This is a genomic window from Yimella sp. RIT 621, from assembly GCF_004146205.1.
GTDB lineage: Bacteria > Actinomycetota > Actinomycetes > Actinomycetales > Dermatophilaceae > Yimella > Yimella lutea.
Genome location: NZ_SEIP01000002.1, coordinates 1 through 55,626, shown reverse-complemented (window position 1 = coordinate 55,626; position 55,626 = coordinate 1). Strand labels below are relative to the sequence as shown.

The 55,626-nt window shown below is 67.4% G+C and carries 59 protein-coding genes and 1 tRNA gene (1 of these 60 only partly in view); 32 read left to right on the top strand and 28 right to left on the bottom strand.

Annotation, left to right across the window (positions count from 1 at the left end; genetic code table 11):
* A protein-coding gene (locus EU513_RS16080) for an MBL fold metallo-hydrolase (protein WP_205744634.1) crosses the window boundary here: on the top strand, nt 1-222 show its 3' portion. The gene continues 204 nt to the left of window position 1, outside the view; 222 of the gene's 426 nt are visible here — the last part of the coding sequence; its start codon lies beyond the left edge, outside the window; it ends in the stop codon at nt 220-222.
* Nucleotides 198-581, top strand: a complete 384-nt coding sequence (locus tag EU513_RS16075; protein WP_205744633.1) for an MBL fold metallo-hydrolase — start codon at nt 198-200, stop codon at nt 579-581. The genes EU513_RS16080 and EU513_RS16075 overlap by 25 nt, the downstream gene beginning before the upstream one ends.
* On the opposite strand, the gene EU513_RS15670 is transcribed toward EU513_RS16075, so the two are convergent.
* From EU513_RS15670 to EU513_RS02100, 7 genes are read right to left on the bottom strand one after another with little or no spacing between them, the layout of a single operon-like run.
* Nucleotides 571-723, bottom strand: a complete 153-nt coding sequence (locus EU513_RS15670) for a hypothetical protein (RefSeq protein ID WP_168990100.1) — start codon at nt 721-723, stop codon at nt 571-573. The genes EU513_RS16075 and EU513_RS15670 overlap by 11 nt on opposite strands.
* Nucleotides 724-756: 33 nt before the next feature.
* On the bottom strand, nt 757-1,131 hold the full coding sequence (mnhG, locus tag EU513_RS02125; RefSeq protein WP_129624212.1) for a monovalent cation/H(+) antiporter subunit G: 375 nt from the start codon (nt 1,129-1,131) through the stop codon (nt 757-759).
* Nucleotides 1,128-1,451 (bottom strand): monovalent cation/H+ antiporter complex subunit F, encoded by a 324-nt coding sequence (locus EU513_RS02120; protein WP_129624211.1) that lies wholly within the window; start codon nt 1,449-1,451, stop codon nt 1,128-1,130. Before EU513_RS02120 ends, mnhG begins: the two co-directional genes overlap by 4 nt.
* Nucleotides 1,448-2,038, bottom strand: a complete 591-nt coding sequence (locus EU513_RS02115; protein WP_129624210.1) for a Na+/H+ antiporter subunit E — start codon at nt 2,036-2,038, stop codon at nt 1,448-1,450. Before EU513_RS02115 ends, EU513_RS02120 begins: the two co-directional genes overlap by 4 nt.
* Complete coding sequence (locus EU513_RS02110) at nt 2,035-3,576, bottom strand: Na+/H+ antiporter subunit D (RefSeq protein ID WP_129624209.1); 1,542 nt, start codon at nt 3,574-3,576, stop codon at nt 2,035-2,037. The genes EU513_RS02115 and EU513_RS02110 overlap by 4 nt, the downstream gene beginning before the upstream one ends.
* Nucleotides 3,573-4,001: a Na(+)/H(+) antiporter subunit C gene (locus EU513_RS02105; RefSeq protein ID WP_129624208.1), complete on the bottom strand. Its 429-nt coding sequence runs from the start codon at nt 3,999-4,001 to the stop codon at nt 3,573-3,575. Before EU513_RS02105 ends, EU513_RS02110 begins: the two co-directional genes overlap by 4 nt.
* Nucleotides 3,998-6,940, bottom strand: a complete 2,943-nt coding sequence (locus tag EU513_RS02100; protein ID WP_129624207.1) for a Na+/H+ antiporter subunit A — start codon at nt 6,938-6,940, stop codon at nt 3,998-4,000. The genes EU513_RS02105 and EU513_RS02100 overlap by 4 nt, the downstream gene beginning before the upstream one ends.
* Nucleotides 6,941-7,130: 190 nt before the next feature.
* On the opposite strand from EU513_RS02100, the gene EU513_RS16620 reads away from it, so the two are divergent.
* Together EU513_RS16620 and EU513_RS02090 are read left to right on the top strand one after the other, a co-directional pair.
* The gene (locus EU513_RS16620; protein WP_129624206.1) at nt 7,131-8,582 is read left to right on the top strand and encodes an ABC transporter substrate-binding protein/permease; all 1,452 of its coding nucleotides are present in this window, start codon (nt 7,131-7,133) and stop codon (nt 8,580-8,582) included.
* Nucleotides 8,579-9,361 carry an amino acid ABC transporter ATP-binding protein gene (locus EU513_RS02090; protein ID WP_129624205.1) on the top strand — a complete coding sequence of 261 codons (783 nt, stop codon included), beginning with the start codon at nt 8,579-8,581 and terminating at the stop codon, nt 9,359-9,361. The genes EU513_RS16620 and EU513_RS02090 overlap by 4 nt, the downstream gene beginning before the upstream one ends.
* A 222-nt stretch (nt 9,362-9,583) precedes the next feature.
* Here the strand turns inward: EU513_RS02090 and EU513_RS02085 are convergent, their stop codons facing one another.
* Entirely contained in the window at nt 9,584-10,414 is an 831-nt protein-coding gene (locus tag EU513_RS02085; protein WP_129624493.1) for a uracil-DNA glycosylase, read from the bottom strand.
* 232 nt (nt 10,415-10,646) lie between these two features.
* On the opposite strand from EU513_RS02085, the gene EU513_RS02080 reads away from it, so the two are divergent.
* Complete coding sequence (locus EU513_RS02080) at nt 10,647-11,234, top strand: 4'-phosphopantetheinyl transferase superfamily protein (RefSeq protein WP_129624204.1); 588 nt, start codon at nt 10,647-10,649, stop codon at nt 11,232-11,234.
* Nucleotides 11,231-12,514, top strand: coding sequence for a glutaminase (locus EU513_RS02075; RefSeq protein ID WP_129624203.1), 1,284 nt, complete (start codon nt 11,231-11,233; stop codon nt 12,512-12,514). The genes EU513_RS02080 and EU513_RS02075 overlap by 4 nt, the downstream gene beginning before the upstream one ends.
* A gap of 16 nt (nt 12,515-12,530) precedes the next feature.
* Here the strand turns inward: EU513_RS02075 and EU513_RS02070 are convergent, their stop codons facing one another.
* The 9 genes from EU513_RS02070 to EU513_RS02030 form a co-directional block, all read right to left on the bottom strand.
* Nucleotides 12,531-14,888 (bottom strand): glycoside hydrolase family 65 protein, encoded by a 2,358-nt coding sequence (locus EU513_RS02070; protein ID WP_129624202.1) that lies wholly within the window; start codon nt 14,886-14,888, stop codon nt 12,531-12,533.
* Nucleotides 14,885-15,640, bottom strand: coding sequence for a beta-phosphoglucomutase family hydrolase (locus EU513_RS02065; protein WP_129624201.1), 756 nt, complete (start codon nt 15,638-15,640; stop codon nt 14,885-14,887). Before EU513_RS02065 ends, EU513_RS02070 begins: the two co-directional genes overlap by 4 nt.
* Nucleotides 15,641-15,694: 54 nt before the next feature.
* Nucleotides 15,695-16,858: a class I SAM-dependent DNA methyltransferase gene (locus EU513_RS02060; RefSeq protein ID WP_240795885.1), complete on the bottom strand. Its 1,164-nt coding sequence runs from the start codon at nt 16,856-16,858 to the stop codon at nt 15,695-15,697.
* Nucleotides 16,827-17,072, bottom strand: a complete 246-nt coding sequence (locus EU513_RS16245) for a type I restriction-modification system subunit M N-terminal domain-containing protein (protein ID WP_240795884.1) — start codon at nt 17,070-17,072, stop codon at nt 16,827-16,829. Before EU513_RS16245 ends, EU513_RS02060 begins: the two co-directional genes overlap by 32 nt.
* 41 nt (nt 17,073-17,113) lie before the next feature.
* Nucleotides 17,114-17,686: a PIN domain-containing protein gene (locus tag EU513_RS02055; RefSeq protein ID WP_129624200.1), complete on the bottom strand. Its 573-nt coding sequence runs from the start codon at nt 17,684-17,686 to the stop codon at nt 17,114-17,116.
* Nucleotides 17,687-17,689: 3 nt separating this feature from the next.
* A complete protein-coding gene (locus EU513_RS02050; protein ID WP_129624199.1) occupies nt 17,690-18,181 on the bottom strand; it encodes a helix-turn-helix domain-containing protein in 492 nt (163 codons plus the stop codon).
* A gap of 83 nt (nt 18,182-18,264) precedes the next feature.
* Nucleotides 18,265-19,308 (bottom strand): hypothetical protein, encoded by a 1,044-nt coding sequence (locus EU513_RS02045; RefSeq protein WP_129624198.1) that lies wholly within the window; start codon nt 19,306-19,308, stop codon nt 18,265-18,267.
* Between the two features lie 393 nt (nt 19,309-19,701).
* Nucleotides 19,702-19,778, bottom strand: a tRNA-Pro gene (locus EU513_RS02035).
* Nucleotides 19,779-19,934: 156 nt separating this feature from the next.
* Nucleotides 19,935-20,870 carry a metallophosphoesterase gene (locus tag EU513_RS02030; protein ID WP_129624197.1) on the bottom strand — a complete coding sequence of 312 codons (936 nt, stop codon included), beginning with the start codon at nt 20,868-20,870 and terminating at the stop codon, nt 19,935-19,937.
* A 92-nt stretch (nt 20,871-20,962) separates the two neighbouring features.
* Here EU513_RS02030 and EU513_RS02025 point away from each other — a divergent pair, with 92 nt between their 5' ends.
* A complete protein-coding gene (locus tag EU513_RS02025) occupies nt 20,963-21,412 on the top strand; it encodes a GatB/YqeY domain-containing protein (RefSeq protein ID WP_129624196.1) in 450 nt (149 codons plus the stop codon).
* A 52-nt stretch (nt 21,413-21,464) separates the two neighbouring features.
* Here EU513_RS02025 and EU513_RS02020 read toward each other — a convergent pair whose 3' ends face one another.
* A complete protein-coding gene (locus EU513_RS02020) occupies nt 21,465-23,840 on the bottom strand; it encodes a transglycosylase domain-containing protein (RefSeq protein ID WP_129624195.1) in 2,376 nt (791 codons plus the stop codon).
* A gap of 305 nt (nt 23,841-24,145) precedes the next feature.
* On the opposite strand from EU513_RS02020, the gene EU513_RS02015 reads away from it, so the two are divergent.
* On the top strand, nt 24,146-24,424 hold the full coding sequence (locus tag EU513_RS02015; protein WP_342771365.1) for a WhiB family transcriptional regulator: 279 nt from the start codon (nt 24,146-24,148) through the stop codon (nt 24,422-24,424).
* A 1-nt stretch (nt 24,425) separates the two neighbouring features.
* Here the strand turns inward: EU513_RS02015 and EU513_RS02010 are convergent, their stop codons facing one another.
* Genes EU513_RS02010 through EU513_RS02000 form a run of 3 tightly spaced genes read right to left on the bottom strand, consistent with a single transcriptional unit; the run spans nt 24,426 to nt 27,277 of the window.
* Complete coding sequence (locus EU513_RS02010) at nt 24,426-25,586, bottom strand: ArsA family ATPase (protein WP_129624194.1); 1,161 nt, start codon at nt 25,584-25,586, stop codon at nt 24,426-24,428.
* The gene (locus EU513_RS02005; RefSeq protein ID WP_129624193.1) at nt 25,583-26,569 is read right to left on the bottom strand and encodes an ArsA-related P-loop ATPase; all 987 of its coding nucleotides are present in this window, start codon (nt 26,567-26,569) and stop codon (nt 25,583-25,585) included. Before EU513_RS02005 ends, EU513_RS02010 begins: the two co-directional genes overlap by 4 nt.
* A 9-nt stretch (nt 26,570-26,578) precedes the next feature.
* A complete protein-coding gene (locus EU513_RS02000) occupies nt 26,579-27,277 on the bottom strand; it encodes an alpha/beta fold hydrolase (RefSeq protein ID WP_129624192.1) in 699 nt (232 codons plus the stop codon).
* A 91-nt stretch (nt 27,278-27,368) separates the two neighbouring features.
* Here EU513_RS02000 and EU513_RS01995 point away from each other — a divergent pair, with 91 nt between their 5' ends.
* Genes EU513_RS01995 through EU513_RS01975 form a run of 5 tightly spaced genes read left to right on the top strand, consistent with a single transcriptional unit; the run spans nt 27,369 to nt 30,969 of the window.
* The gene (locus EU513_RS01995) at nt 27,369-28,649 is read left to right on the top strand and encodes an FAD-binding oxidoreductase (protein ID WP_129624191.1); all 1,281 of its coding nucleotides are present in this window, start codon (nt 27,369-27,371) and stop codon (nt 28,647-28,649) included.
* Between the two features lie 38 nt (nt 28,650-28,687).
* A complete protein-coding gene (locus EU513_RS01990) occupies nt 28,688-28,840 on the top strand; it encodes a DUF4177 domain-containing protein (RefSeq protein ID WP_129624190.1) in 153 nt (50 codons plus the stop codon).
* 6 nt (nt 28,841-28,846) lie between these two features.
* Nucleotides 28,847-29,308, top strand: coding sequence for a RidA family protein (locus EU513_RS01985; RefSeq protein ID WP_129624189.1), 462 nt, complete (start codon nt 28,847-28,849; stop codon nt 29,306-29,308).
* Nucleotides 29,308-30,156 carry an NUDIX domain-containing protein gene (locus tag EU513_RS01980; protein ID WP_129624188.1) on the top strand — a complete coding sequence of 283 codons (849 nt, stop codon included), beginning with the start codon at nt 29,308-29,310 and terminating at the stop codon, nt 30,154-30,156. The genes EU513_RS01985 and EU513_RS01980 overlap by 1 nt, the downstream gene beginning before the upstream one ends.
* 21 nt (nt 30,157-30,177) lie before the next feature.
* Complete coding sequence (locus EU513_RS01975; RefSeq protein ID WP_129624187.1) at nt 30,178-30,969, top strand: MBL fold metallo-hydrolase; 792 nt, start codon at nt 30,178-30,180, stop codon at nt 30,967-30,969.
* 2 nt (nt 30,970-30,971) lie between these two features.
* On the opposite strand, the gene EU513_RS01970 is transcribed toward EU513_RS01975, so the two are convergent.
* Nucleotides 30,972-31,649: a Crp/Fnr family transcriptional regulator gene (locus EU513_RS01970; protein ID WP_205744631.1), complete on the bottom strand. Its 678-nt coding sequence runs from the start codon at nt 31,647-31,649 to the stop codon at nt 30,972-30,974.
* A gap of 115 nt (nt 31,650-31,764) precedes the next feature.
* Here EU513_RS01970 and nth point away from each other — a divergent pair, with 115 nt between their 5' ends.
* Entirely contained in the window at nt 31,765-32,526 is a 762-nt protein-coding gene (nth, locus tag EU513_RS01965; RefSeq protein ID WP_129624186.1) for an endonuclease III, read from the top strand.
* Nucleotides 32,523-33,164 carry a CoA pyrophosphatase gene (locus EU513_RS01960; protein ID WP_239702503.1) on the top strand — a complete coding sequence of 214 codons (642 nt, stop codon included), beginning with the start codon at nt 32,523-32,525 and terminating at the stop codon, nt 33,162-33,164. The genes nth and EU513_RS01960 overlap by 4 nt, the downstream gene beginning before the upstream one ends.
* 60 nt (nt 33,165-33,224) lie before the next feature.
* Here the strand turns inward: EU513_RS01960 and EU513_RS01955 are convergent, their stop codons facing one another.
* A complete protein-coding gene (locus tag EU513_RS01955; RefSeq protein WP_129624185.1) occupies nt 33,225-33,614 on the bottom strand; it encodes a phage holin family protein in 390 nt (129 codons plus the stop codon).
* 76 nt (nt 33,615-33,690) lie between these two features.
* Complete coding sequence (gene nhaA / locus EU513_RS01950) at nt 33,691-35,004, bottom strand: Na+/H+ antiporter NhaA (RefSeq protein ID WP_129624184.1); 1,314 nt, start codon at nt 35,002-35,004, stop codon at nt 33,691-33,693.
* Nucleotides 35,005-35,099: 95 nt separating this feature from the next.
* Between nhaA and EU513_RS01945 the strand changes: the two genes are divergently transcribed.
* The 8 genes from EU513_RS01945 (at nt 35,100) to EU513_RS01910 (ending at nt 40,446) form a co-directional block, all read left to right on the top strand.
* Entirely contained in the window at nt 35,100-35,981 is an 882-nt protein-coding gene (locus tag EU513_RS01945; protein WP_239702502.1) for a Fic family protein, read from the top strand.
* Between the two features lie 505 nt (nt 35,982-36,486).
* The gene (locus EU513_RS01940) at nt 36,487-37,176 is read left to right on the top strand and encodes a hypothetical protein (protein WP_129624182.1); all 690 of its coding nucleotides are present in this window, start codon (nt 36,487-36,489) and stop codon (nt 37,174-37,176) included.
* Entirely contained in the window at nt 37,173-38,312 is a 1,140-nt protein-coding gene (locus EU513_RS01935; RefSeq protein WP_240795882.1) for a TadA family conjugal transfer-associated ATPase, read from the top strand. Before EU513_RS01940 ends, EU513_RS01935 begins: the two co-directional genes overlap by 4 nt.
* Nucleotides 38,312-38,977, top strand: coding sequence for a hypothetical protein (locus EU513_RS01930; RefSeq protein ID WP_129624181.1), 666 nt, complete (start codon nt 38,312-38,314; stop codon nt 38,975-38,977). The genes EU513_RS01935 and EU513_RS01930 overlap by 1 nt, the downstream gene beginning before the upstream one ends.
* On the top strand, nt 38,974-39,423 hold the full coding sequence (locus tag EU513_RS01925; protein WP_129624180.1) for a type II secretion system F family protein: 450 nt from the start codon (nt 38,974-38,976) through the stop codon (nt 39,421-39,423). Before EU513_RS01930 ends, EU513_RS01925 begins: the two co-directional genes overlap by 4 nt.
* Nucleotides 39,424-39,486: 63 nt before the next feature.
* On the top strand, nt 39,487-39,699 hold the full coding sequence (locus tag EU513_RS01920; protein WP_129624179.1) for a DUF4244 domain-containing protein: 213 nt from the start codon (nt 39,487-39,489) through the stop codon (nt 39,697-39,699).
* Nucleotides 39,696-40,076, top strand: coding sequence for a TadE family type IV pilus minor pilin (locus EU513_RS01915; RefSeq protein ID WP_129624178.1), 381 nt, complete (start codon nt 39,696-39,698; stop codon nt 40,074-40,076). The genes EU513_RS01920 and EU513_RS01915 overlap by 4 nt, the downstream gene beginning before the upstream one ends.
* Nucleotides 40,063-40,446, top strand: a complete 384-nt coding sequence (locus tag EU513_RS01910; RefSeq protein ID WP_240795881.1) for an Rv3654c family TadE-like protein — start codon at nt 40,063-40,065, stop codon at nt 40,444-40,446. Before EU513_RS01915 ends, EU513_RS01910 begins: the two co-directional genes overlap by 14 nt.
* Here EU513_RS01910 and EU513_RS01905 read toward each other — a convergent pair.
* The gene (locus EU513_RS01905) at nt 40,382-42,709 is read right to left on the bottom strand and encodes a DEAD/DEAH box helicase (RefSeq protein WP_129624177.1); all 2,328 of its coding nucleotides are present in this window, start codon (nt 42,707-42,709) and stop codon (nt 40,382-40,384) included. The two genes, EU513_RS01910 and EU513_RS01905, sit on opposite strands and share 65 nt — an antisense overlap.
* Before the next feature lie 125 nt (nt 42,710-42,834).
* Here EU513_RS01905 and EU513_RS01900 point away from each other — a divergent pair, with 125 nt between their 5' ends.
* The 4 genes from EU513_RS01900 to EU513_RS01885 all read left to right on the top strand — a co-directional run bounded on the left by EU513_RS01900 (nt 42,835) and on the right by EU513_RS01885 (nt 48,418).
* Nucleotides 42,835-43,200: an STAS domain-containing protein gene (locus tag EU513_RS01900; RefSeq protein ID WP_129624487.1), complete on the top strand. Its 366-nt coding sequence runs from the start codon at nt 42,835-42,837 to the stop codon at nt 43,198-43,200.
* The gene (locus EU513_RS01895; protein WP_240795880.1) at nt 43,197-44,687 is read left to right on the top strand and encodes a methyltransferase; all 1,491 of its coding nucleotides are present in this window, start codon (nt 43,197-43,199) and stop codon (nt 44,685-44,687) included. Before EU513_RS01900 ends, EU513_RS01895 begins: the two co-directional genes overlap by 4 nt.
* 137 nt (nt 44,688-44,824) lie before the next feature.
* Nucleotides 44,825-47,584, top strand: coding sequence for a type I DNA topoisomerase (gene topA, locus EU513_RS01890; protein ID WP_240795879.1), 2,760 nt, complete (start codon nt 44,825-44,827; stop codon nt 47,582-47,584).
* Between the two features lie 138 nt (nt 47,585-47,722).
* The gene (locus EU513_RS01885) at nt 47,723-48,418 is read left to right on the top strand and encodes a hypothetical protein (protein ID WP_129624175.1); all 696 of its coding nucleotides are present in this window, start codon (nt 47,723-47,725) and stop codon (nt 48,416-48,418) included.
* 68 nt (nt 48,419-48,486) lie between these two features.
* Here the strand turns inward: EU513_RS01885 and EU513_RS01880 are convergent, their stop codons facing one another.
* A complete protein-coding gene (locus tag EU513_RS01880) occupies nt 48,487-49,821 on the bottom strand; it encodes a serine hydrolase (RefSeq protein ID WP_129624174.1) in 1,335 nt (444 codons plus the stop codon).
* A gap of 103 nt (nt 49,822-49,924) precedes the next feature.
* Here EU513_RS01880 and EU513_RS01875 point away from each other — a divergent pair, with 103 nt between their 5' ends.
* Genes EU513_RS01875 through EU513_RS01855 form a run of 5 tightly spaced genes read left to right on the top strand, consistent with a single transcriptional unit; the run spans nt 49,925 to nt 54,920 of the window.
* Entirely contained in the window at nt 49,925-50,770 is an 846-nt protein-coding gene (locus EU513_RS01875) for a polysaccharide lyase family protein (protein ID WP_168990099.1), read from the top strand.
* Nucleotides 50,771-50,825: 55 nt separating this feature from the next.
* Complete coding sequence (tmk, locus tag EU513_RS01870) at nt 50,826-51,449, top strand: dTMP kinase (protein WP_129624172.1); 624 nt, start codon at nt 50,826-50,828, stop codon at nt 51,447-51,449.
* The gene (locus EU513_RS01865) at nt 51,446-52,606 is read left to right on the top strand and encodes a DNA polymerase III subunit delta' (RefSeq protein ID WP_129624171.1); all 1,161 of its coding nucleotides are present in this window, start codon (nt 51,446-51,448) and stop codon (nt 52,604-52,606) included. Before tmk ends, EU513_RS01865 begins: the two co-directional genes overlap by 4 nt.
* Before the next feature lie 21 nt (nt 52,607-52,627).
* The gene (locus EU513_RS01860) at nt 52,628-54,220 is read left to right on the top strand and encodes an alpha/beta hydrolase (protein ID WP_129624170.1); all 1,593 of its coding nucleotides are present in this window, start codon (nt 52,628-52,630) and stop codon (nt 54,218-54,220) included.
* Nucleotides 54,221-54,275: 55 nt separating this feature from the next.
* Nucleotides 54,276-54,920: an HAD family hydrolase gene (locus EU513_RS01855; RefSeq protein WP_129624169.1), complete on the top strand. Its 645-nt coding sequence runs from the start codon at nt 54,276-54,278 to the stop codon at nt 54,918-54,920.
* Here EU513_RS01855 and EU513_RS01850 read toward each other — a convergent pair.
* A complete protein-coding gene (locus EU513_RS01850) occupies nt 54,910-55,173 on the bottom strand; it encodes a hypothetical protein (protein ID WP_129624168.1) in 264 nt (87 codons plus the stop codon). The two genes, EU513_RS01855 and EU513_RS01850, sit on opposite strands and share 11 nt — an antisense overlap.
* 13 nt (nt 55,174-55,186) lie before the next feature.
* The coding region (locus EU513_RS01845) for a YciI family protein (protein WP_370447333.1) at nt 55,187-55,626 on the bottom strand (440 nt) is incomplete at its 5' end.

Sequence of the window (55,626 nt, the reverse complement as noted above, 5' to 3'; positions counted from 1 at the left end):
GGGGACCACTTCGACCGCATCGCCCGGCGGGAGCTCGACCGGACCCCTACGGTCTACACCACACGTCAGGCGGCGCGCCGGCTCGAGAAGTGGGAGTTCGACGCCAAGGCCCTAGCGCCGTGGCAGTCGTCAGAGCTGGCCGCCGCCGGCGTCGGGTTGCGCATCACCTCGGTGCCGGGCAACACGCCCGCGGACCGATGCGTTTCCTGCTGCCACCGGTGATGGGCAGCGTGCTGGAGCTGGACACCGGTGCCGGCACGCCGTTGCGTACCTACATCACAGGCGACACCCTGTTCCGCCGCGACCTGGAGCGCGTCGTGGAACGGTGCGGGCCGATCGACGCGATGGTGGTCCACTTGGGTGGCACGAGGATTGCCGGGATGACCGTCACCATGGACGACCGGCAAGGAGTCAAGTTGGTGCACGCGATCCGTCCCAAGGTGACTACCCCCATCCACTTCGACGACTACAAGGTCTTCAAGTCCCCCCGCGAGGACTTCGTCGCCCGGTTCACCCGTGACGCCGCCCCGGGCGACCTGCGTCTGGTCGATCGAGGGCAGACGATCCCCCTTACATCCTGATCGGAAGGTCACCGCAACGGGGGGAGTCCAGCAGGTGGTGCGCGACGGCGTTGATCGCCGCCGCGGTCGGGACCGCGCCCAGCGCGCGCATGATCGGGATGAAGGCGCCACAGCCGACGTCGTACGTGACAGGTGTCACCATGCAGACTCAGCGGACGCCCGACTCACCGCAGGGTTACTGGTTGTCGTCGGATGTGCGTTGTGCGAAGCCGGAGTCGGCGAGGTCTTCGGCGAGTTCGTCGACGACGAGGGTGTCGGAGTCGATCAGGCCGGCGCGATAGGCGCTGCGACTGACCATCGTGCCGGCGACCGGTGCGGTGAACAGCTGCATGAAGACGATCAGCACGCAGATGCCCACGGCGTACCAGGTGCGCAGCGACAGCGCGATGCCGAGCGCGATCACGATGATGCCGAGCACCTGTGGCTTGGTGATTCCGTGCAGTTTCGACAGGAGGTCGGGGAAGCGGACGAGCGTGACCGCCGCGCCCAGGCACAGCAGCGAACCGATCAGCAGCAGAATCGCGCCGAGCAGGTCGAGGAACCCGTTCATGACGTGCTCTCCTGGTCGCTGTGGTGTGTCTGCTCGTAGCGGCGCCGGCTGACCATTCGGTCGGCCACCATGCGCGAGACGGCGACGGCACTGGTGAACCCGAGCATCGACAGCAGCAGTAACACGTTGATCTCGGTGGAGGAGTCGGAGTACGCCGCCCAGAGTCCGACGGATGCGATGACGACCGCGACCATCAGGTCGGCGGCGACGCTGCGGTCGAGTTGGCTGGGGCCGTACGCGATGCGTCCGACCGCGATCAGGGCGGATGCGAAGAGCACGACGGCTGCGATGCCGATGATGACGTGTGCAACCAAGGTCATTCCTCAACCTCCCATTCGTCGCGGCGGGTGGCTGTGGGCGGCAGCTTGACGCAGGCGGTCTCGAAGGCGTCCTGCTCCTGCTTCGTGCCGAACGCTCGAAGTACCCGCCGCTCCGTCTCGAGCACCTGGTGCCGAACATCGGCGATCGCGTGCTCCCCCTCGAGGTCGAGCACGTGCAGGTAAAGACGTCGTGGCGAACGGACGATCTCGACGACGACAGTGCCCGGAATGAGCGAGGTCAGTTCGGCGACCTGCACCTGGTAGAGGTCGTTGTCGGAGAACAACTCGGTACGCACGATGCCGGAGCGAAGATGCACCTCGCGTCCCCAGGTCAGGCGGATGATCCCGAACGACGACACGACGAGATCGCGCAGCAGATGACCGAGCAGGACGATGCAACCGACCAGGTGCGGACGCCCGGACAGGTGGATCGGCGGCAAGGGGAAGACGATCGTGATCAGCCAACCGAGCAACACGCCGCCGAGGAATGTCACCGGTGACGGAGACCCCCACAACAGCATCCACACCACGGCCATGCTGAGCGTCGCGGCGGGACGCAAGCGCATTCGGGCGCGTGCGTTGATCATGGCTGCACCTCGCCCAGGACGGCGCGGACGTAACTCTGATCGGTCAGGTTCGCCGCGGCCCGGCCGGTGTAGTCGTACAGCGGCCCGGCGAAGAAGGTCAGCGACAGGCTGAACAGCACCAGGGCACCGGTCGCACCGACCATCAGTGGCGGCATCGGACGGCGGTCGCCGGACAGGTCGTCGGCGACGGCTCCGTGCAGTTCCTCGTCGTCGTGCTTGCTGGGGGAGGTGCCCCAGAACGCACGGTTCCAGACCTTGGCCATCGCCAGCAGCGTCAGCAGGCTGGTGACGATGCCGCCGACGACGACCACCCAGGCGAGCGGGGTGCCGAGTTCGGCACCGCCCTGCATCAGGCCCAGCTTGCCGATGAAGCCGGACATCGGCGGAATACCGGCCAGGTTCATCGCGGGCAGGAAGAACAGGAACGCCAGCACCGGTGACACCTTGGCCATTCCGCCGAGGTTGTCGAGGGCGGACGACCCACCGCGGCGTTCGATCAGCCCGGTAACCAGGAACAACGTGGCCTGGATGGTGATGTGGTGCGCGGTGTAGAAGATCGTCGCGGCCAGGCCGGCGGGGTTGGCGACCGCGATGCCGAAGATCATGTAGCCCAGGTGGCTGACCAGAGTAAACGACAGCATCCGCTTGATCTCGGTCTGCGCGACCGCGCCCAGGATGCCGATGATCATCGTGAGCAAACCGGCCACCAACAACAGGTTGGTCAGGTGCTCGCCGGGGAACAGCAATGTCTGCGTTCGGATGATCGCGTACACGCCGACCTTTGTCAGCAGGCCGGCGAACACGGCCGTGACCGGTGCCGGGGCGGTGGGGTAGGAGTCCGGCAACCAGGCCGACAGCGGGAAGACGGCCGCCTTGATGCAGAAGGTGACCAGCAACAGCATGTGCAGCAACAACTGCACCGGCTCGGACAGGTCACTTAGCCGCTGGGACAGCTGCGCCATGTTGACGGTGCCGGTCGCCGCGTAGATCGAGGCGATCGAGATGAGGAACAGCGACGACGACAGCAGGCTGACGATGATGTAGGTCGTGCCGGCCCGGATGCGGTCGGCCGTGCCGCCGAGGGTGAGCAGCACATAGGACGCGAACAGCAGGATCTCGAATCCGACGAACAGGTTGAACAGGTCGCCGGCCAGGAAGGCGTTGGAGACACCGGCGATCAGCAGCAGGAAGGTCGGGTGGTAGATCGAGACCGGGATGTCGCGGCGTTGCTCGTCGTGTTCGGCGCCGGTGGAGAACACCAGGACGGCGAGGGCCACCACGGATGCGACCAGCAGCATGAGCGCGCTCAGGCGGTCTGCCACCAGCACGATGCCGAGCGGCGCCGGCCAGTCACCCATCCACAGCGCCAGGGGACCTTCCTGGTCGGTGTGCCACATGAGGATCGCGGCGACGACGATGACGCCGGAAAGGCACAGCACCGAGACGGCACGCTGCAGGCGCGGACGACGTGGGAGCGCCAGCGCCACACCGGCACCGAAGATGGTGAGCAGGACGGGGACGGGGAGCAGGTTGTTCATTCGCTCACCACGTCCTCACCGCTGTCGGAGAAGGTGGTCTCCTCGAAGGAGTCGGACGCCTCGTCCTTCTTGGCCAGTTCGCGGATGCGGGAGTCCTCGACGTCGTCCGCCGTCTCGTCGTGACCGTGCAGTTGGAAGCTGCGGTACGCCATCGCGAGCACGAACGCCGACACGGCGAGGGTGATGACGATCGCGGTGAGCACCATGGCCTGCGGCAGGGGATCGGCCGCGGTCTCGCGGGAGAACATGCCGATGATCGGTGGTGTGCCGGCGTCGCCGGCTGCGTTCAGGAACAACAGGTTCACGCCGTTCGAGCAGAGCACCACCCCGATCAGGATCCGGGACAGCGAGCGTTCGAGCAGCAGGTAGACGCCGGCCGCGACAAGGAGTCCGGCGGTGATGCTGAGGGTCAGGTTCGCGGTCATCGACGACGCTCCTGACCGGGGATCGCCTTGGTGGACGAGGCGAGCGGCATGGGGGCGATGTCCTCCTGGGCGTGGACGTCGATGCCGGAGCCGAGGCTGCGGGCGAGGTCGAGGATCATGCCGACGACGACGAGGTACACACCGATGTCGAACAGCGTCGAGGAGACCAGGTGCAGTTCACCGAACATCGGCCAGTTCGCACCCCACGGCGTCGCCCATGAGTCCGGGCCGGGGATGTTGACGTGGAGGTCGTAGCTCTCCAGCACCTTGCCGCCGAACGCGACGGGAATGATGGCGGAGCTGATCGCCGTGAACAGTCCGGCGCCCAGCAGACGCCCGGCATCGAAAGGCGCGGCCTCGTCCAACTCGTGGCGGCCGGCTGTCAGGTAACGCACCATCAGCGCCATGCCCGCGACCAGGCCGCCGGCGAACCCGCCACCGGGCAGGTTGTGACCGGCGAGCAGCAGGTACAGCGAGGTGATGATCAGCAGTCCGAACAGCAGGCGGGTGACGACCTCGAACACCAGCGAGCGCGTCTGCGGCGACAGCGTCTGCCCGGCACGCAGCCAGACGCCGGGGTTGCGGTCGTCCTTGTGGTCGTCGTCGTGGGTCTCCATCGCCTCGGACGTGCGGGTGACGGTGGCGGTGCGGGAGCGCAGGAAGATCAACGAGGCGACACCGGTGGCGGCGATGACCAGCACGGAGATCTCTCCGAAGGTGTCCCAGGCGCGCATGTCGACCAGGGCCACGTTGACGATGTTCTTGCCGTACCCGAAGTCGTAGGCTGCGTCGTACCACTCCTCGCTGACCGGTGCCGCGGTGCGTGCGCCGCCGGTGACGAGCGCGATCAGCGTGACGGTGGTGCCGACGAGCAGCGCCACCAGGACGCGCCACCAGCGGGTGGAGCTCAGCGGGCGGTTGGTGAAGTAGCGCGGCAATTTGCGGATCACCAGGACGAAGATGACCAGGCTGACGGTCTCGACGAGCACCTGGGTCAGGGCGAGGTCGGGGGCGCCGGCGATCATGAACATCAGCGCCAGGCTGTAGCCGGTGACACCGGTGAGTAGCACCGCGCGCAGGCGTCCGCGGGAGGTGGCCGCGAGGAACGCGGCCCACACCATGACGATCGCGATCGGGATCTGCGCCCAACTGTCGGCGAGGCGGACCGAGGGCCACTGCTGGATGCGCAGCATGGAGTAGGTGGCCAGCGAGACGAACACGATGAGGATCGTGCCGAGGTAGATCGACAACGAACCGCGCTGTGTGCGTGCCGTGGTCTCGACAGCGAGACGGTCGATGCCGCGCATCGAGCGGTGATACATCTCTTCTGCTGCAACGGTCTTGGGGAAGGTCGACTGGACGGCGGCGATGCGGTCGCGGGCCAGGAACAGGCCGATGCCGGCGACGACTGCGGCGACGGACATGAACAGCGGCCATCCCAGGCCGTGCCACAGGGCGAGTCCGTGGCTAGGGGTGCCGGTGCGCACGCTCTGCGCGTACGGCTCGAGGAGTTCGGTGAGCGGGGCGCCGAGGAATCCGCCGACCAGGCTGAGTGCCCCGAGGACGACGGGGACGGCGACCATGCCGACGGCGGGACGGTGCCAGTTCAGCACGGGGGCGCCGTCCTTGGGTGCGAAGGCACCCCACCACCAGCGCAGGCTGTAGGCGACGGTCAGCGCCGAACCGAAGACGAGGGCGAACGCGACGACGATCGCGGCCAGCGGGCTGACCGACGGGGGCTCACCGTTGACCAGGTAGGTGACCGACTCGAACGCGCCTTCCTTGGTGACGAACCCGATCAGCGGGGGCACACCCGCCATCGACAGGGCGGCCAGGCCGCCGAGGACGGCCAGCCACGGGGCGCGGTAGCCGACTCCGTTGAGATCCTTGAGGTTTCGGGTACCCGCGCTGTGATCGATGATGCCGACGCACATGAACAGCGTCGACTTGAACAGCGCGTGCGCGATCACCAGGGCCATGCCGGCGAGCGCCGCCGACCGCGTTCCGACGCCGACGAGAAGCACCATGAATCCGAGCTGGCTGACGGTGCCGTAGGCCAGCAGGAGTTTGAGGTCGGTCTGTCGTAGGGCTCGCCAGCCGCCGACCAGCATCGTCGCGGTGCCGAGGATCAGGACGGTCGGGCGCCAGAAGGCGACGCCGGCGAACGCCGGGGCGAGCACGGCGACCAGGTAGACGCCGGCCTTCACCATCGCGGCGGCGTGCAGGTACGCCGAGATCGGGGTCGGGGCGGCCATCGCGCCGGGTAGCCAGAAGTGGAAGGGGATCAGCGCGGACTTGCTGAGCGCTCCGACCAGCATGAGCAGGACGCCGACGGTCACCAACGCACCCGACGGAGGAGCGGCGATGATCTGGCTGAGGGAGTAGGTGCCTGCTTCGTGGCCGAGGGCGACGATGCCGATCAGCATCGCCAGACCACCGGTGGTGGTGACCAGCAGTGCGGTGTTCGCGGCGCCGCGGTTGGCCCGGCGGGTCACGTCGTGCGCGATGAGCAGGTAGGAGAAGACCGAGGTCAGCTCCCAGAAGACGTACATCAGGATCAGGTCGTCGGCGGTGACCAGACCGAGCATCGTGCCCGCGAAGATCGTCAGGATCGATCCGCTGCGGACCGGCATCTCCTTGTCGAAGTACCAGCGGCAATAGATCAGCACGCAGGCACCGATCCAGCAGACGATCAGCGCCAGGACCCACTGCACCAGCCCGATGTGCATGTCGAGGCTGACCCCGAGGCCGGGGATCCAGTCCAGGCGGACGTCGACCGTCTCGCCGGAGGTGATCCTGGGCGCGAGCGTGAGCAACCAGACGCCGGCGGCGAACGGAACCAGGGCGAGTACGAAGAATGCTCGGGACCCGAGGAACCGGGCCAGCCAAGGGGTCGATGCACCCGCCACCACGTGTGCGGCAATGAGTGCATAGAGCACGCCAGGCGTCCTTCCGTCTGGTGGCTTCACATGAAGGGGATTGGTCACACTTTACAGTCCGCACGGTTCGATCCCGAATCGGTGAGCCGCGCGAAATCGCGCATCGGCGGCATTCCACGGGTCTCTGCGGGCGGTTGCGTGCCTGAGCGGGATTCGTGGGTAGCGATTGATCGGCGTATAACTGGTCGTCATGCGTTCCATCACCTCGCGTACGGTCGCTGCGCTCGCGGCCGTCCTTGTCGTCCTCGCGACGTTGCTCGGATCCGGCGGCACGGCGGCCGCTGCGCCGGCCCCGACGTCCGTGCAGGAGTTGCCGAAGCTGCTGCGGGTCGGCACCGAGGGTGTGTACCCGCCGTTCAGCTACCACCAGGGCAACAAGCTCACCGGGTATGACGTCGAGTTCATGGAGGCGCTGGGGCGCAAGGCCGGCGTCCGCATCCAGTTCGTCGAGGTGCCGTGGGACTCCATGTTCGCGGCTTTGTCGTCCGGACGCATCGACGTCGTCGCCAACCAGGTCACCAAGAACCCCGAGCGTGAAGGTCTGTACGACCTGTCGACCCCGTACATCGAGACGACCGGTGTCGTCGTGGTGGCCGAGGACGACGACTCCGTCAAGAAGCTGTCCGACATCAAGGGCAAGCGGGCCGGCCAGAACCTCACGTCCAACTGGGCGCAGACGGCGAAGGCGAACGGTGCGCAGGTCGTCGGTGTCGACAGCATGGACAAGGCGATCCAGAACCTGCGCCAGGGCAGCGTCGACGTCGTGGTCAACGACAAGCTGGCCGTCCGCAACTTCCTGGCCACCACCGACAACCCGGGTGTGAAGATCGTCGCCGAGACCGACGACAAGTCGGAGTCCGTGCTCGCGGCCCGGAAGAACTCGGGCTACATGCCCGCCCTGAACAAGGGCATCAACGAACTCAAGGCCGACGGCACCTCACAGCGGCTGTACGACAAGTACTTCAACCCCAAGGCCGAGCCGATCACCGACTGGAAGATGATCCGCGAGAACGCCTGGCCGATGGCGTGGGCCGCCATCAAGGTGACGATCCCCCTGACGATCATCAGCTTCGTCATCGGTCTGATCATCGCGCTCGGTGTGGCGATCGCGCGGATGTCGACCAACCCGCTCGCGTTCCTGCCGGCACGGCTGTTCATCTCGATCTTCCGCGGCATCCCGGTGCTCGTGCTGTTGTTGCTGATCTACTTCGGTCTGCCTCAGTTCGGTTGGAAATTGGCGCCGTTCACCGCCGCGGTCGTCGGCTTCTCGCTGAACGTCGCCGGGTACGGTGCGGAGATCATCCGGGCCGCGATCCAGTCGGTGCCTCGTGGGCAGTGGGAAGCAGCGCGGACGATCGGCATGGATCATCGGACGACGTTGCGCCGCGTGATCATCCCGCAGGCCGCGCGGACGGCCGTCCCGCCGTTGTCGAACACGCTCATCGACCTGGTCAAGAGCACCTCGCTCGCCTCGGCGATCCTGGTCGTCGAATTGCTGCGTCAGGCGCAGATCGCGGCGGCCCCGACCTTCAAGTTCTTCACGCTGTACAGCCTCGCGGCGCTCTACTACTGGCTGATCAGCGTCGTCCTGTCGTTCTTCCAAGCACGCATCGAGAAGCGAGTGAGCAGGTTCGTGGCATGAGTGAACTGGTGCAGGTCTCCAACCTCCGCAAGTCCTTCGGGGACAACCGGGTGATCGACGACATCTCGTTCACCGTGCCGTCCGGCAGCGTGACCGTCATCCTCGGGCCGTCGGGTTCGGGCAAGACCACCCTGCTGCGTTCGCTCAATGGCCTCGAACTACCCGAGTCGGGCACCGTCGAGGTCGCGGACGCGTCCGTCGACTTCTCCCAGGTGCGCCCGAACAAGCGCGGACGTCTGCCGAAGACGCAGCAGGCTTCGTTGAACCGCCTCGGCGCTCAGAGCGCGATGGTCTTCCAGTCCTACAACCTCTTCCCGAACCGCACCGCCCTGGAGAACGTCACCGAGGGACCCGTTGTAGTGCAAGGGGTTTCGCAGGAAGCGGCGCGCGCCGAGGCGCTCGACCTGCTGGCCAAGGTCGGCCTGGCCGACCATGTCGACAAATACCCTTACCAACTGTCCGGCGGCCAGCAGCAGCGCGTCGGCATTGCCCGAGCCCTCGCTCTGGAGCCGAAATTGGTGCTCTTCGACGAGCCGACCTCGGCCCTCGACCCCGAACTCGTCGGCGACGTCCTGCGGGTGATCCGCGATCTGGCCGAGGAGGGCTGGTCGATGGTGATCGTCACCCACGAGGTGAAGTTCGCGGCCCAGGTCGCCGACCAGGTGCTGTTCATCGACCAGGGTCTGATCGTCGAGCAGGGTCCGCCCGCGCAGGTCATCTCCAACCCGAGCAACCCCCGCACCCAGGACTTCCTGCGCCGCATCCTCGAACCGATCTGACCGAGCACGATCGAGACCCGGTGAGATGCGCTGGGACGCAAGCCAGAAGGTTATCTCTCACTGAGAAGGCTCGGTCATCCTTCTGAGGAGGAGCAATCCTTCTCCACTCCGCTGGGGGTGCCCCTCGGTACGGTCAACCCATGGTCACCGAACCCGCGAAGGTCTACTGGCCCGGGCCTGCTCCGACCGTCCTGGCGGTAGTCGTCGCAGGTGCATGCCTGGTCAGGGCGCGAGCAGGCCGATCGCCGCGTCCAGCATTTGCTCGGTCAGTCGGCCGGTGAACGTGTTCTGCTGACTGACGTGATAGCTGCCGACCAGCTTCACCTGACGAGTTTCGTTCTGCAACAACGCCACTGCGCCGTGGCCGAACTTGGGTTTCGGGCGCGGGACGTCCCAGCCCAGTCGGCGAGCAGCCGCCAACGTGGAGTCCCAGCCGATCGAACCGAGAGCGAGAATCGAATAGAGGTTCGGTTCGGCGAACTGCAGGTCGCGGTCGAGCCACGGAGCACAGGTGCGCCTCTCCTCGGTCGTCGGTTTGTTGTCCGGCGGGGCGCAGCGCACGGACGCGATGATGCGCAGATCGGTGAGTTCGAGGCCGTCACCCGCGTGTTCGGACGACGCCTGGCCGGCGTACCCGGCGCGGTTGAATGCCGCGTACAACCAGTCGCCCGAACGGTCACCGGTGAACATGCGTCCGGTGCGGTTGGCGCCGTTGGCAGCCGGTGCGAGTCCGACGACGAGGACACGAGCGTCCGGGTCGCCGAAGCCGGCACCGGGTCGACCCCAATACGGCTGTGCGGCAAAGGAAGCACGCTTCTTGTTCGCGACCTCCTCGCGCCACGTCACCAGGCGAGGACAGGCTCGGCAGACGGTGATCCGGGCGTCCAGTTCGGCGAGATGCGGCGCGCTCCCGGCCAGCGAAGCGACCTCGTCGGACGTGTGCGCGACAGGAGTGGACGCGTCGGCTTCATCGCCCGGCCATCCCGTTCCCGGTGGTACCGGCGAGGGGAACAGCTGTCCGGTGATCGGGTGGGGGAACTGAGCATCGGGCATGAAGCCATTGTCGGGGTGAGCGCCGGTGCACGACGGCCTGGTTGTCTGCTCGCTGGTTACGCCGAACGCCTCGTCACACTCCTGGGTCGGGCCGTCGAGGAGCAGGCAGCAGAGTCCCTCGCGCATTGCCCGGTTGAAGTTGTCCATCTGAGGAGCGATGTTGGTGAAGTAGAAGGAGTCCACGTTCACCTGCTGCGCGCCCGGGGTTCAGGTCTGCTGGGATGATCGTGGCGTGGAACCGGTGGTGCTGATCCAGCGCTCGGTGGTGCGGCTGCACCCCGAGCCCGACCCGTTGCGCCTGATCTCCGGTAGCGACCGAGCCCGTTGGGAAAGGTTGCGTCGGCCGTGCGACCGACACGATTTCCTTGCTGCACGGCTTCTTGCTCGGGACGCCGTCGCGCAGATCTGTGGCCCGGGGCCGGCGGCCGATTTCGTGCAGCGTTGCGATTCCTGCGCAGGACCGCACGGCCGTCCGGTCGTCACGAATCACGACGTGTCGGTGTCGTGGGCGCACGCGCACGGCTTCTCGGCAGCAGCGGCCTGCCGAGGCGACAGGCTGGGCGTCGACATCGACCTCCTCGATCCGGACCTCCTCGTGCCCGACGTGGGCGTGACCGGACGAGCGTTCGTGCGAGCCGAGGCCCTGGTCAAGGCGGGTGCGTTCGATCTCGACGTGGTGCTGGAGCTTGCGCGTCACGGTGAGTTGGGGTGGCCGGGGGGTCGGCGGGATGTGTATGGGCTCGTTGTCGAGGACGTCCCGACCGGTTTCGACGGGGTCATCGCCGCTGTCGCCTGGCGGCGTCCTACGGTTGGTTCGTGAAGACACCGGTACCGGATTATCTCGAGGAGATCCTGAGTTCCTGCGCGCATGAGACCAGTGGCGCGCTGGCCGACTACATTCCAGAACTTGCCAACGTCGACCCCGATCAGCTTGCGGTCGCAGTGTGCACGACCAACGGCAGCCTCTACTGCGCGGGTGACGCTGACAACGCCTTCACGATCCAATCGATCTCGAAGGCGTTCGTCTATGCACTCGCGCTGCAGGAGCACGGAGTGGACGCGGTCGTGAAACGCATCGGCGTCGAACCCAGCGGCGAGCCTTTCAACGAACTGTCGCTCGAGGCCGGCTCAGGTCGTCCGCTCAACCCGATGATCAATGCAGGCGCGCTCACCTGTCACGCGCTCATCGGTGGCCCCGACTGCGACCCGGACGAGCGTTTCGAGAAGGTGCGCCAAGGGCTGTCTGCCTTCGCCGACCGTGAACTGGACGTGGACGAAGCGGTGTTCGAATCGGAGCTGGCGGACGCCTATCGCAACAGCGCCATCGCCAACATGCTGCGCTCCTACGGGGTGATCGACGGCGACCCGGCCGATGTGGTCCGCGGCTACACCCGGCAGTGTTCGCTGCGGGTGACCACCCGCGACCTCGCCCGCATGGCCGCGACGCTGGCACACGGGGGAGTGCAGCCCGCCACCGGCGAACGCGTGGTCGACACCGACGTGGTGCGCCAGGTGCTCAGCGTGATGATGACCTGCGGCATGTACGACGCGGCCGGCGACTGGATGACCAGTTGCGGTTTCCCGGCCAAGAGCGGGGTCAGCGGCGGGATTCTGGGCGCGCTCTCCGGTCAGGTCGGGCTGGCGACCTTCTCGCCGCGACTGGACGATCATGGCAACAGCGTTCGTGGAATCACCCTGTGCCGCAGACTTTCTCGCGACATGGGTCTGCACATCATGAACAGCCCTGAAGAGTCGCAGTCGGCAGTGCGTCGCGACCGTCGAATGCGTACGCGCGATGGACATCTGGTACGCATCCTGAGCCTTCAAGGCGAATTGCGTTTCAGCGGAGCCGAATTCGTGCTGCGCGAGATCGCCGAGGATGACACCGATCTCGAACGCCTCGTCCTCGACCTGCGCCGGGTGTCCTCGATCGACCGCGTTGCCGGGGTGATGATCGCCGAGGGACTGCGACGGGTGCAGCAGGAGGGGTGTCGCGTCGTCCTCGTCGACCCGGACGGTGTGCTGAAGGTTCCGGCCGAGCACCCTGCGCCGGAGCGAGTCGAGCACCTCGACGAGTACCGAGAACTCCCCCGGGTCTGACCGCGGGCCCGGCCCTTCAATCCAGTGACACGGGTGCGCGTCCGACGGGTTGAGTGGGCTGCGCAGTGAGCGGCTGGACAGGTTCGACGGGGAAGCTGACCGGCTTGGAGGTGGTCAGCGTGAACTTGTGGTCGTAGTGGCGCAGTTCGCAGTGACCCTCGGTGCCGTCTTCCAACTGATAGGTCGCGTGATCGTGAGTGACGCTCACCCGGATCTTGTACTCGCGCCACCGGATGGAGAAGGCGAGACGGTGCATCTTCGGCGACAGCACCGGCGCGAAGCTCAGGTGGCCGTCGTACTCGCGCATCCCACCGAAGCCGGCAACCAGCGCCAACCAGGCGCCGGCGAGCGAGGCGACGTGGACGCCGTCCTTGGTGTTGTGTTCGAGGTCGCGTAGATCCATCACCGCTGCTTCGGTGAGGTAGGCGTGGGCGAGTTCGAGTTGGCCGACCTCGGCCGCCATGACCGCCTGGGTGCACGCCGACAAGGAGGAGTCACGCACGGTGATTGTTTCGTAGTAGGCGAATGCCTTCGCTTTCTCCTCCCGCGTGAACCGGTCACCACACCAGTGCATTGCCAGCAGCAGATCGGCCTGTTTGACGACCTGTTTGCGGTAAATCTCGAAGTAGGGGTAGTTGAGCAGCAGCGGATAGCCGTCGTCCTTCAGCGTTGCGTCGAAGTCCCACACCTCGTTGGCGGTGCTTCCCCGATTCTGTTGGTACACATCGCGTTCGGTGTCGAACGGAACGGCCATGCTCTCGTCGGCGGATCGCCATTGCGCGATCTCGTCCTCGGTGACGTTCAAGTCGGCCGCCTGCTCCGGCCACCGCTGCGCTGTGTCGGCGGCGTACCGGAAGTTGCGAGCCGCCATGAGGTTGGTGAAGGTGTTGTCGCCGACGATGGCGGTGTATTCGTCCGGCCCGGTGACGCCGTCGATGTGGAATTTTCCGTCGTCGCCGTGGTAGCCCAGGCCGGCCCACAGGCGTGCGGTCTCGACCAGGATGGCCAACGCGATGTCCCGGTCGAAGATCTCGTCGCCGGTCCAGAAGACGTAGCGTGCAGCGGCAAGGGCGACGTCGGCATTGATGTGAAAGGCCGCGGTGCCGGCAGGCCAGTAGGCCGAGCACTCCTGTCCGCGGATCGTGCGCCACGGGAACGTTGCGCCCTCCATCTTCAGGTGCTGCGCGCGCTCTCGCGCGAACGGCAGGACCGAGTGCCGCCAGCTGAGGGCGTCGCGTGCCGCCGATGGCGCGGTGGCGGTGAGCACGGGAAGCACGTAGCTCTCGGTGTCCCAGAAGCAGTGACCGTCGTAGCCGGGACCGGTGAGTCCCTTTGCTGCGATCCCGCGACCCTCCGCGCGAGCTCCCGCTTGCAGCACATGCCAGAGTCCGAATCGGACTGCTTGCTGGACGACCGGAACGCCGTCCACCTCGACGTCCGCGCCATCCCAGAAATCCTCGACGTAGGCGGCCTGTTCCTGCACCATCGAATGCCAACCGGTGTGCAGCGCCGCCGAGAGTGCGCCGTCGACCTGGTCGCGCAGCGCGGGCATGGTGCGGCGGGAGGACCAGCCGTACGCGACGAACTTGGTGACCCCGATGATCTCGCCGGGGGCGAGGTCGGTGCCGATCGTGGTGCGACTCCAGTCTTCTTCGACGTAGGTGTGGCTGCCGACGCCCGGGTTGTGCAGGACGTGGTCGCAGGCGGCCGCCATCCGAAGCCCGCTTTGCCGGGTGTGATGGATCAGCAGTGAGCGGTTGTGATTGTGGCTGTGCAGTTCAGGAATCAACGGATCCTTGAGCGCGGCCGCGACGCGTGGGTCGTCGGAGACGGAGGGCAGTTCCTCGTTGGTGACCATCTCGGACTGGATCACCACGCGCAGCGGGTTGTCGACGGCCTCCACCTGGTAGCGGACAGCGAGGATCGCTCGCTGGGTGAACGACACGAGCCGGGTCGACCGCACCCGGACCAGACGGCGGGAGGGCGATTCCCACAGCAGGTCGCGGTGCAGCAACCCGGTGCGCATGTCGAGAGTGCGTTCGTGGTGGTGGATGACGCCGTAGCGCAGATCCAACGGCTGATCGTCCACGAGCAGTCGGATGAGTTTTCCGTTGGTGACGTTGACGATGGTCTGCCCGGAATCGGGGTAGCCGTAGCCCGCCTCGGCGTACGGCAGCGGACGCTTCTCGTAGAAGGAGTTGAGGTACGTGCCGGGTAGACCGCTGGGGTCGCCCTCGTCCAGATTGCCTCGGACGCCGATGTGTCCGTTGGCGAGTGCGAAGACCGACTCGGCCTGGGCGAGATTGTCGAAGTTCAGCCCGATCTCGCGCACCTTCCAGGGCTCGACGGTGAACGCGGACGGGTGTGCGGTCATCGGGTTCCTCCACTCAGCAGGTCGGCGAGGTCTTCGACCACGACGTCGGCGCCGTGCTTTCTCAACGCCTCGGCGTGACCGACCCGGTCGACGCCCACGACGTAGCCGAAGTGGCCGGCACGCCCTGCCTCGACGCCTGATAATGCGTCCTCGAAGACCGCCGCCTGCGCGGGATCGGCTCCCACGAGTGCAGCGCCGGCCAGGAAGGAATCGGGTGCCGGTTTGCCCTTGATGTTCGATCGCGCGAGCGTGACCCCGTCGACGCGGCCTTCGACGAGTCGATCGAGACCGGTGACCCTCAGCACCATCTCGGTGTTCGCGCTGGACGAGACGACGATCCGGTGAAGGCCTGCTTTCTTGGTTGCCTCCAAGTACGTGCGAGAACCCTCGTACACCCTCACGCCGTCGCGGGCGATCACCTGCTGCACCTGCTCGTTCTTGCGATTCCCGAGCCCCCGGACGGTGGCGGCGCCGGGTGCGTCGTCGCGCGTTCCCTCTGGCAGCGTGATGCCCCGAGAAGCGAGGAAATCGCGGACCCCGTCCTCGCGTGGCTTGCCGTCGACGTAGTGGGTGTAGTCGCGGTCGGTGTCGAACGGCACGAAACCCTCGCCGTCGCGATCACGCAAGTACGCGTCGAACATCGCCTTCCATGCCGTGCGATGCACGCTCGCGGTGTCGGTGAGCACACCGTCCAGGTCGAACAGGCAGGTGGTGATCCCGTCGGGCAGGCCCAGCGTCCGTGGCGCCGTCATATCGTCTCCATCGTCGACCACCGCCACGGTATCCCGGCGCAGGCTCGAGTTGCGTCAGGTGTCTTCAACGTGTCGGCGGCCCTTTACGTCGTGCAGCGCGCCGACGAACAAATGGAAGCGCGGACGGTCGATCGTGCTTTTCGGCTTCCGTGCCCCTCTCACTGAAACCGGGGTTGTCGGTGGGTCACCCCACGATGGGGTGAGAGCCGTCCGCAGTGATGAGAGGTGTGTTCCATGGTCGACCTGTTCGAGGACGACGACCTTGAAGAAGCTGAGTATTGGGCAGCGCGGGAGGTGCTCGAGGAGATCCTCGGTTCGTTGCCATCCCGCTTCATGGTTCTCCTTGAGCTGCATCGGCTGGTCATTGCTGATAGCAAAGACGTCATCGTCGACAAATGGGAGAAGGCCGACCGGTTGCTCGATCTGTACAACCTCCTTCTCGAGGAATGGCGTAGTGAAGACCCAGAGCCGCTCGGTCCACGGTTGCCCGGGGCGGGCGACCTTCTTGTCGAAGAACAGCACGTTGGCCTTCACGCCCTGGGCGTAGAAGATCCCGGTCGGCAGGCGCAGCATGGTGTGCAGGTTGAAGTCGGTGAGCAGCTTGCGCCGCATGACCTCGCCAGCCCCACCTTCGAAGAGCACGTTGTCGGGCAGTACGACGGCGGCGCGGCCGTTGGTGTCGAGGATGGTGGCGATGTGTTGGACGAAGTTGAGCTGCTTGTTGCTCGTGGTCGCGACGAAGTCTTGCCGCTCGATCTCGCGGTCTTCTCGCACCTCGCGGCCGTCGGCGCCGACCATCGTCAGGGAGGACTTCCGACCGAACGGCGGGTTGGACAGCACGACCGACCAGCGGCGGCCGGGGTCGGCGATGAGCGAGTCGCGCAGCTCGATCAGCGAGTCACCGTTGGAGGTGCCCATGCCGTGGAGCAGCAGGTTCATCGCGGCCAATCGGGCTGTGCTGTCGACGAGTTCGTAGCCCGAGGCGAAGCCGTCGCGCAGGTGATCGCGCTGGACTGGCGTCATCGACTCGGCGCCGCGGGCGGCGTGCTCGTGCGCGACCAGGAGGAAGCCGCCTGTGCCGCAGGCCGGGTCGACGACGGTGTCGGCGACCGTCGGGCGGACGACGTCGACGATCGCCTGGATCAGCGCGCGGGGTGTGAAGTACTGGCCGGTGCCAGAGCCCTTGTCAGAATTTGCGGAAGATTGTGCCGATGACACCGTCCTCGCGGGCGAGGCCGACGAGGATGCGGGTGTATTCGTACTCGAGCTTGTCGCCCTGGGCGTCGAGCAGCTTCTGCCAGGAGCACTCCTCGGGCACGATCTGCTCCGGTCGCAGCTTCCGGGTGGCGCGCTCGTGCGCCATCTTGAGGAACAGCAGGTAGGTGAGCTGCTCGGTGTATTCGATGACTCCTACTCCGTCATCTCGAAGCACGTCGCAGTACGACCTAGAGCTTGTCGGCCAAGCGGCGTGAATCAGTCATCGTGAACTCCTTGGCTTCGGATGCGAGTGACCGCCGCAGCAAACCGGGGGACACCAGCCCGCCGGAGTGACTCCAGCAGCTGGGGCAGCGAAAGAGACGGTCGCGACGAATCGCGCGACTGATTCTGTAGAGCGAGAAGGGTTTCCCGCGGGTGTAGTTCTAGCTGATCGAGCAGGAAGGCGTCCGGGTGGGAGACGGTCAAACCCCACTGCGCGAGTTCGGCCTCCGGAAAGTCCTTCAGGTTTGCCGTGACGATGACCTGGCATCGAGCCACGATCGCCGCCGCCATGACGTGCGCGTCTGTGGGATGGCCGGGCATGTCGCCGAGCAGTTGTGTGTAGGCGTTGACGGTCGCGTTCGGGAACGCGCCGGTCATGGCACGGATCCGGGCCTGCGCACCTTTGATACCAACGGACGGGAGCGGGGACAGGTTGCGCTCCAGTTCGACCAGGACGTCAGCGGACCAGCGTGGTTCGAATGCGCCGTTCTCGGCGATCCGCAGCAGGGTGTCGCACAGCGTCGGCGGATAGAGGACACACGTGTCGAGTAGGACCTCGAACGTCATCGTTCAGTGGCGCTTCAGTGGCGGCTGTCCATCGAGGAGGTCGTATAGGCCGGCGTTGTCCGCGTCCCGCGCCATCTCGTCAAGGCTCTTACGCCGTTGCACAGCCACACGCTCTTGATAAGCGATCAGATCCTGGAGAGCGACATAACGGTGACGGCCAGGCTTCACGGCTTCCAAGTCGCCGCGATCGATGATGCGCACCAGGGTCGGCCGCGAGATGCCGAGGAAGTCGGCGGCTTCCTGGGTGGTGAGCATTGCGTTGTGCGGGGCGACGGTCACGCCCATCCCGTGGGCCATGGCGTCCGCGACCTGGACGAGGACGCGGTGGACTTGCGCCGACAAAGCGATTGTTGTGCCGTCCGGCGCTACGAGGGCGACGAGACCGTCATCTCCCACCTGCAGGACCTTGGCCAAGGACGCTGCAGACGCCTCGTCTTCCGACGATGGAAGGTAGGTCGCGCTGTGGCGCGCGGCAGTCTTCGTAGGAGTCGGCATGACACCGAAGATAGATCAAAACGAACAAAACGAACAGACTTCTTCGAGTGGTCTACCGAACCAAAGCACCCGTGTTTCGTTCGTTAGTCGGTGTTGCTCGTTGTCGGGACGGCGTCGAGCTCGAGATCGCGGATGGCACGCCACTGCTCGGCGCTGGTCGCGTCGAGCCGGTAGTACGACTGCGGCGGCTCGCCGTTTTCCTCGCCGTACCAGGTGTCGTAGGGCGGGTTGCTCCGATCGAACTTGCGGCGGACCACGATCGAGAAACCTCCGTAGTCGCCGCGATGTTGGGGGACCGCGCGGCCTGTGGACGCCATGACGCGGAGGCCGCCGATCCATTGGTCCGGAGCGCGGGCACACATGTCCATGGTGGCGAGCACGGTTTCGCTTACTCCCAGGCCGGCCAACTGCCTGAGGTCCTCTTCGCTCCAGGGTGTAGCCGGGAGTGTGTCAGCCGACTTTGCCGATGTCCGTTCTCGTCGCGCAGGCGCCACGACGTAGTCTTCGACGTCTGCGACCGGCCACAGTCTCGACACGGTGATCGCGTGACCTTCGCCCCATTCATATGCGCGCACCTGGATGAGCACAATGTCGACTCCCTGCTCGGTGAGCCAGACCGCGGCCGAGGTGACGGCGGCGGGAAACTCACCCGCGACAAGCGTGATGCGCGGCTTCCGGAGTGTCTCGGTGGAGAGCTCAGGTGCATGCGCGGTCAGTGCAGCAAGGGCCTCATCAGCGGTCGACGGGGCGTCATCGCTCCGTCGAACGAATGACAGGTAGGCGTCCGCAAGGTCCTCGAGCGAGAATCGTGATGCCCGGGCCGCGTAGTTGATCGCCTGGGTAGTCACGTAGTCAGGGGCTCGGTCGCGTTTGAGTTCAGCGACGACGAGGCGACCGTCCGATCCCAGCCCGAGGATGTCGAGCCGGTCGGCTTCACGGCCGTCCTTCGACATCCATCGATCGAACTCGCTGGTAATGATCAGGACGTCCGGGCCGAGGATCTCCGGATTTGCGATTACCCACTCCTGCAGGTGGTCGCGTTCGCGCAGTCCGGCGGCGGCCAGCGAGGTCTCTCGGGCGGGCGCAGCGGTCGTGCCTTGCACCTTGAACACGAGTTCTTCGGACATCAAGGTCTCCTGTCCTCTGTTCGTTCCGTCGTGATCATTCGACTCCCCGGCTCTCCCACGCACCAAACGTATGTCCGTCCGGTGACACCCATCCGACGCGGCCGTTGCAGGAGCGACCCAGCGCGACAGATCCCGCGGTCGAGGGTGACGAGAAGACGTCGAACACGAATGGCGACCGGCCGTCGCGCGTCAGCGCTTTGAGCCTTACGTCGGCCGGCAGACCCTCGGCGTACATCCCCGACTGCCACTCGACGCCGCTGAGCGTCGTGCCCTGCGGTTTAGCTTCAACCACACCGTCGACGCGCTGATCGACGTACAGCGGGTAGTGACCAGTCCGGCAGTCCGAACAAGGACAACGAAAAACCGGCCCTGATCAACAGAGCCGGCTCGCCGTGGTCGGGGTGACAGGATTTGAACCTGCGGCCTCTTCGTCCCGAACGAAGCGCGCTACCAAGCTGCGCCACACCCCGTGGCCTGCGTACGTTGGCGCTTTTGGCGATACCCGCACGCAGCAAGTGGAGACTTTACCGGTTGACCGGGCAATCTCCCAATCGGGTTCAGACGCGTGGGGTGTCGAGATGTGCGCGGGTCAGGACGCGAGCAGATCTCGAGACCCCAGGCATCTGTCAGGACTTCGGGACGAGGGTCAGCAGCGTCGCCTCGGGGCGGCAGGCCAGGCGTACCGGCGTGTACTTGTTGTGCCCGAGGCCGGCCGAGACATGTAGCCAGGCGGCATCGTCCGGAGCCTGCGACGACGGAGCGTTGTCGGCGCCGGGCCACCAACGCGACAGTCCCTTGACCCGCTCTGTTCCGAGATCGCAGTTGGTGACCAGGGCGCCGTAACCGGGAACGCAGATCTGGCCGCCGTGCGTGTGACCGGCCATCACCATCGATGCGCCGTCCGCGGTCATCGCGTCGAGCACGCGAAGGTACGGCGCGTGGACGACACCGACCGTGAGATCGGCGTCTGTTGCGGCGGGCCCGGCGACCTTGTCGTACTCGTCGTAACCCAGGTGCGGATCGTCCACCCCGACCAGTTCGACGTCCAGGTCACCGATCGGGACGCGGGCGCGCACGTCAGTGAGGTTCGTCCAGCCACCGGCTTCGAACCCGCGCACCATGTTCTTCCAGGGCAGCGACGGCACGCCCATCTGGTCGCCCTGCTTGTGCGAGGAGTTGAAGTACCGGAATGGGTTGCGCCGTGCCGGGGCGAAGTAGTCGTTGGAGCCGAGCACGAACGCGCCGGGGAAGTCCATCAGCGGTGCCATCGTGCGCAGCACCGCCGGCACCGCGTTGAGATCGGAGCAGTTGTCGCCGGTGTTGACCACGAAGTCGGGCTCGAGGCGCGCGAGGTCCTGAACCCACTCGATGCGGCGGGCCTGGCGCGGCACCAGGTGCAGGTCACTGAGGTGCAGCACGCGCACCGGGTCGGCACTCTCGGGCAGAACGGGCACGGTCACCTCACGCAATGCGTACCAGTTGCGTTCGACCAGGCTCGACCAGCCGAGGGTCGCGGCCCCGAGAGCGCCGACGGCGACAGCTGAACGAGTGAGCGAGTGCATCCGCTCATCGTCGCACGGTGGTGACGGGGCACCGAAACGTCCGGGCGACAATTCGGGTGAGGGCGGTGTGACCGGAGTGGGACACTGAACCCATGACGCTCAAGCAGACGCTCCAGTCCGACCTCAACCAAGCGATGAAGAGCCGCGACAAAGTGACCGCCGGTGCGTTGCGCATGACGATCGCCGCCGTGAAGACCGCTGAGGTTTCCGGTGACACCGCCAAGGAACTGACCGACGACGAGACGCTCAAGGTCATCACCAAAGAAGCCAAGAAGCGTCGCGAGGCCGCCGATGCCTATGACGCAGCGAACCGTCCCGAGCTCGCCGAGCAGGAGCGCGCCGAACTCGTCGTACTCGAGAAGTATCTGCCCGCCCAGCTCAGCGACGCCGAACTCGACCAGATGGTCGCCGAAGCCGTCACCGAGTCCGGCGCCACCAACATCGGCGGCATGGGCAAGGTCATGAAGATCCTCCAGCCCAAGATCGCCGGTCGCGCGGACGGCGGCAAGATCGCCGCAGCCGTGAAGCGCGCGCTCAGCTGAGGCGACAAACGAAAGGCCCCGCCGATGGCGGGGCCTTTCGTGAACGGGCTGATCAGTTCGGTGAGACGGCCGGCGCGATCGTCGGCTGGGTGGACGAGGGACGACGTCCGGTGCTCGGGTAGATCGTGATCGTCGCACCCTTGGCCACCTTCTCGCCGCCCTCAGGTGTCGAGCCCATGATCAGACCCTCGAACAGCCGGGCGTCCTGGGCCGGCCCCTGCTTCACCTTGAAGCCGGCCGACTCCAGCATGGACGTCGCGTTGTCGGGCGTCTGTCCCTTGACGTTGGGGACGCGCACCTTGTTACCGTCCAGGAACTCCGACGACGGAGCGGCGAACTTCCTCTCCGGTTTGCCCCGGAGCGCGTCGTCCATGATCGTCTTCCAGATGGGCGCGGCGATCGTCGAGCCGTAGAGGTAGCCGTCGTAGTACTTGCCGCCGAGCCGGACGTCCTTCAGCGTCTTCTCGTTGTCGGCGTGGCCGACCCACACGGCCGTCGCCAGTTCCGGGGTGTAGCCGGCGAACCAGCTCTGCGTGGCGCCTTCCACGGTGCCGGTCTTGCCGGCTGCCGGACGATCCCCTGCGAGACGAGACGCGTAGGCGGTACCACCCGGCTTCAACACGTTCTCGAAGACCTTCGTCACGGTACGTGCGACGTCCTTGGAGAGCAGCTGCTTGCAGCCGGCCTGGGCCAGCTTCAACTGCTTGCCGTTCGCGTCGGCGATCGACTTGACCGGACGCGGGGTGCAGTAGACGCCGTCCGCCGCCACGGTGGCGTAGGCGTTCGCGAGGTCCAGAGCCGTCACCGGCTCCGAGCCGAGGATGATGCCGGAGGGCGACTTGCCGATCTCGGTGCCGTCACCGTTGCGCACTCCCATCTTGGTCATCGTCGCGTGCACGTCGCAGGCGCCGAGTTCGGAGACGAGCTGGGCGAACGCGGTGTTGATCGAACCGGCGGTCGCCTCGATGATCGGCATCGGTCCACCGGATTCGTGACCTTCGGAGTTGTGGACGTCCCAGTTCTCACCGGGAGCCAGTCCGCATTCACCCGGGAACTGCTTGTTGGTGAACCGGACGAAGTTTCCGTTCTTGTCCTTGCCGCTGAACTTCGGAACGTTGATGTCGCCCTCGATGTCACGACCCTGCTGGACCGCGCTCACGATCGCGAAGAACTTCGCGGTGGAGCCGATCGTGAAGCCCTGGCCACCGCCCATGTTCAGCGGGACGGTGTAGTTGATCGCGCTCTTCCCGGCGGTGGTGTTATTGCTGTACGCGGTGTTCTGACCGGTCGCGAGGACCAGCCCGGTGCCCGGCTGGATCGTCAGCGCTGCGGCCTGCACGTTCTCGGAGTTCGCCACCGGCACCTTCGACTTGATGTCCTTGTCCATCTTGGCCGCCAGCTTGGGGTCGAACGAGGTCTGGATCGTCAGCCCGCCACCCTTGAGCGCGGCCTCGCGCTCCTTGCGGGTCTTGCCGAGCGACGGCTCGTTGAGCAGCCAGTTGTAGACGTAGTAACAGAAGTACGGGTACTTCGAGCTGGCGCACGAACTGCTGATGTTGGTGACCTTGAGGTCGGACTTCAGATCGTGGCTGGTCGCGTCCGTGTATTCCTTGTAGGAGATCATCTGCTGGGCATACATCTTGCCGAGCACCTGGTTGCGGCGCTTGGTGGCCGCCTCCGGGTTGTTGATCGGGTCGGTGACGCCGGGCGCGTTCACCACGCCGGCCAGCGTGGCGGCCTGCGGCAGAGTGAGCTGCGAGGCGGAGCGGCCGTAGTAGTGGCGGGCCGCGGCCTCGACGCCGTACTGCTGGTCGCCGAAGTACACGAGGTTGAGGTAGCCGTCCAGGATCTGCTGCTTGGTGTACTTCTGTTCCAGAGTCACCGCGTACTTCAGTTCCTGCAGCTTTCGCACGTACCCCTGCATCCCCGATCGGGCGACGGACGCCGCTGCGGCGTCCTTGTTGCCGGAGGCCAGCGCCTTGTTCTGCAGGGCGACCTTCACGTACTGCTGGGTGAGGGTCGAGGCACCCTGGGTGCCGGCGCTCATGATGTTGGTGCTGATCGCGCGCAGCAGACCCTTGGGGTCGACACCGCCGTGCTCGAAGAAGCGCTCGTCCTCGATCGCCACCTGCGCCTGCTGCATCACCGGTGCGATCTTGTTCAGCGGCACCACGATTCGGTTCTCGTTGAACGGTGTGCCGATCACGGTGCCGTCGGAGGCGAGGATGCGGGATTGCTGGGCCAACGGGTTCATCTGGAAGTCGGCCGGCATCTGGTTGAACATCTTGATGCCGTTGTTGGTCGCCTGGCCCGCGACACCCACCGCGGGGATGACGAGACCGGCCGTCAGCAGGCCCATCGTCATGGCGACCGCGACGAAGCCGCCGAGCAGCGACATGACGCTGGCGATCCGGGAGGTTTGGCGCATGGAAGGAAGGGTAACCCGCCGACCTGGGTAAGCCCGGAATCCGCGTTTCGCGTGAACGTCGGCCAGGGGATGTGCGCCAGGGTTGCGGCGAAGGATAACAAAAAGAAGGTAAAGATTGGGTCTTCCCACAACATGACGCCGCTTGTATTATCGCGATTAGTAGGACAGATGACCTGGATACCCGGGTCCTCCAACGAAGACGTAGTCTCCGCATGCAGTTCGCGGTGACACGGGGGCGCGTTGGCGGGGCGGAATGTCCAGCAGTGCCCGAGGAGGCAGCTGTGACCGTTGTTGCACCCGACATCGTGATGTGGGACGAGAACTGGGCCGGACGTGCGTCCTGCCGAGCCGGTAGCCCCGACGACCTTTTCGCCAAGGGGGCTGCTCAGCAGAGCGCCAAGGTGATCTGCCAGCGCTGCCCGGTCGTGGCCGAGTGCCTGGCCGATGCGCTCGACAACCGCACCGAGTACGGCGTCTGGGGTGGCATGACCGAACGCGAGCGCCGTGCGCTGCTTCGTCGTCGCCCCGAGGTGAAGTCCTGGGCTCAGTTGTTCCGCGCTGCGCGTGCCGACGGCTTGGGCTGACTCAGCTGGCGAGTTCCTCGCCGATCTCGCGTAGTTCCGCGATGTCGTTGACGTCGTGACCTGCTGCGGCCACCTGGCCGACCGGCACCTGCGGGTGCAGTAATCGGAATCGGTCGATCGCCTCGGCGTGCCGCACGCCGAGTTCGGTGACATCGGCGTGCAGCCGAAGCAGTGCGGCGGTGTCCGTGGGTCGCCATCCGCTTGACCGGTCCGGTACCTCGTCCATCGCGTCCGCGGCGTTAAGTGCTCGCGTTGCATTGACCGACGGCACGTACGTCATCTGCACCCGGTTGACCACCAGCCCGGCCAACGGCATGCCGTCCTCCTCCAGACGGTCGACGAAGTACGCGGCCTCGCGCAGTGCGTCCCGTTCCGGGGTCGCGACGACGACGAAGGCTGTTGCCGGATCTTTCAGCAGCGCGTACGTCTGGTCGGCACGCTCGCGGAACCCACCGAACATCGTCTCCAGTGCGGCGATGAATGTCTGTGCGTCCGAAAGTAATTGGGCACCGAGGATCTTCGACATCACGGTCGTCACCGACGAGACGCCGACGCTCATCAGCTTCAGATAGGCCCGGCCGCCTGCTCGCGCCGGCGCCGTCATCAAGCGGATGAAGCGACCGTCCAGGAAGCTGCCCAAGCGCTCGGGGGCGTCCAGGAAGTCCAGCGCCGAACGCGACGGGGGAGTGTCGACGACGACGAGGTCCCATCGCAGCTCGCCGTCGGCAGCCGTCTCGCTCATGAGCTGGCCGAGTCGCTCCATCGCCATGTACTCCTGGGTGCCGGCGAAGGAACTGGAGACGGCTTGGTAGAAGGGGTTGTCGAGAATCTGCTGAACCTTCTCCGGTGCGGCGTGCCGGATCACCACCTCATCGAAGGTGCGCTTCATGTCGAGCATCATCGCGTCCAGCGATCCGCCCGCCGAGGCATCGATGGTCGTGACCGGCTCGGGTTCGTTGTCGAGGTGCTCGAGACCGATCGCCTGCGCCAATCGCTTCGCGGGGTCGATCGTCAGTACCGCGACGCGGCGTCCCTGTTCGGCGGCACGGATCGCGATCGCGGCGGACGTCGTGGTCTTGCCCACACCGCCGGAGCCGCAGCAGACGATGGTACGGATCGCCTCGTCGTGCAACAGGTCGTCGATCGAGAACTCGCTGCTCATCGCGCACCTTCCATCAGTGCGGCAGACAGGTGGCGCAGGCCGCCGGCATCGACGCCGCCGGGGACGAACGGAAGGTGCACGATCGGACGATCGAGCGCGCGCAGGTCGGCGAGTTCCTCGGCCTGCAGGTCGAGTCGGTCACCGAGGTCGCGTCCGGCTTGGACGAGTCCGTTGACCAGAGTCGGGCCGACGCGCAATCCGCTTGCGGCCAGGTCTGATTCGAGGTCTGCGAGGTCGGCATCGTCGGACTGCAGATGCGCCAGCGCGCGCTTGCTGAGCACGTCCGCGCGCTCCTGGTTGACCACGACATTTCCGATCGAGAGTCCTATGCCCCGCAGTTCGCCGGCGGCGTCGAGCGTCTCCTGCACCGGCATCTCCTCCAGCAACGTGACCAGATGGACGAGCGTGTCAGGGCCGGTCAGCAACTGCATGATCGATTCGGCCTGCGACTTGATCGGTCCGACCTTCGCCAGCCCGGCGACCTCCTGGTTGACGTTGAGGAAGCGTCCGATGCGTCCGGTGGGTGGTGCGTCGAGCACGATCGCGTCGTAGATCTGGTCGTGGCGGACACCGCGCCGGGAGGTACGTCGGCGGGCGGCTTCGTAAACCTTGCCGATGAGCAGGACGTCGCGCACGCCCGGTGCGATCGTGGTCGCGAAGTCGATCACGCCGAACCGTTCCAGCATCCCGCCGGCCATGCCGAGCTTGTAGAACATCTGCAGGTACTCAAGCAGCGCCGCCTTCGCATCGACCGAGATGCCCCAGACACTGCCGCCGTCCGCGCCGCGCGCCACCCGCGTCTCGACCTCTCCCAACGGCGGGATGTCGAGCAGTTGACTGATGCCCTGTCGGCTCTCGACTTCGGCGAGCAGGACCTGTTTGCCGCGGTCGGCCAGTGCAAGGGCGAGCGCGCCGGCGACGGTTGTCTTGCCGGTGCCGCCCTTGCCGGTCACGATGTGCACACGCGCGCCGTCCCAAGTCATGGAGTCACCCTAGCTTCGGGCGAACAGCGTCCGGATCGAATCGACCGTGACGTCGAACGCATGGGTTCCGGGCGTGATGAGCGGCCAGTGATCGGCGTCGGGAATCTCCACCAGTCGGGCTCCGGTGCGCTGCGCGTAGCGGCGCGAGATCTCGATCGGGACGTCGAGATCCGCGTCCCCGTGGACCGCCACGACCGGCTGCCGAGGCGGGAGCCGGATGGGGTCGGCGTTCGATGGTGGCGCACCGTCGAACAACGCTCGCACTGCGCCGGCGCCGAGCCCGTCGTGGTCGGCCGAGCGCAGGTCGAGACAGCCGGCCAGGCTGACCGCACCGACGAGTCCGGCACCTTCGGGTTGGTGCAACGACCAGACCGCGAGCTGTCCGCCGGCGGAGTGTCCGACGATCACCGCCGGTACGCCGCCCAGGTGTGCCAATGCCGCACGGATGTCGGCCGAAATGACCGGCCACCGCCCGCTCTCGGGACGTCGGTATTCAACGAGTGAGACCTCGAAACCGTTGTCGCTCAAGGCGGCCGCCATCGGACGAAGGTGCTCGCGGTCGTACGCGGGTTTCCAGAATCCGCCGTGCACCAGCACGACCAGGCCCGTGCCTGATCCGTCGTAGCGGTCGATCACCTGGTCCGTGGCCGGCCCGTACGGGAGGGTGCGATCGGGCCCCCGGGCCGGCTCGTCGGGCAGGCGGTCCACGGGGTACTCCTCGGTAGGCAAGGCCCGATGTGAAGCGTGTCTCACCGGTGCTAGCGTCGCAATGGTTTGCGCGTTCTAGGGAGAGTCAAGCATGGCCAACGTCCTCCGCCCACTGAGCGGATCGGGCACACCGCACGTCGTCGTCGTCGGAGCCGGGATGGTCGGTCTGTCGACCGCCTGGTACTTGCAGGAGCACGGCGTGCAGGTCACCGTCATCGAGCGGTCGGGGGTTGCGGCGGGTAGTTCGTGGGGCAACGCGGGGTGGATCTCGCCGGGTCTCTGCGTGCCCCTTTCGGACCCGTCGGTGCTCAAGTACGGGCTGAAGGCCGTGCTCGACCCGGACTCTCCGCTGTTCATCCCGCTGAAGCCTGACGTCCGGCTCGCGTCCTTCCTGCTCGGGTTCGCCCGCCGCTGCACCCCGGGTCAGTGGAGGAAGACGATGGACCTCTTCGTGCCGGTGAACCGTCTGGCCATCGGTGCGTACGACGAACTCGAGAGCAACGGTGTCGCGGCGAAGTCCCACGAGGCGCCGATCATGGCGGCGTTCCGCAGGGCCGAGGACGCGAAGGGCCTCGAGCACGAGATCGAACTCATCCACGAGGCAGGCCTCGACCTCGAGGCCACCGAGGTCGACAACGCCACCCTGCGGGCTGAACTGCCGATCATCAGCCCCGACGTGGAGAAGGCGATCCGCCTCGGCGGACAGCGTTACATCAACCCCGGCGAGTACGTCGACGCGCTGGCGAAGGCCGTGCAGGAACGTGGCGGACGACTGGTCATCGGTGCGAACGCCCGCGCCCTGCGTCACGGCCCCGGCGGAGTGACCGTCGAGATGATGAGCGGCGAGCCGGTGTCCGGTGACGCCGTCGTGATCGCCACCGGTGCCTGGCTGCCCGAGCTCGCCAAGACATGTGGCGTCCGTGTGCCGGTGCGGGCCGGCCGCGGCTACAGCTTCTCCGTCTCGGTCACCGACGAGAACGCGCGTCCGGTGCCGTGCCCGGTCTACTTCCCGCACGAGCGGGTGGCGTGCACGCCGCTCGGCGATCGGCTGCGGGTCGGCGGGACGATGGAGTTCGCCGGCACCGAGGACCCGCTGAGCGCCGACCGCGTGGCCGCCATTCGCCGCAGCGGCGAACCGTTGCTCACCGGTGTGAACTGGGACGACCAGCAGGACGTCTGGGTCGGCGGCCGTCCGGTGACCGTCGACGGGCTGCCCCTGATCGGCGAGACCAAGGTGCCGGGTGTCTACGTCAACGGCGGCCACGGCATGTGGGGCATCACCCTCGGCCCGCTGTCCGGCAGGCTGCTCGCCCAGCAGATGGTCACCGGTCAGGTGCCCTGCGAACTCACGCCCTTCTCGCCGACGCGATAATCGAACCGACCAGCTTCTCTCTTCAGACAGGAATCGCCATGACCAAGTGGGAGTACGCCACCGTCCCGTTGATCGTCCACGCCACCAAGCAGATCCTCGACCAATGGGGTGAGGACGGCTGGGAGCTGGTGCAGGTCCTCACCGGTGACAACGGCAACCTCGTCGCCTACCTCAAGCGCCAGAAGGGCTGATCCCAGATGTCCGAAGTCGAGAACCGGCTGGCCGAACTCGGGCTGACCGTCCCCGCAGTCGCCGCTCCCGTCGCCGCATACGTGCCGGCGATCCGTGACGGCAACATCGTGATGACCTCCGGCCAGTTGCCGTTTGTCGACGGCAAGCTCGCCGCAACCGGCAAGGTCGGTGCCGACGTCTCGCCCGAGGACGCCGCCCAGCTGGCTCAGACCTGCGCACTGAATGCGATCGCCGCGGTGAAGAGCATCGTCGACGACCTCGACAGCGTGCGCGTGGTCAAGGTCGTCGGCTTCGTGGCCAGCGACCCCTCGTTCACCGGTCAGCCGGCCGTGATCAACGGTGCCAGCGAACTGTTCGCCAAGGCGTTCGGTGAGAACGGCGCGCACGCTCGCTCGGCCGTCGGCGTCGCAGTGCTGCCGCTCGACGCACCGGTCGAGGTCGAAGTCACGGTGTCGGTGCGCGACTGATGAACGACCAGCCGCGGGTGATCGAACGCCTGTGGCAGCCTGCCCCGAAACTCGGCGAGCTCGCGTCGGACTGGGTCCGCGCGGGTTCGCCGGGCGGGGTGCAAGCCCGGCGGGCCGCCACCGTCATGCTGCTGCGTGACGAGCCCGGTGGGGTCGAGGTCTTCATGATGCGCCGGGTCGCCACGATGGCATTCGCGCCGTCGATGTGGGTCTTCCCCGGCGGAGGCGTCGACGACCGCGACGCGCATGTGTTGCCGGCGTGGGCCGGGCCCTCGCCGCAGGAGTGGAGCGAGCGTCTCGGCGAACCCGTCGACGTCGCGACCTCCTTGGTCGTCGCGGCCGCTCGGGAGGTCTTCGAGGAGTCCGGAGTGCTGCTCGCCGCACGCGGCGACGACGCGATCGTGTCGCCGGACGAGCACCCCGAGCGGGACGCCGACCGCGCAGCGCTTCTTGCCAGGGAGGTGTCGTTCGCGCAGCTGCTGCAACAGCGCGGCATGACCCTGCGGACAGATCTGCTGCAGGCGCAGGATCACTGGGTGACGCCGGAGTTCGAGCCCAAGCGGTACGACACCTGGTTCTTCGCCGCGCTCATGCCCGACGGGCAGGACGCCGACGACCAGACCACCGAGTCCGACATCAGCCGGTGGGTGCGCCCCGCCGATCTGTTGGCCGATCTGGAGTCCGGCGATGCCGTGATGTTGCCACCGACCGAGTTGCAGCTGGAACGCATCCGACGGGCCCCGGACGCGCAGGCGATGGTGCGCCTTCGTCCGCCGCTGATGACCGTCATGCCGGTTGCCGAGATGGGACCCGAAGGAGTTCGGCTCCGCACCCGGTATTACGGGTGATCCGACGGTTACCGTTCATTCATGACCGAAGTTGTTTGGACCGGCGGCGCCGTCAGCGACCGCTCCGCAGTGATCCTGTGCCCCAACCCGGGACCGATGACGTTGGAGGGCACCAACACCTGGGTGCTGCACTCGACCTCGACCGACGAGGTGATCGTCGTCGACCCAGGCCCGCTCGACGAGGAGCACCTCACCGCGATCGAGAACTACGTCGAGCAGATCGGCGCCCGCGTTGCGCTGACATTGGTGACCCACGGTCACTTCGACCACGACGAGGGCGTGCCCCTATGGGTGGAGCGCACCGGTTCACCCGTGCGTGGCGCCGGCCGCGGCGAGTCCTTCGAGGACGGCGACCGGATCTCGTCGGGCGACATCGACCTTCGCGTACTGGTGACGCCCGGCCACACCAAGGACTCCGTGTCCTTCGCCTGGGACGAGGAGCGTCTGCTGCTCACCGGCGACACCGTGCTGGGACGCGGCACCTCGATCGTGGCGCACCCCGACGGGAACCTGACCAGCTACCTGGCCTCGCTCGAAGCGCTTTACGCGGCGGCGTCCGAGGGTGGTTCGTTGCTCGCCCCCGGCCACGGGCCGGCCACGACCGATGCGGCAGCGGTCATCGACTTCTACCGCAAGCACCGCGCCGAGCGTCTCGAGCAGGTGCGCGCTGCGCTCAAGGACTCCGACCCGGACACCGAGGACCTCGCCCAGGCGATCGTCGAACTGGTGTACGCCGATGTGTCCAAGGACGTCTGGCCGGCGGCCAAGGCGACCGTGCAGGCGCAGTTGGAGTACCTCGAACTCCAGCGTTGAACCTAGCGGCTGCGGCGCTGCAGCCGCTCGACGTCCAGCAGCGTCACCGCGCGAGCCTCGAGCTTGACCCAACCGCGCGCGGAGAAATCGGCGAGGGCCTTGTTGACCGTCTCACGGGAAGCGCCGACCAGCTGGGCGAGCTCCTCCTGGGTGAGGTCGTGCGCGACCAGCACGCCTTCGTCCACCGGCTTGCCGAAACGCAGGGAGAGGTCCAGCAAGGCCTTGGCGACGCGTCCGGGGACGTCGGTGAACACGAGGTCGCCGAGGGCCTCGTTGGTGCGGCGCAACCGGCGGGCCAGCGCGGTGAGCATGGTCATCGCCACTTCGGGGCGGCTGCTCAGGAAGTCGCTCATCGCCTGGTGGCCGATGCCGACGAGTTCGGTGTCGGCGACGGCGGTCGCGGTGGCGGTGCGGGCGCCCGGGTCGAACAGCGACAGCTCACCGAGCATCTCGCCGCGGCCGAGGATGGCCAGCAGGTTCTCGCGTCCGTCGGGGGAGCGTCGGCCCAGCTTCACCTTGCCGTCGGTGATCACGTAGAGCGAGTCGCCCTGATCGCCCTCGTGGAACAGTTCCTGCCCGCGGGGCACCTTGGTGCGGGTCATCGACTCCAGCAGCGCCTCGGCCGCCTGGTCGTCCAACGCTGCGAAGAGAGGTGCTTTGCGCACGGATTGGGTGTCCACGAGGGTCAGTCTGCCACGGCAGTGGTGTATTTCACGTCCGCCTCGGCCGGGTGGCTGATGATCCCGCACTCCCGCGGGGAGCCGGGTGTCGCCATCGGTCTCTAGGGTGAGTCACGTGAAGCCGATCGACATCGAGAACGAGACACCGGTGGCTCGCACCCGGCGCGCTCGCAAGACCTACCGGGTGCTCGCCGACTTCTACCCGTACGCGCACTGTGAACTCGACTTCGAGACGCCGCTGCAACTGCTCGTGGCGACGATCCTGTCGGCCCAGACGACGGACGTCGGGGTCAACAAGGTGACGCCGGTGCTGTTCGAGCGCTACCCCGACGCGAAAGCGCTCGCGGAGGCCGATCGCACCGAACTGGAGGAGCTGTTGCGTCCCACCGGGTTCTTCCGGGCCAAGGCGAACTCGGTGCAGACACTCGGCCAGGTGCTGGTCGAACGATTCGGGGGCGAGGTGCCGAACAAGCTCGCCCACCTCGTCACCCTGCCCGGTGTGGGCCGCAAGACCGCGAACGTCGTGCTGGGCAATGCTTTCGACGTCCCGGGCATCACGGTCGACACCCACTTCGGCCGGGTCGCCCGACGGCTCGGCTGGACCGACGAGACCGACCCGGTGAAGGTCGAGCACGCGATCGGTGAGCTGTTCCCGCGCAAGGAGTGGACGATGCTCAGCCACGTGCTGATCTTCCACGGCCGACGCATCTGTCACGCCAAGCGTCCGGCGTGCGGTGCGTGCCCGGTCGCGCGGTGGTGCCCGTCCTACGGCGAGGGCGAGATCGACGAGGACAAGGCGCGCAAGCTGTTGAAGTTCGAACTGGCGCCCGGGCGTGAGGACGACCTCGCACGCCTGCGCGCGGAGTACTCCTCGTGACCGCTCCCGTCCCGGCCTGGCTGCCGAGGTTGATGGAGCGGGCGGGCGCCGACGACTCGTTCTTCAACTCCTTCGGCCTGCCCGAGGGGCGGCGCTCGGCGGTGCTGATCCTCTTCGCCCCGCACCCCGACGCAGGCGAGGACGTGCTGCTCACCCAGCGCTCGGAGGTGATGCGCAAGCATCCCGGCCAGGTGTCGTTCCCCGGCGGCGGCATCGACCCGACGGACGCCGACGCGACAGCGGCCGCGCTGCGCGAGGCCCACGAGGAGGTCGACCTCGATGCGTCCGAGGTCACCGTGCTGGGCGAGTTGGCACCCGTACCGCTCACCGTCACCGGCTACCACGTCACCCCGGTGATCGGGTGGTGGCACGACCCGGGCGAGATCCACGCCAAGAGCCGGCAAGAGGTCGACCGCGTGGTGCGTGTCGCCCTGTCGGACCTCACCGATCCGGCCAACCGGTTCAGTGCCGTCCACCCGGCCCGCACCTTCAAGGCTCCGGCATTCGAGGTCGACGGCCTCTACGTCTGGGGTTTCACCGCGATCCTGCTCGACGCCGTCCTCAAGCTCGCCGGCCTGGAGCAGCCCTGGGATGTCGAGGACGAACGTCCGGTGCCTGCACGTTTCCTGCTCCGTTGATGCTGTGACACACGCACGAAGTCCCCGGCACCCTCGCGGGCCGGGGACTTCTGCGCTGGATCAGGAAGCTTTCGGCGGCTTCAGCGCGGCAATCGTCTTCTCCGCGTTGTCGATCGTCTTGACCGGCTTGCCCTGCATCTTGCTCAGCGCGCTCTTGCCCATCAGGGCGAGGATCAGCGTGATCAGCAGCAGCACGCCACCGACGATCAGGAAGGCCGCCCAACGCGGAAGGCCCGCAGCGAACAGGCCCCATGCGCCGGCAGTGAGCAGGAAGCCGAGCGTGAAGAGACCGAAGATCCCTGCGCCGACGAGCAGGCCTGCACCCTTGCCGCCCTTGCTGACGTCTGACTTGATCTCCATCTTGGCAAGGGCGATCTCACCCTTGACGATCGACTGAAGATCCTGCGACGCATCAGCGACCAGCTGACCGAGTGTGCGCTCCTGGGCCATTCGAATTCCCTCCGAGACTTGCCGGGGACGGTTAACTACGCCGTTTTCCGGCGTGACATCGCACCTACCCTAGCGTTCACTTCGCGCCCGTGGTCCCTGCGCGTCCACCGTCCTGAGCACGCTGGTAGACGTCCGGGATGCCATCGAGGTCGTCGTCGCGCGACTCCTGCTCGTGGATGCGCTTGTAGACCTTGTCGCGGCGACGCAACACGATCGTTGCCAGCAATGCCGCGGTGAGCGAGCCGAGAAGCACCCCGATCTTCACGTGCTCGTCGGCCTCGCTGCCGGGGCCGAACGCGAGCTCGCCGATCAGCAGCGACACCGTGAAGCCGATACCGGCCAGCAATGAGAGACCGAACACATCGGACCAGGCGAGGTCGTCGTCGAGGTCGGCGCGGGTGAACCTGGCGAGCACGTACGTCGAACCGAAGATGCCGATCACCTTGCCGACGACGAGGCCGACCATGATCCCGATGGTGATGGGGTCGGTCAGCGCGGCCAGGATGTCGCCGCCGACGAAGCTGACACCGGCTGCGAAGAACGCGAACACCGGCACGCAGAAGCCGGCCGACAGGGGACGGACGCGGTGCTCGATACGCTCGCCGAGGCTGTGACCGTCTGCGCCCCTGGCGGCCGGAACGATCAGGCCGAGCAGGACGCCGGCGATCGTCGCGTGGATACCGGAGTTCAGGACCAGCACCCACGTCGCAACGCCCAGCGGGATCAACAGCCACCACGGGTGACTGCGGGTGCGCGCCACCCAACCGAACAACGCCAGCGGGACGATCGCGAGCGCGAGCATGACCAGGTTCAGATCCGAGGTGAAGAACAACGCGATGATCGTGATGGCGATCAGATCGTCCACGACGGCGAGAGTCAACAGGAACGAGCGCAGCGCGGACGGCAGATGACTGCCGATGACCGCGAGCACGGCCAGCGCGAAGGCGATGTCGGTGGCCGTCGGGATCGCCCACCCCTTTGTGTTGCCGTCGAGCACGAGCTGGGCGACGACATAGAGAAGGGCCGGCACGGCCACACCACAGGCGGCGGCGACAATCGGCACAGTCGCCTTCGCGGGGTCGCGCAGGTCACCGTGCACGAACTCGTGCTTGAGCTCCAGCCCCACCACGAAGAAGAAGACGGCGAGCAGGCCGTCGGCGGCCCAGTGCGCGAGCGAGAGCTCGATACCGAGCGCAGGAATGTCGAGGTGGGTCTTCGACAACGAGGTGTAGGCGTCGCGCCACGGCGAGTTGGTCCAGATCAGCGCGAGCACGGTCGCGATCAGCAGCAGCGCACCGCCGACGGTTTCGAGCCGGAGCAGCGCGGCGATGCGCTGCGCTTCGGGCCATTCGCCGCGAGAGAACAATTTCGGACGGGTGGGAGTGGTCATCGAGCCTCTTGTCGATCGGGGTCGGTCAGGACGTTGCCGACCAGACTTCCCGGCTCACCATGAGCTTCGAGTTTACCGGGGCCTACCGTTGTCGCGTGTCCGACGTCCATGCTGCAGTCGCCCAACTCGCTCGTCTTCCGCAAGTGCCGCAGGCGGTGGATGCGGCCCGCGAGGCCTGCACCGCCCTGCGCTGGCACCCGGCGCTCCGCCGGCGCATCCCGGAGGCGTCGGCCGAGTCGCGTGTGCGTGGAGCGACGGCGAGCGCGGCACTGGACGGCGCACAGATGTCGGTGACGCTCGTGCGCGATGTCTTCCGTGGGGCGCGCCGGCTGCCGGAGCACCCGGACCCTGTCGAGCGGACGATCGGTGCGGCCCTGCGTGCCACCGCGGAAGCCGAACATGTGCGAGCGATGGTCACCTCCGCGCCCCGGCAGGCGTTGGCCCGGCTGCACGTGGCCGCGATGGCGGATCTACTTCCGCCGGACCAGGTCGGACGGCCGCGCACCGGTTCGGAGGACAGCCGAGAGATGCTCGAACTGGGCCCGGCGCCGTCCGCGTCCGACGCGGGGGAGCGACTGACCCAGTTGTGCGAATTGCTCCAGGGCTCAGCGCACTTGCCGACCGTCGTCGTCGCGGCGATCGTCCATGCGGAGCTTGTGGCGGCACGCCCGTTCGTCCATGGCAATGCACTGGTTGCTCGCGCGTTCGAACGCGCCTTGGTGTGGGGCAGCGGGCTCGACCCCACCGGAGTCGCGGTACCGGAACAAGCGCACCACTCGATGGAGACCGACTACCACGGCGGGCTGGCGGCGTACGCATCCGGTGACCCGCAGGGCGTGCGGTTGTGGATCCTGCACGAAGCGACGGCTCTCACCCGGGCGGCGGGAGCCGGGCACGATGTGTGCGACGCAGTGCTCGCCGGAAGACTCACATCGCCTCCCTCTGCATCTCTTGATTCCCGGCCGACGCAGGAGTAGACCTGTTCTCAGGCGAAAGCCTGAAGACCACCGCAACTGAACAGGGCACCCACGCGAAGGCAGTTCACTAGTGAACCGCTCGTTCGACCCCTTGTGGGTCGGCGACAATCGGGAAATGCACGCTTGGTAACCCTGCAGAGGTGCGGTCGATGAAGCCCTGCTCCGATCTTTCGGAGCAGGGCTTCAACCCGGCGCGGCGCGTCCGGTCACCTTTTACCCGTTGTGGAGAAGGTAAGAACTTGGTATGGAGATGGTCAGGACGCTTGTCCCTGCCCACCTTGGCTCGCATGATTGACCTGTCGGCGCTCCCAACATGGTCGTAGCGCGGTGTTCGTCCCCATCCCCCTGGGCGACGAGCATCTGGAAGGCCCCGTCGTCCCCCCGGCGGGGCTTTCCCCTGTTCACCTCTCAGGTTTGTCCACAGCCCGACCAGCGGTCGTCGGTTGTTCACAGCCGGTGATCCGCCCCTCGCCGCGCTGCAGTCCCGCAGGGTCGGATGCGGTGCATGAACGGTTTTGCGCGTGCTCTGCATCTGGTCGGTGGCGAGTTTGCCGCACCCTTGCGCGCGGCGACGGTCCGTGTCGCCGCGGAGCAGGGCCTGTGCCCGGTGCTCATCGATCTGTCTGCGTGGTCAGGTGGCAGTGATGTGTTGCTCGGTCTCGAACACGCGCCGGGGGTGCGCTGGCACGACCTCGACGGTGCCGATGGTGAGTTCGACGCCGACGGCCTGTTCGACAGACTGCCGGTCGGGCCGCTCGGCGAACGGGTGCTGGCGCATGACCGGCATGCAGCCTCACCGGTGTCCGACGGCGTCGTCCGAGCAGCGGTGCACGCTTTGCGGTTGAGCGCGTCGTTGCTGATCATCGACGTCGTCAGTCCGGTCGCGTCTGCCGACATCCACCGCGCCGGCGACGGCCTGTGGGTCATCGCCGGTGACGAAGTGCGCTCGACCGCGGCCGGAGTCGCTGCGGCGCAATGGTTCTCACGACACGGCTTCGTCCATGGCACGCTCCTGCTGGGCGACGGTGTCGGTGGCAGCGAGGACTTCGACACGATCGACGCAGCGGTACGGGTCGGACGCACCGACCGGCGTGACCTCGAGCGGGGAGTGCTCTGCGGACGACGTAGGTCATCGTTGCGCGCGCCGGCCGAGCGGATGATCGCCGACCTGGTGGGTTCGGAGAACGCGGCATGAGCGTCGTCGGCCGGACGATGTGGGAGCACATCCGCTCAGGCGAGGTGCCGACGAAGGATCGCATCACTGCGGTCGCCGGTGCGGAGGCGGCTGTCCTCGGTGAGCGCAGCGCCGGAGAGCTCGGACAGCGGTGGACCGCCGAGGTGCTCGGTGGCGGCCCCTTGCAGCCGTTGCTCGACGAGCCCGACGTCACCGACGTCTTGGTGAACGGACCGGGCCAGGTGTGGATCGATCGCGGCGACGGCCTGCAGCCGGTCGACCTCAACCTGGGCGACGAGGACGCGGTACGCCGCCTGGCGGTGCGGCTCGCGGCCATCGCCGGTCGCCGACTCGACGACGCGAGCCCCTGGGTCGACGGCCAACTGCCGGGCGGTGTTCGCCTGCACGCGATGCTGCCGCCTCTGGTCTCCGATGGCCCGCACCTCTCCCTGCGGATTCCGCGTCGCACCGGAATCGGACTGTCCCAGTTGTGTGCTCGCGGTCTGACCGACGTGCTCGGGGAGCGACTGCTGACCGCCTTGGTCGAACAGAAGGTGGCGTTCGTCGTGACGGGCGGCACCGGCAGCGGGAAGACCACGCTCCTGTCGTCGATGCTCGCGCTGGTGCCGGCGGCCGAGCGGCTGTTGGTCGTCGAGGACGTTCGGGAAATGATCGTCGAGCACCCGCATGTCGTGCGCCTGGAATCGCGGCCGCCGAACGTCGAGGGTGCCGGCGAGGTCACGCTGGCGGCGCTGGTCCGGCAGGCGCTGCGGATGCGTCCCGACCGAGTGGTCGTGGGTGAGGTGCGGGGTGCCGAGGTGCGGGAACTGATGAGCGCCCTGAACACCGGTCACGAGGGCGGCTGCGGCACGTTGCACGCGAACTCGCCGGTCGATGTCATCTCCCGGTTCGAAGCACTCGGTGCCCTGGGCGGTATGGCCCCCTCGGCCGTGCGTTCGCAGCTGGCGAGTTCGGTGCGCGTGGTCGTGCATGTGCAACGGACGCCGGCCGGTCGGCGTCTGGCCCAGGTGGGTGTCATCGGCGTCGACGAAGGCGAGCTTCGCGTCCGTCCGGCACTGCGGTGGGAGGCCGGGCAGGCCGTCCCGATGGAGGGTCTGTCTGCCCTCGAATCTGTGCTCGGACGGGCGGTCCGGTGATGGTGCTGGCGACCGTATTGGTCTTCGCGGCAACGCTGCTGTGGTTCACCCCGGCTCGAGTCACACTTCCACGTTCATGGCGGCTGAGCCCCAAAAGACCGGCAAGCACCACGCTGGAGGTGTGGTCGGTGCTGGTGGAGTCGATCGCGACCGGGGTCCGTTCGGGCGCTGCGCCGACCTTGGCCTGCGCGGCGGCGTGCTGCGCAGTGGGCCAGTCGATGACCGAACCACTGCCGCAGATCGGTCGCCTGCACGCGGCGGCGGTGTCGGGTGGGGATCTCGCAGCGGCGTGGCGCGACGCGGCGGACAGCCTTGATGATCCGGGTCTGTGGGCGGTTGCGTCCGCGTGGGCACTGTCCGATTCCACCGGTGCTCCCTTGGCGGACGCCCTCGCGGTGGCCTCCCGGTTACGCCGCTCGGAGACCGAGCGTGCCGCGCGTGCCAAGGCTGCTCTCGCGGCTCCGGTGACGTCCGTCAACCTGCTCACCGGCCTCCCGATCTGCGGAGCCGGGCTCGGCGGCCTGCTCGGCGTCGATGTCTGGTCGGTGTACGCCTCTCCGCTGGCCGTCGTCACCGTCGTGCCCGGCGTGGTGCTGATCGTCGCCGGACGCTGGTGGTGCCGAAGATTGGTCGCCCGCGCCGGCCGCACGAGGCGACTGACATGAGCGAATCCACGGTCTTGGACGCCGCTGCGGCGATCGATCTCGTCGCGATCGCGCTCGGTGGCGACCTCCCCTTGGCCGATGCGCTCGGTGCGGTCGCGCAGGTGAGCAGGGATCGCATCGAGCACGATCTGCGCCTGGTCGAAGCAGCCCTGCGGTGGGGCGTCGAGCCGTCCGTCGCCTGGCGCGAGGCGGGCGAGGTGTGGGCCGCGGTCGGAGTTGCCTTCGCCCTCGCCGGCGACCTCGGTCTGCCGCCACGCGGCCTGCTGCACGACGCCGCCGAATCGATCCGTCTGAACGAAGCCGCCCGCTCCGAGGCGGCGGTGGGACGCCTGAGCGTGCTGCTCGTCCTGCCGCTCGGACTGCTGTTCCTGCCTGCCTTCGCGCTGCTGGCCGTGGTGCCGGTCGTGATCAGCCTCGCCCGATCGACGCTCGACGGCATCGGGTGAGACACAGACCACCGGAGGACATCCGGTCGGAATCAACAGAATCCGAACACGAAGGAGAACGAGATGAATGAGAAGACCCTGCCCGGCGTCCTCGCCCGGCGTTGGCGCGCGGTGCGCGAGGGCGGTGCCGAATCCGGCATGGCCACGAGTGAGTACGCGGTCGGCATCCTCGCCGCGGTCAGCTTCGCAGTCGTGCTGATCGCGATCGTGAAGTCGGCGGCGGTCAAGACCGCGCTCACCGGGATCATCACCTCGGCCCTGTCGGTCGCGGGGTGAGCAGCGCAGCCGTCCGGGCTCGGCGACGGGACGCGGGCATGGTCTGCGCCGAGCTCGCGGCTGCGTTCCCTGCCGCGGTGTTCGCCCTTCTGCTGGTGCTCGGGGTGGCGCAGCACGCGATCACCGCCACCCGCGCGGAGGAAGCTGCGCGACTGGCCGCTCGGTCGGCGGCACGTGGCGACAGCCGGGCGGAGTCGATCAGCCTCGCCCGTCGTGCAGCGCCCGCTGCGTCCGTCGAGATCTCCGGTGAAGGCGAACGGGTACGCGTCCACGTCGTCCTGCCGGCGCGCGGGGCGACGGCCTGGTTGGTGCCTTCCGGCCGGTTCTCCGCCTCTGCGGTTGCGGCGATCGAGGAGGCACCAGGTGAAAAGCCCTGATTCGGAACGAGGTTCGGGCAGTGTGCTGATGCTCGGGGTCGTCGCGGTGGCGGTACTGCTGTTCGGTGCTGCAGCCACGTTGGCGAGCGCGCAGCAGGCTTCGGCGCGAGCGCGCACCGCCGCCGACCTCGCAGCACTCGCAGCTGCCGGCGCCGTCGCCCGAGCGGAGTCGACGGCTGCGTGTGCCGCCGCGTCCCAGGTGGCTGCTGCCAACGGTGCCGCCCTGGTCGGCTGCTCGGATCTCGGTGCGGGTGACTTCGAGGTCGTCGTCACCGTCCGGCCCCGGTCCCGTGTGCTCGGTCCGGCTACGGCTCGATCGCGGGCCGGACCGGAGGGCGCAGGTAGTCACGCACCAGCCCGAGCACCTTGATCGCACCGTCCTTGTCCAGCGGCTCGTTACCGTTCCCGCACTTGGGCGACTGGATGCATGCCGGGCACCCGCTGCGGCAACGGCAGTTGCGCACGGCGTCCAGCGTGGCTTCGATCCACCGCGCCGGCTGACGGAATCCACTGTGTGCGATGCCGGCACCACCCGGGAACCCGTCGTAGACGACCACGGTCGGCAGGCCGGTGTCCTGGTGCAGCGCGGTCGAGACACCCCCGACGTCCCACCGGTCCGACTGGGCGACGAAGGACAGCAGGCCGATCGCGGCGTGCTCGGCGGCGTGCAGTGCGCCCGGCAGTGACGGCTCGTCGACGCCGGCCGCGGCGAGGACGTCGGCCGGCAGCGTCCACCACGTGCCCCGGGTTCGCAAGGTGTGCACCGGGAAGTCGAGCGGGTGCTGACCGATCACCTCACCGCCCGGCAGCCGCCGTAAGAACCCGGTCACCTGCTTGTGGACGACGATCTGTCCGTAGTGCCATTCCAGGTCTGCGTGCCGGCCGCCGGCCTCGACCTGCGCGATCTCGAACTGGGAGTCCGACGTCGCCCAGGTCGTCCAACCCGGGTCGCCGGGGGTGACTTCGGCCAGCGCCGCCTCGACGTCGTAGTTCGTCACGACGTACGTCTTGCCTTGATGCACGTACACCGCACCGGTGTGCACGGTCGTCTCGGCACGATCACCGTCCACCGTTCCGAGCACCGCTCCGCTGCGCTTCTCGACGATCGCCACGGGAGTGCCGAGGTTGCCACGCAGGTTCAGATGGTCACCCGGACGGTCGTCGCGGTCCCAGAACCAGCCTCGCGGGCGGCTACGCAGGATCCTCGCGCGGGCAAGGGTGTCGGCGAGTTGGGGCAGGCTCTCACCGAAGTACTCGACATCGTCCGGCGTGAGCGCCAGTTCATAGGCGGCCGCCGCGAGGTGCGGTGCCAGAACGTGCGGGTTCTCCGGGTTGATCACCGACGGCTCGACCGGACGGCCGAACAGCGACTCCGGGTGATCCACCAGATAGGTGTCCAGCGGGTCGTCGGCCGCGACGAAGAGCGCCAGGGACCGCCGCCCGCTGCGACCGGCCCGCCCGACCTGCTGCCACAACGACGCGGTGGTGCCTGGCCAGCCAGCGACGATCACCGCGTCCAGACCGCTGACGTCGATGCCGAGTTCCAGCGCGTTCGTGGCGGCCACACCGCGCAGCCGTCCGGTGCGCAGGTCTCGCTCGATCGCACGACGTTCCTCGGGAAGGTAACCACCGCGATAGGCGGCGATCTGCGTCGTCGGCTCGGTGACGTGGTGCCGCACCGAGTCGGCCACTCGTTCCACCCCGACGCGCGACTTGGCGAACGCCAGGGTCTGCACGCCGTCGTCGACCAGCCGGGTCATTAGATCGGCGGTCTCGGCGATCGCGCCGCGCTGCACCTCGCCCTGCGGGGTGTCGACCATGCCCGGCCGCCAGAGCCCGAAGGTCAACTCCTGGCGGGGAGACCCGTCATCGGTCACCGCGGTGACCGGTCGTCCCACCAGGGCGCTCGCATGGCCGGCCGGGGAAGCGATGGTCGCTGAGGCCAGCACGAAGACGGGATCGGATCCGTACCGTGCCGCCACCCGGCGGAGCCGGCGAAGGACCAGCGCCACGTGGGTACCGAAGACGCCTCGGTACTGGTGACACTCGTCCACGACCACGACCTGGAGCGAACGGAAGAACGATGCCCAGCGTTCGTGTGTCGGCAACAGGGTGTGGTGCAGCAGATCGGGGTTGCTCAGGATCAGACCCGCGTGGTCGCGGATCCAGCGGCGTTCGTCGCGAGGGGTGTCACCGTCGAGCACCGCCGCCCGCACCGTAGGGATCGCCCAGGAACGGATGCGAGCCTCCTGGTCCGCGGCCAGGGCCTTCGTCGGTGCGAGGTACAACGCGGTCGCGCCGCGGCCGGTGGGTGCGTCCGCGCCCGCACTGACCGCGCTCAGCATCGGCAACTGATATCCCAGGCTCTTGCCCGAGGCGGTGCCGGTGCACAGGACGACATCCTCGCCGCTGTGTACCAGGTCGGCGGCTCGGCGCTGATGCGACCACAGCGAGGTCACGCCGGACCCTCGCACAGCAGCCTCCACCTGGGGATCCACCCAGTCCGGCCAGTCACGCAGATCGGCGGGCCGACCCGGGATGGTTTCGACATGTATCAGCCCGCCGGTGCCCGTGCCCGTGAGTCGTCCGAGGGCAGAAGCCGGCTCGAACGGGTCAGGCGCGGAACTGGTCATGGGCAAGCGTGGTCCTCGAACTACGGATAGGCGAAGTGCGCTACTTGAGCGTATGGTGCATGCGTGCGGCTCTTGCCGCGCGTGCTTGCACTGCCCTAATGACGACCATGGATGGGACCCTGCCAGTGGATCTGACGGTGACACGGCGCCAGGAAGACGGGCGCACGATTCTGCAGCTTGTTGGCGAGATCGATGTCTCGACCGCTCCGAGGGTACGCGATGAGTTGAGCCGGGTGATCGCAGACGGCAGCCACGATCTCATCGTGGACCTGTCCGATGTGCCCTTCCTCGACTCCACCGGTCTCGGTGTGCTCGTTGGACGCCTCAAGGCAGTACGTCTGGTCGACGGTGACCTCGTGCTCGCGGGTGCTCAGGAGCGCACGTTGCGCAACTTCAAGATCACCGGCCTCGACAAGGTCTTCCACCTGTACGACTCGGTCGACGCCGCGCTCGCCGCGAAGGTCGAGCCGGACGCCGCTTCATCGATGTGAACCACACCGGGCTGCACGCCGACCCGGAACTCCTCACGGCACTCGCCGCCGACCTCAGGTCGGCGGCGTTCACCGTTGACGGTGTCCAACAACGTCTCGGCCCGGTCGCGGCCGCCGCACTTCACCGCGAACAGGTCACGCCCGCGCGGCGGGTCGTCACCGACGACGATCCGCTCGACGTGCTGATCCGCTTCTTCACCCTCGGCGACGCCGTGCCCGGTGAACTGCTGGACGTCGCGGTCCCGGGCCTGCGGTCGCACGGACTGCGTGAGCTGGGACTGCTGGCCGATGACGGGCGAGCACGATTCGACCTGCGACCGCACGCCGACGACACCCACGACTGCTGGGTCGTTTCCGACCTGTCCGAACTGGTCACCGGCGGACCCCTGCCCGACGACCACGTGCTCGGCATCGGCGGAGCCTCCACCACTCTCGCCTCCTGGACGGTGCGCCGCCCGGCGGCGGGAGCCCTCGACATGGGAGCCGGCTGTGGCGTCCAGGCTCTGCACCTCGGCGCGCACTGCGAACGGATCATCGCCACTGATCTGTCGGCGCGGGCCGTCGAGATCCTTCGGTTCAACGCGGTGCTCAACGGCGAGCGGTGGGACGTTCGGTCGGGCTCGCTGTTCGAACCGGTGGCCGGCGAACGCTTCGATCTGATCGTCAGCAACCCGCCGTTCGTGATCACCCCACGTGTCGCCGGCGTGCCGTTGTTCGAGTACCGCGACGGCGGAATGGTGGGTGATTGTCTTGTCCGCACCGTCGTCCAGCAGGTCGAAGCGCATCTCGAACCCGGCGGCGTCGCCCAACTCCTCGGCAACTGGGAGGTGCCTGGCGGCACCGACTGGCAGGACGTCGTCCGGGAGTGGCTCGCCCCGACCGAGCTTGACGCCTGGGTCGTACAGCGCGAGACGCAGGACCCGGCCGAGTACGCCGAACTGTGGATCCGCGATGGGGGTCACCGGCCCGGTACCGAGGCGTACGAGCGCATGTATGCCGCCTGGCTGGACGACTTCGACGCCCGCGGCGTCGCAAGTATCGGTTTCGGCGTCATCACGCTGCAACGGCCGGCGACCAAGCGCCGCCGCTTCCAGGTGCTCGAAGAACACAGAGGCCCGGTCGCCTCGCCGGTGGGCCCGGCCGTCGACGCCGAACTCGCGGCGCTCACCTGGTGCGCCGAGCATCCGGACGAGGTGCTCGACCAGAACTGGCGGGTCGCCGACGACGTCACCGAGGAACGGTTCGCCGCTCCCGGCGCCGACGACCCATCGGTCATCCGCATCACCCAGGGCGGCGGGCTCGGCCGGCAGCTGCACATCGACACCGCGATCTCCGCCTACCTGAGTGTCGCCGACGGCGACCTCACCGCCCGTCAGGCGCTCGTCGCCATCGCAACCCTGCTCGAACGCGACGAGCGCGATCTGCTCGAACGTGCGCAGCCGATCGTGACCCGCCTCGTGGAGACAGGCTTCCTGGTCCGCACCTGACGCGACGCCGGTGAGGTGCGCCACACCGGCGTGGGCCGATTCAGCGCAAACCCGCGGGAGGCGTTACCTTCAAGGCGGCTCGCGTCGAAGCAGCGACGAATCCGCTGCACGCAGCCGCAGACAAGGAGCACATCGAAGTGTCGCGCAAGCTGGTCATCGTCGAGTCGCCCGCCAAGGCGAAGAAAATCGGCAGCTTCCTCGGGTCCGACTACGTGGTCGACGCGAGCGCCGGTCACATCCGTGACCTGCCCACCCCGTCCGAACTGCCGGCCGACATGAAGAAGGGCCCGTTCGGCAAGTTCGCGGTCGACGTCGACAACGGCTTCGAGGCCTACTACGTCGTCGATGCCGACAAGAAGAAGAAGGTCTCCGAGCTCAAGCGCGCCCTCAAGGACGCCGACGAACTCCTGCTCGCCACCGATGAGGACCGCGAGGGCGAGGCCATCGCGTGGCACCTGCTCGAGGTGCTGAAGCCCAAGGTGCCGGTCAAGCGCATGGTGTTCCACGAGATCACCAAGGAAGCGATCCAGCGCGCCGCCAACAACACCCGCGACCTCGACACCTACCTGGTCGACGCCCAGGAGACCCGCCGCATCCTCGACCGTCTCTACGGCTACGAGATCAGCCCGGTCCTGTGGCGCAAGGTTCGTCAGGGCCTGTCCGGCGGACGCGTCCAGTCGGTCGTCACCCGGATGATCGTCGAGCGCGAGCGGGAGCGTATGGCGTTCCGGGCCGCCTCCTACTGGGATGTCGACGGCGAGTTCACGGTCAACGGTGGGCAGCAGTTCGGCGCTCGCCTCACCGCTCTGGACGGCACGCGGGTCGCGACCGGCCGCGATTTCAACGACGCCGGTGAACTCACCGCCAAGGACGTCGTCCACCTCGACTCCCAGCGCGCGAACGCGGTTGCCGAGGCTGCCCGTGCCAGCCACGCCGACGTAACCTCCGTCCAGGAGAAGCCGTACACCCGGCGTCCGAGTGCGCCGTTCATCACCTCGACGTTGCAGCAGGAAGCCAGCCGCAAACTGCGTCTGTCCAGCCGCGACACGATGCGGGCCGCGCAGCGCCTGTACGAGAACGGCTACATCACCTACATGCGTACCGACTCGGTCGTGCTCAGCGAGTCGGCGCTCACCGCTGCCCGGGCTCAGGCTCGTGATCTGTACGGCGCCGAGTATGTGCCGGACGCCCCGCGTCGATATGCCGGCAAGTCCAAGGGTGCGCAGGAGGCGCACGAGGCGATCCGCCCCGCCGGTGATCGTTTCCGCACTCCGGCACAGGTGGCCGGCGAGTTGCGCGGCACCGAATTCGCTCTCTACGAACTGATCTGGAAGCGCACCGTCGCCTCGCAGATGGCGGACGCCCGCGGCTCGACCGCGACCGTCAAGCTGGCCGTCCCGGTCGACGCGGCGGGTGCGAAGTCGGCGGAGTTCACCGCCAGCGGCACCGTCATCACCTTCCGCGGCTTCCTGGCTGCGTACGAGGAAGGCCGCGACGTCGAGCGGGGCGCCGACGGCACCCCGACCGAGCGCCGTCTGCCGAAGCTGTCCGAGGGTGTGCGCCTGGAGGTGTTGGACGCCGAGGCCAAGGGGCACGAGACCTCCCCGCCGCCGCGCTACACCGAGGCTTCGATCGTGAAGGCGATGGAGGACAAGGGCATCGGCCGCCCGTCGACCTACGAGCCCACGATCGCCACTATCACCAACCGCGGCTACATCAACAAGCGCGGGTCTGCGCTCATCCCGACCTGGCTCGCGTTCGCGGTGACCCGACTCATGGAGGAGCACTTCCCGAGCCTGGTCGACTACGACTTCACCGCCTCGATGGAGGAGGACCTCGATCAGATCGCCAGCGGTGACGAGCAGCGCGTTGCCTGGCTGACCAAGTTCTACTTCGGTGGACCACAGGAGTCGCGCGAGGGTCTGCGCCGGATGGTCGAGGACCTCGGTGAGATCGACGCCCGCGAGATCTCGACCATCCGGATCGGCGACAACATCGCGGTCCGCGTCGGGCGGTACGGCCCGTACGTCGAGGAGCTCGCCCCGGCCGGCATCGACCCGAACACCGGCGAGGTCACCGAGGGCGCCGAGGTGAAGGACCCGCGCCGTGCGTCCATCACCGACGACATCGCGCCGGACGAGATGACGCCGGAGAAGGCCCGCGAACTGCTCGAACAGGCCGGCGACGACGGACGCGTGCTCGGCACGGACCCGCAGTCCGGCCACGAGATCGTTGCGAAGGCCGGCCGTTACGGCCCGTACGTCACCGAGGTGCTGCCCGAGCCCGAGGGCGAGGAGAAGCCCAAGCGTGGCGCCAAGAAGGCGAAGCCGCGCACGGCGTCGCTGTTCAAGGACATGGACCTGGGCACGATCGAACTCGACACCGCGCTGAAGCTGCTCAGCCTGCCGCGCGTTGTCGGTGAGACGACGGACGACAAAGGTGAGACGGTCGAGATCACTGCCCAGAACGGCCGTTACGGGCCCTACCTGAAGAAGGGCACCGACTCACGGTCGTTGCAGACCGAGGCGCAGATCTTCGACATCACGCTGGACGAGGCGCTCGCGATCTACGCACAGCCCAAGCAGCGCGGTCGCGCGGCGGTGGCACCGTTGAAGGAGCTCGGAGAGGACCCCGCGTCGGGCAAGCCGGTCGTGGTGAAGGACGGACGGTTCGGGCCGTACGTCACCGACGGCGAGACCAACGCGACGCTGCGCAAGGACGACGACCCGTCGACGATCACGCCCGAGCGCGGGTTCGAACTGCTCGCCGAGAAGCGGGCCAAGGGACCGACCACCCGTAAACGGGCGGCGAAGAAGACAGCCAAGAAGACGACGAAGAAGGCTGCTGCCAAGAAGACGACCGCGAAGAAGGCCGCTGCCAAGAAGGCGAGCGGCTGAGGGTTCGGTGAAGTTCGGCTTGCGTCACCCCCGTAGGCAGGAAAAACCGGTCAGGATCTGTTCGGAACTACGGGGAACCGAACTGCCGGGGATGTCGTCACACAGGCAGTTCCGCTTCGACACACAGGGAGAAACAACATGTCCAGCACCGCCATGCGCAACCGCGTCGCCGTCACCTCGCTCGCACTGGTCGGCGCGCTCGGCCTGACCGCTTGCAACAGCGACACGACCGTCACCAACTCTTCGAGCACGTCGTCCTCGACCAGCTCGGAGTCCACCAGCACCTCCGAGTCGCCTTCCAGCTCGCAGACCTCGACATCCACTTCCGAGTCGAGCACGACCTCGGAGTCGCCGACCAGCTCGGAGACCTCGTCGGCGTCCTCGGAGTCCAGCACCACCGCTGACTCCGGCCCGACCGACGTCACCCCGCGTGGCACCACCTTGAAGTTCAACCAGCCGGCCGTGATCGACGAGAGCGGCAAGGTCTTCCGTCTGACCGTAAAGGAACTGAAGGTCGCCCCGGAGTCGATCTACAGCGAGAAGAACCTGAAGAAGTCCGACGGCACCGTCTACTACATCAACTTCGATGTGAGCCCGGTCAAGACCAGTGGCAGCTTCTACTCCAGTTCGGTGAACGGCCTGTGGCTGTACCCGTCCTTCGGTTCGGGCCAGAAGGCGAAGCGCATGTACGGCTCGACCGACGACTGCAAGAGCAGCTACGAGAAGATCGAGGTCGGCCAGTCCGGCAGCGGCTGCTACATCTACCAGATCACCGGTGCCACCTCGAAGACGGTGACCTACGCCAACTCCAAGAACCGCCTCACCTGGGAGTGACCCCTTCCTGAGCGGGCGATCGAGAACGGGCGGAGCCGGTCGGCTCCGCCCGTTCTTCGTGTCCGGTGTCAGCCGAAGGGCAACGGCTCACGCGTGAACTTGTAGGTGGCCCAATTCATCTGTCGCACAGCACCGTTCGAGTCACGGCGGACGACCAGGCGTTCACCCTTCTCACGCCCGGCGATGGTGCGGAAGACGTCGTCCCCCAGCTTCTCGAAGACCGACCACTTCGCGGTGTCCGGCGCACGGTCGAGCTTGGCCTGCAGTTGTCCGTCGCGGATGACGAACGTGAAGCCGGACCCTTCGGAGAACCAGCGCCCGGTGAGCTCGGTGAAGCCGTCGGGTGTCGTGGAACCGGGCATCCACGGCTTCGGCATCGCCGGATCCTCCTGTGCCACAAAGGATCCGAGCTGGACCGCTGTGACATCGGGTTCGATCGCATTGGTGGCGTTCATGAGGACGCCGGCGCTGACACCCGAGTCCGCATGGGAGAAGAAACCGGTGATGCCGCCGGGCAGGCCGCCGGTGTGGCCGAACCAGGTGCGTCCGTCCTTGCGGACGAGTTGGAAGCCCAGGCCCCAACCGCCGCCCCACGATCCGTCGACCAGCAATTGCGGTGTGGTCATCTCCTCGACGGTGTCCTTGCGCAGCACACTGTCGTCGGGATCGAGCAGGAACTGGTGCCAACGCATCATGTCGCCGAGAGTGCTGCACAACGCACCCGCGGCGGACGTGGCTCCCTTGTCCAACAACGGTTCTCGCACCGGTACATCGGTGAACGGTGCCACGTAGTACTGGCCGGAGTGCGGTGCAGCGAGCTGCAGCGTGGACCGCTTGAGTCCGATCGGGTCCAGGAGCCGGGTCTGCAGCGACTGCTCCCACTCGCGGCCGTCGAGCCGCGCAACCAGCTCGCCCAGCAGTGCGTACCCGAGATTCGAGTAGTGCCACACAAGGTGCGGTCGGCCGATGCGTTCGGCCTCGTTCCAGCCCGCGACCAGGCCCTCTCGGTCCGGGAATTGCAGTGTGTCCCAGACGTCTCCGACGGGTTCGCGCTGCATCCCGCTGCCGTGGATCAGCAACTGACGGACGGTCACCGCACCGTGCTCGACGCCGGGGAGGTGCTGGTCGAGCCGATCGTCGAGGTCGACTTTGCCCTCGTCCCGCAGCTGCATCACCAGCGCCGCGGTGAACGTCTTGGTGTTGGACGCGACCAGGAACTGGGTGTCGTCGCCGAGCGGCACGGACGGGTCGTCGAGATCGGCGGACCCGACGGCCGTCGACCACGCGATCGCGCCGTCCCGGGCGACACCCGCTACGAGTCCCGGTGTGCGACTGTCGATCTGGGCCCTGCGGGCGATTCGTTCCAGGTCTCGGGTGAGCGGTTCGGCGAGTCGACTCTGCATGGCCCGACCCTACGCCCGAGATGTTCACCTCGACGTTGCCGTGGCGTCGGACGGGTCGCGCACGATGGCTTGATACCAGGGGTGGCGACTGCAAGGGATGGCGATGAGCGACACGGCAGAGGTGAGTGTGCCCTGGCACGTCGCCGACCGCGGCTTCGTCCTCGTGCCGGAAGTCGGCGCGATCCGGTTGTCCTGGAAGCCCTTCGGTCCGGTGTCTGCCTACGAGGTGCACGGTGTGCAGGGCCGTCGGGAGAACTGGCGTCCGAACAGCGCCACCCTGCTCTCGGTGACGACCGGGACCCGTTTCGTCCACCGCGGTCTCGGTCCCCGCTCCGGCACGTGGTCCTACCGCATCATCGCGGTCACCAGTCACGGCGAACACCTCATGACCACCATCGCCGTGGCGTCCTCACGGACATCGGTCACGGTGACCGGTCGGCCGGTGGCCGTCGTCGGTGCGTTCGACGGCAACGGCCTCGACCTGGCGATCAGCACCTGGGGTTTCGTGCACTACCGGACGACGTTCCCGGCCGATGTCGACTTCCGGTACGGGTTCGACCGCCCCGACCGACGCTGGAGCTATGTGCAGCCCGGACCGGAGGACGCCTGGGCCGGTCGCCGCAGTCACCGCTTCCGGCTGCGTTTCGACCTCGACCAGATCCCTACCGACGACCTCGACCTGGCACTTTGGCTGGTGGATCGACATCCCACCCGCGCCGGCTCGGCCAGCATCGAGGTGAACGGGCAGGCGCTGGAGTCGCTGTTGTTCGACGAGACCATCGGCGAGGTGTACGCGAGCCTCGTCGTCCCGGGTTCGGGAGCCGGGCCGGCCCACTTCGAGGCGGCCGTGCCGCGCGAGGCTCTACGTCTCGGCGAGAACGTGCTCGACATCGCCAAGGACCACGGCAGCTGGATCGCATACGACGCGGTCGGCATCTTCGCCCGCTGAGCGGTCTGCGGGATCCGCAGGGCGCGTGTCGGTGGGCTCGCCTAGGCTTGCCGCCATGTCGAACGCCACCGGTTTCATCGTCTTCGAAGGTGGCGACGGCGCCGGCAAGACCACCCAGATCGAGGCGCTGGCCCAGTGGTTGCGCTCGGTCGAGCGCACAGTGGTGGTCACCCGTGAACCCGGCGGCACCCCCTTGGGCGCCCAGATCCGGCAGTTGCTCCTGCACGGCGATCACGTCGAGCCGCGAGCCGAGGCGCTGCTGTTCGCAGCCGACCGTGCCCACCACATCGCGACGCTGGTCCGTCCGGCGCTCGAGCGCGGTGACGTCGTGCTGCAGGACCGTTACCTCGACTCCTCGGTTGCTTATCAGGGGGAGGGGCGTGATCTCGATGCCGACGACGTCCGCCGCCTGTCGATGTGGGCGACCCACGATCTGGTCCCCGACCTGACGATCGTCCTGGACGTCGACCCCGCCGTCGGCAGGGCCCGCCGCGGCGACTCCCACGACCGGCTGGAGCGGGAGGCGGACGACTTCCATCACCGGGTCCGTCAGCAGTTCTTGGCCATGGCGCGCCAGGCACCCGAGCGTTACCTCGTCCTCGACGCCGCACGCGACCGGGACGAGCTCGCCGGCGAGATCCGCACCCGTGTCACCGCGTTGCTCGGGATGAGGGCATGAGTCCGGCCACCGGAGTGGAGTCCGGCGTCTGGGCCGATGTCGTCGGTCAGCCCGAGGTCGTCGCCACGCTGCAGCGAGCAGTCACCACCCCGGGCTCCATGACGCACGCGTGGTTGTTCACGGGCCCGCCTGGTTCGGGACGCTCCACCGCGGCCCGGGCGTTCGCCGCCGCTCTGCAGTGCCCCGACAACGGGTGTGGCGCCTGCCGGGAATGTCGAACGGTGATCGACGGCTCGCACGCCGATCTCACCGTGTTGGCCACGCAGGGTCTGTCGATCCAGGTGCGCGACGCCCGCGAACTCGCCGTCGCCGCTCAGCACTCGCCGTCCGTCGGGCCGTGGCAGGTCATCCTCATCGAGGACGCCGACCGCCTCACCGAGCGCGCCGCCGATGCCCTGCTGAAGGCCTTGGAGGAACCGGTCGCCCGCACCGTGTGGTTGCTGTGCGCACCCAGCCTCGAGGACGTCATCATCACCATCCGCTCCCGCTCAAGGCACGTGCGGTTGCGCACCCCGTCCATCGAGGCGGTGGCCGACCTGCTCGAGCGTCGCGACGGCGTCCCGAAGGAACAGGGTCTGCTCGCCGCTGCAGCGGCACAGTCCCATGTCGGTCTGGCCAAGCGCCTGGCCAAGGACGACGCCGCCCGGGGGCGGCGCTCCGACACCCTCAACCTCGCCGGGTCCATCCGGTCGCTCGGCGACGCGATCCGCGCGGCCGAGGCACTCGACAGCCTCGCCAAGCAGGAGTCGGCAGCAGCCGCAGGTGAACGCGACGCGGCCGAACGCGAGCGACTGCTCGAGCAGCTCGGCGCCGATGCCGCAGCCCGCACCCAGCCACCGCACGTCCGTTCACAATTGGCGGCGCTGGAGAAAGAACAGAAGACCCGCGCCACGCGCATCACCCGTGATGTCATCGACCGGTCTCTGGTCGATCTGATGTCGATCTACCGCGACGCGCTGGTGACGCAGACGGGTAGCCCGGTCCCATTGATCAACCAGGATCACCGCGTCCAGGTCGAGACCCTCGCGCAGCACGCCCCCGAATCGTTGCTCGGGGCGATGGACGCGATCGGCACCGCCCGCGAGCGCATCGACGCCAACGTCCCGCCGCTGCTGGCCCTGGAAGCGATGATGATCTCGCTGCGCGTGCAGGCATGACCTGACGTAGCGTTGAGGACCATGAGCCGCACCTCACTCACCTCCTCGCGCCGAACCGGACGGTCGACGCTCGCACTGCTCGCCGCGTCCGCGCTGGCCCTCAGTGCCTGCAGCGGTGGTTCGGACGACGGGGCGAGCACCTCGTCCCCGGTCGGCTCCCAGCCCTCGTCCGGCGCCGCCACGACATCCGGTTCTTCTTCGACCGGCGCGGCGGACCCGGCCAAGGCGCTGGAGAAGTTCTACACGCAGAAGCTGACGTGGGGCGACTGCGAAGGCGTGAAGTGCGCCAAGCTCACCGTTCCGGTCGACTACGCCGACCCGGGTGGCCAGACGATCCAACTCGCGTTGTCGAAGGTCGCCGCGAAGGGCAAGGCCAAAGGCTCCCTCGTGGTCAACCCGGGCGGTCCCGGGGCGAGCGGCTACGACTACGGCGCGATGGCCGACGGGGTCGTGACGCCGAAGGTGCTCGAGTCGTTCGACGTCGTCGGGTTCGACCCGCGCGGCGTGGGGCGCTCGGCGCCGATCACCTGTGCGTCCGACGCCGAGATGGACACCATGCTCGGCATCGACCCGACTCCCGACGACAAGACCGAGCAGTCCTCGGTGCAGAAGTCGGTCGGCACCTTCGCGCAGGCCTGCAAGGACAAGGCCGGACCGCTGCTCGGGCACGTCTCCACCGTCGAGGTGGCCAAGGATCTCGACGTGCTGCGCGCCGCACTCGGCAGCGAGAAGCTGGACTACCTCGGCTTCTCCTACGGAACCTTCATCGGATCGACCTACGCCGACCTGTTCCCCCAGCGCGTCGGACGCTTCGTGCTCGACGGCGTGGTGCCGCCCGACGTCACCTCCCAGGAGATGAACCTCGGACAGGCCACCGGATTCGAGGCAGCGACCCGCAGCTATGTCGAGGACTGTGTCAGCAAGGGCGACTGCTATCTCGGCTCGACCGTCGATGCCGGCATGCAGCGCATCCGCACATTCCTGAAGCAGCTCGACGCCAAGCCGTTGCCGATCTCCGGCGAAGGCCCGGTCACCCGGTTCACCGAGGGCTGGGCCACGCTCGGTCTCGCGCTCGGGTTCTACTCCAAGGCGAGTTGGCCGTCCCTGACCGAGGCGCTGAAGGCGGCGATGGGCGGCGACCCCAAGCCGTTGATGGCAATGGCCAACCAGTATGCCGGCCGACAGGCCAACGGTGCCTACCAGGACAACTCGATGCAGGCGTTCTACGCGGTGTCGTGTCTCGACCGTAAGGCGAGCAACAACCTGGACGAATATGCAAAGGACGCAACGGAGTTCGCCAAGAAGGCGCCGACCTGGGGCAACATGCTGGCCTGGGGTTCGCTCACCTGCGGTGAGTGGAAGGTGCCGGCGACCGGCAAGCAGAAGAAGGTCACCGCCGACGGCGCCGGCCCGATCTTGGTGATCGGCAACACCCGTGACCCCGCGACGCCGCTCGCCTTCGCGCAGCGTCTGGCAAAGGACCTCAAGCACGCGCGCCTGCTCACCTTCGACGCCGACGGACACACCGCCTACGGCCAGAGCGAGTGCGTCAACGACGCCGTCGACGGGTACTTGCTGAACGGCACTCTGCCGCCGGACGGCCAGACCTGCTGACGGCGAACCTCGCCCGCACGACCGCGCACCTCGCGGGCAGTCGTACGGTTCTCGGGTGAGTTTTCGACCCGTTGCCCTGTTCGACTTCGACGGCACCCTGGCCGACACGATCCCGCTGATCGTGCAGTCCTACCACCACACCTTGGAGACCTCCGGGTTGCCGGCGGTGGACGAGGTGGAGGTGCGTTCGTGGATCGGGCGTCCGCTGCAGCCGGTGTTCGAGGAGCGTTACCCGGGCCGCGGCGAAGAGCTGACCGCGACCTACCGTGACTGGAACCTCGCCCAGCACGACGCCCTGATCGAGCGCGTCGAGGGGATGCCGGAGCTACTGAAGTCGCTGTCCGGCAAGGGGATCCGGCTCGGTGTCGTTTCATCGAAGAAGGCGTCCACCGTCCTGCAGGGATTGCGGGTGGTCGGGTTGGACGAGGCGATCGACGTGCTGGCCGGGATGGACGAGACGGCCAAGCACAAGCCCGAACCCGACCCGCTGCTGTTCGCCGCCGATGCTCTCGGTGCCGACCCGTCGGATTGCGTGTACATCGGTGACGCGGACGTCGACGTGCTGGCCGCTCGCGCGGCGGGCATGGCGTCCGTCGCGGTGACCTGGGGTGCCGGTACGCGCGAGGTGCTGGAGTCACTGGACCCCGACGCGATCGTCGACACGGTGGACGAACTGCGGGAGTTCCTGCTCAGAGGCTGACCCGTGCGGCCTTGGCGTTGAGGTAGCGCTGCTCGGGGATGCTGTGCGTCAGGCTCGCCGCGAGAGCGAACGCCGCCGCGGGCCGGCTCATCCTCCCCGGCGAGTTCGAGCAGGTGCGCGCGGGTGGCATGGAGTCGGTGGTTGCCCCGTTGTGCCGGGTCGGCGAGCAGCGGTCGGTCGGCGCGGTGAGCCCGGCCTCACGGATCGTGGTCTTCGCGCGACTGATCCGTTGCCCGATGGTCGCCGAGGGCATGAGCAGCTGATCGTCACTGGTCCTCGCCGCCGGGCCACATCGTCGGCCGCAACTCGATCGTCTCGCCCGGACCGGCGAACTTCACCGCGACTTCTTCGGCGCGAGCGCGGTCCTGCACATCGATGAGGAAGAAGCCGGCGAACTGTTCCTTGGTCTCGGCGTACGGGCCGTCGGACGCGATCGGGTCGCCGTTCTTGACCCGGTAGAGGGTCGAGGACTTCGGGTCGCCCAGTGCTTCGCCGCCGATCAGTTCACCCTGCTTGCCCAGTTCCTCCAGGAACGCGTCGGGCGTCCACCCGTGCTGTAGTTCGCTGGCGTCATGCATCCCGAACGCCGGAATCTCGGGATCGTCGTGGCCATGGGGCTTCGAACTGCAGCAGTTTGCGTACGACTCACCGTGGATTCCGAAGTGGATCGACGAAGAAAGGCCCCCGGCGGACCGGGGGCCTTGAC

Bases quoted from the DNA above. Each gene is read 5' to 3' on its own strand.
- EU513_RS01865 (WP_129624171.1), top strand. From the start codon at position 51,446: ATGAGTCCGGCCACCGGAGTGGAGTCCGGCGTCTGGGCCGATGTCGTC.
- EU513_RS01850 (WP_129624168.1), bottom strand. From the start codon at position 55,173: ATGCCCTCGGCGACCATCGGGCAACGGATCAGTCGCGCGAAGACCACG.
- EU513_RS01860 (WP_129624170.1), top strand. From the start codon at position 52,628: ATGAGCCGCACCTCACTCACCTCCTCGCGCCGAACCGGACGGTCGACG.
- EU513_RS01935 (WP_240795882.1), top strand. From the start codon at position 37,173: ATGAGCGTCGTCGGCCGGACGATGTGGGAGCACATCCGCTCAGGCGAG.
- EU513_RS16075 (WP_205744633.1), top strand. From the start codon at position 198: ATGCGTTTCCTGCTGCCACCGGTGATGGGCAGCGTGCTGGAGCTGGAC.
- EU513_RS02045 (WP_129624198.1), bottom strand. From the start codon at position 19,308: ATGTCCGAAGAACTCGTGTTCAAGGTGCAAGGCACGACCGCTGCGCCC.
- EU513_RS01955 (WP_129624185.1), bottom strand. From the start codon at position 33,614: ATGGCCCAGGAGCGCACACTCGGTCAGCTGGTCGCTGATGCGTCGCAG.
- EU513_RS01975 (WP_129624187.1), top strand. From the start codon at position 30,178: ATGACCGAAGTTGTTTGGACCGGCGGCGCCGTCAGCGACCGCTCCGCA.
- EU513_RS01940 (WP_129624182.1), top strand. From the start codon at position 36,487: ATGAACGGTTTTGCGCGTGCTCTGCATCTGGTCGGTGGCGAGTTTGCC.
- EU513_RS01885 (WP_129624175.1), top strand. From the start codon at position 47,723: ATGTCCAGCACCGCCATGCGCAACCGCGTCGCCGTCACCTCGCTCGCA.
- EU513_RS16620 (WP_129624206.1), top strand. From the start codon at position 7,131: ATGCGTTCCATCACCTCGCGTACGGTCGCTGCGCTCGCGGCCGTCCTT.
- EU513_RS02030 (WP_129624197.1), bottom strand. From the start codon at position 20,870: ATGCACTCGCTCACTCGTTCAGCTGTCGCCGTCGGCGCTCTCGGGGCC.
- EU513_RS01995 (WP_129624191.1), top strand. From the start codon at position 27,369: ATGGCCAACGTCCTCCGCCCACTGAGCGGATCGGGCACACCGCACGTC.
- EU513_RS02050 (WP_129624199.1), bottom strand. From the start codon at position 18,181: ATGCCGACTCCTACGAAGACTGCCGCGCGCCACAGCGCGACCTACCTT.
- EU513_RS02055 (WP_129624200.1), bottom strand. From the start codon at position 17,686: ATGACGTTCGAGGTCCTACTCGACACGTGTGTCCTCTATCCGCCGACG.
- EU513_RS01985 (WP_129624189.1), top strand. From the start codon at position 28,847: ATGTCCGAAGTCGAGAACCGGCTGGCCGAACTCGGGCTGACCGTCCCC.
- nhaA (WP_129624184.1), bottom strand. From the start codon at position 35,004: ATGACCACTCCCACCCGTCCGAAATTGTTCTCTCGCGGCGAATGGCCC.
- EU513_RS01925 (WP_129624180.1), top strand. From the start codon at position 38,974: ATGAGCGAATCCACGGTCTTGGACGCCGCTGCGGCGATCGATCTCGTC.
- EU513_RS01905 (WP_129624177.1), bottom strand. From the start codon at position 42,709: ATGACCAGTTCCGCGCCTGACCCGTTCGAGCCGGCTTCTGCCCTCGGA.
- EU513_RS02090 (WP_129624205.1), top strand. From the start codon at position 8,579: ATGAGTGAACTGGTGCAGGTCTCCAACCTCCGCAAGTCCTTCGGGGAC.
- EU513_RS02025 (WP_129624196.1), top strand. From the start codon at position 20,963: ATGACGCTCAAGCAGACGCTCCAGTCCGACCTCAACCAAGCGATGAAG.
- EU513_RS02005 (WP_129624193.1), bottom strand. From the start codon at position 26,569: ATGACTTGGGACGGCGCGCGTGTGCACATCGTGACCGGCAAGGGCGGC.
- EU513_RS15670 (WP_168990100.1), bottom strand. From the start codon at position 723: ATGGTGACACCTGTCACGTACGACGTCGGCTGTGGCGCCTTCATCCCG.
- EU513_RS02120 (WP_129624211.1), bottom strand. From the start codon at position 1,451: ATGACCTTGGTTGCACACGTCATCATCGGCATCGCAGCCGTCGTGCTC.
- EU513_RS01875 (WP_168990099.1), top strand. From the start codon at position 49,925: ATGAGCGACACGGCAGAGGTGAGTGTGCCCTGGCACGTCGCCGACCGC.
- EU513_RS02065 (WP_129624201.1), bottom strand. From the start codon at position 15,640: ATGACGGCGCCACGGACGCTGGGCCTGCCCGACGGGATCACCACCTGC.
- EU513_RS02105 (WP_129624208.1), bottom strand. From the start codon at position 4,001: ATGACCGCGAACCTGACCCTCAGCATCACCGCCGGACTCCTTGTCGCG.
- EU513_RS02070 (WP_129624202.1), bottom strand. From the start codon at position 14,888: ATGACCGCACACCCGTCCGCGTTCACCGTCGAGCCCTGGAAGGTGCGC.
- EU513_RS02115 (WP_129624210.1), bottom strand. From the start codon at position 2,038: ATGATCAACGCACGCGCCCGAATGCGCTTGCGTCCCGCCGCGACGCTC.
- EU513_RS02010 (WP_129624194.1), bottom strand. From the start codon at position 25,586: ATGAGCAGCGAGTTCTCGATCGACGACCTGTTGCACGACGAGGCGATC.
- EU513_RS01930 (WP_129624181.1), top strand. From the start codon at position 38,312: ATGGTGCTGGCGACCGTATTGGTCTTCGCGGCAACGCTGCTGTGGTTC.
- mnhG (WP_129624212.1), bottom strand. From the start codon at position 1,131: ATGAACGGGTTCCTCGACCTGCTCGGCGCGATTCTGCTGCTGATCGGT.
- tmk (WP_129624172.1), top strand. From the start codon at position 50,826: ATGTCGAACGCCACCGGTTTCATCGTCTTCGAAGGTGGCGACGGCGCC.
- EU513_RS01990 (WP_129624190.1), top strand. From the start codon at position 28,688: ATGACCAAGTGGGAGTACGCCACCGTCCCGTTGATCGTCCACGCCACC.
- EU513_RS01880 (WP_129624174.1), bottom strand. From the start codon at position 49,821: ATGCAGAGTCGACTCGCCGAACCGCTCACCCGAGACCTGGAACGAATC.
- EU513_RS02020 (WP_129624195.1), bottom strand. From the start codon at position 23,840: ATGCGCCAAACCTCCCGGATCGCCAGCGTCATGTCGCTGCTCGGCGGC.
- EU513_RS02085 (WP_129624493.1), bottom strand. From the start codon at position 10,414: ATGCCCGATGCTCAGTTCCCCCACCCGATCACCGGACAGCTGTTCCCC.
- EU513_RS01920 (WP_129624179.1), top strand. From the start codon at position 39,487: ATGAATGAGAAGACCCTGCCCGGCGTCCTCGCCCGGCGTTGGCGCGCG.
- EU513_RS01980 (WP_129624188.1), top strand. From the start codon at position 29,308: ATGAACGACCAGCCGCGGGTGATCGAACGCCTGTGGCAGCCTGCCCCG.
- EU513_RS02110 (WP_129624209.1), bottom strand. From the start codon at position 3,576: ATGAACAACCTGCTCCCCGTCCCCGTCCTGCTCACCATCTTCGGTGCC.